Raw genomic sequence first — 56,592 nt, 5'->3', positions numbered from 1 at the left:
GCCGCCGCCGGAGACGTCCTTGCCGCCCTCGCCGTCCGAACCGGTCGGACGCTGCCCGCCCGGCGACCAGAACACCTGCTTCTTCAGGAACCGCGAACCCGGCGCCACGTACGCCTCGATGCCGATGATCGGCTTCACCGAACTCTTCGCGGCCGCGTGGAAGAACTCGTACGCGCCGAACATGTTTCCGTGGTCGCTCATCGCGATGGCGGGCATGCCCTGTCTCTCCGCCTCGGCGAAGAGCTTCCCGTTCTTCGCGGCGCCGTCCAGCATCGAGTACTCGGTGTGGACGTGCAGGTGGGCGAAGCTGTCGGCCACGGCGCTGTGCTCCTCGGATGGGCGTGCGGAAGGACTCCCCACCCTAATGCGGCCGGGCCGTCCCGCCGCGCCCGATCGGCGGATCGCCACCCGGTCCGCTTGTACCTTTCACGGTCGCGGACGCGGTCCGTTTACACCCCCCGACCGGCCGGTTACTTTGGGGCTCCGGAGCGCGCCCGGTCCCCACGCATGGCATGCCCATGGCTTTTCCCAGACAGACGGCCCGCCCGGCCGGGACGGCACGGACGGGCCCCCTCCACCGAGGTGGTGAAACCCCCATGACCCGACGCAAGACCTCCTCGATCCTCGCCGCCGTCGCGACCGCGGTGGCGACGCTCTGCGCCCTGCTGATCGGCCAGCCGCCGGCCCAGGCGCACGGCGTGGCGATGGTCCCCGGCTCGCGCACCTACCTGTGCTACCAGGACGGCCTCACCGGCACCGGATCGCTCACCCCCACCAACCCGGCCTGCCAGGCCGCCGTCGCGCAGGGCGGCACCACGCCGCTCTACAACTGGTTCGCCGTGCTCGACTCCAACGCGGGCGGCCGCGGCCAGGGCTACGTGCCGGACGGCACCCTGTGCAGCGCCGGCAACAAGTCCCCGTACGACTTCGCCGCCTACAACGCGGCCCGCGACGACTGGCCCAAGACGCACCTCACCTCCGGCGCCACGATCGAGGTCGACTACTCGAACTGGGCCGCGCACCCCGGCGAGTTCCGGATCTACCTGACCAAGCAGGGCTGGTCCCCGACCACCCCGCTGGCCTGGGCCGACCTCAACCTGCTGACCACCGTCGCCAACCCGGCCCAGGTGGGCAGCCCCGGCGCCGACGGCGGGCACTACTACTGGAACCTCGCCCTGCCGTCCGGGCGCAGCGGGGCCGCCCTGATGTTCATCCAGTGGGTGCGCTCGGACAGCCAGGAGAACTTCTTCTCCTGCTCGGACGTCGTCTTCGACGGCGGCCACGGCGAGGTGACCGGGATCCACCAGCCCGGCACCTCGTCGTCCCCGAGCGCCAGCGCTTCGTCGTCCCCGTCCCCGAGCGCCAGCGCTTCGTCGTCCCCGTCCCCGAGCGCCAGCGCCAGCGCTTCGTCCTCCCCGTCCCCGAGCGCCAGCGCCAGCGCTTCGCCGTCCCCGAGTCCGTCCTCCAGCGGCAGCCCGATGCCCGGCAGCGGGTGCATGGCCACGTACAGCGTGGCCGGCTCGTGGGGCGGGGGCTTCCAGGCGTCGGTCGAGGTGATGAACCACAACGCGACGCCGATCAGCTCCTGGACGCTGAGCTGGCAGACCGGGGCCGGCACCACGATCACCAGCCTGTGGAACGGGGTGCTGACCACCTCGGGCAGCACGGTGACGGTGCGCAACGCGGCCTACAACGGCACCATCGGCGCGAACTCCAGCACCACCCTCGGCTTCACCGCCAACTCCACCGGCAACAACTTCCCGACCGGCTCCATCTCCTGCACCGCCTCGTGACACCCGGGGCCCCGGACCCGCGCCAGGGCCCGGGGCCCGCACGGCCCGCAATCGGCAACTGACCGACACAGTAGGGAGGTTCGGCATGGTACGGAGCAGAGCGCGGCGCCCGGTGGCGGTGCTCGCGGTGGTGGTGGCGGTGGTCCTCGGACTGCTGGCCGGCACGGGACAGCGGCCGGCCTGGAGCGCGGCCGGCGGGGCCTGCCAGGTCGCCTGGACGACCAACGAATGGAGCGGCGGCTTCACCGCACAGGTGACGGTCACCAACACCGGCCCAGCGGTGAGCAGTTGGACGCTGAGCTGGACCTTCGGGGCCGGCCAGCGGGTGACCTCGGCCTGGAACGCGCAGGTGAGCCAGAGCGGCACCGCCGTGACGGCGAGCAGCCTGGCCTACAACGGGAGCGTCGGCAGCGGGGGTTCGGCGGCCTTCGGGTTCCAGGGCACCTGGACGGGCAGCAACCCCGTCCCGGTGGATTTCGCCCTCAACGGCGCCTCCTGCCAAGGGGGTTCGGGCAGCTCCTCGCCCACCCCGACCCCCACCCCGTCCCCGAGCTCGTCGCCCACTCCGTCCCCGTCGCCCACCCCGTCCCCGAGCTCGTCGCCCACGCCGTCGCCGACCCCGTCGTCCACGGTCGTTCCCACCGGTTGCGGCGCGGCCGTGGTCTGCTCGGGCTTCGAGGACCAGAGCGGCAGCACGCTGACCGGTGACTGGGCCGTCGCCGCGCCCGACTGCTCGGGGGCCGGGAAGGTGGCCGTCGACACCTCGGTGGTGCACGGCGGCGGGCGCTCGCTGCGGATCGACGGGCAGGCCGGGTACTGCAACCACGTGTTCGCGGCCACCACGAAGAACGTCACCGCGGTCGGCCCGGTGGTGTACGCCCGGTACTGGGTGCGGCACTCCACCGCGCTGCCGGCCGACCACATCGCGATGGTCACCATGGCGGACGCGAACGACGGCAACAAGCACCTGCGCCTGGGCGGCCAGAACGGCGCCCTGCAGTGGAACCGCGAGTCCGACGACGCCACGCTGCCCGCCCAGAGCCCGGTCGGGGTCGCGCAGAGCGTGCCGCTGCCGGTCAACCAGTGGGTGTGCGTCCGCTTCGCCGTCGACACCACCCGGCAGTCGATGGACACCTGGGTCGACGACCGCCTGGTGCCCGGCCTGCACGACGACGGCGTCCCCACCGCGGACGTCGACCAGCAGTGGCTCGTCCGCACCACCGCCCCGCGACCGGTCACCCTGTACCTCGGCTGGGAGGCCTACGGCAACGGCGCCGACACCCTCTGGTACGACGACGTGGCCCTGGGCTCCGCGCCGATCGCCTGCTGAACCGGCCGGGAACGGTCGCCCTCCGGGGGGGGGAGGGCGGTCGGGGGTCGACGCGTCCTCGGGCTGCGCCGGGGGCCCGGGCGGGGCCGTCGTCAGACGGTGACGGTGGTGCCGGGCGGGAGGACGGTCAGGGGCACCGGGCTGAGCATCGCGGGGCTGAGGAAGCGGGCCGTCGACTCCTGGCCGATCCGGCTGAGCATCACCTCGTGGATCTGGATCAGCCGCCGCGGGGCGAGTTCGCGGACGTAGTCGGCCGCCGCGCCGATGCCGGTCCAGGGGCCGCTGGTGGGCAGCAGCAGGGTCTCCACCGGGGCGTCCGGGACGTGGTAGGCGTCGCCGGGGTGGTAGAGGCGGCCGTCGACCAGGTAGCCGAGGTTGGTCACCCGGGGGACGTCGCGGTGGATCGCGGCGTGCAGCTCGCCGAAGACCGCGAGGTCGAACCCGGCGACGGTGACGCGGTCGCCGGCCCGCACCGCGGTGACCCGGCCCCGGCGGGCCGACCAGCGTTCGACCACCGCCTGCGGGCCGAACACCCGCAGGTCGGGGCGGGTCTCCAGGGCCCGGGCGAGCAGTTCGGCGTCGACGTGGTCGGGGTGCTCGTGGGTGATCAGGACGGCGGTGGCGGCGGCGACCGCGTCGGCCGCCTCGGGGGTGAACGCGCCGGGGTCGATGACGATCCGGGCGTCGTCCTTGGTCAGGGTGACGCAGGCGTGGGTGTGCTTGGTCAGGTGCATCGTCGGCCCTTCCGATGGCGGGGCGCGCGAGGGCGCGCGGCAGATGTACAGGGTGGACTGTACAGTTGAAACTGTACTTCCGGTAACCTGGAGCCATGAACGATTCGCCCGCCCCCGCCCCCGGCTCCGTTGCTGCCGCCCCTGACTCCGGTGCTGCCGCCGCGACCTCGCCCGACCGGCTCGCCGCCGACCTGCGGACGGCGGTGGGTGCCCTGGTCCGGGCCACCCGCTCGGAGGACCGGCTCGCCCCCATCCCGGCGGCGGTGCTGGACCTGCTGGACCTGCACGGGGCCCTGACCACCGCCGAGTTGGCGGCCGGCCGCGGCGTGCGGCACCAGACCATGGCCGCGACGGTCAAGGAGCTCACCGCCGCCGGCCACCTCGCGGCGGGTGACGACCCGTCCGACGCCCGGAAGAAGGTCCTCAGGCTGACCGCCGCCGGGAAGGCCGCGATCGAGCAGGACCGCCGGCACCGGGTCGGCCTGCTCTCCCGGGCCCTCGCCGACACCCTCGACGACGCCGAACGACGGGAACTGGCAAGCGCGTTGACGCTGCTGGGCCGGGTCACGGCGGCGCTCGCCGAGAGCGGGGCGGCGCCCCGGGCCGACCGCGGCCCGGTCACCGGCGCCTGGTGAGCACGGCCTTCGGCGGCTGAGCACGGCCTTCGGCGGCTGATCGGGGGCCGGTAGGGGGCGCGGCCGCCGTCGCGCATCCCCCGTGCGAGCTACCCGGGGTGTCCCGGCGCGGGTGATTCGCGGGCGTCGGCGGATTCCTAACGTGGTGGTCAGGTCGGCGCGAGGGCGACCGGACCGCGACTGGGGAGGACACCATGGGGACGACGACCACCGGACAGCAGGGCGTCGAGTTCGACGGATCGGGCGAGGGCACCGCCGGGGCCGGGGCCGGGGCCGCGACCGGGGCGGCGGGCGGCGCCGCGGTCCGCGGCGGCCCGCCCGGCCCGGTCCGGCGGGCGCTGCGCTCGCCGATCGGCTGGATGCTGACGGGAGCGGTGGGGGTCACCCTGGTCTCGGGGCTGACGGCGAACGGGCCCGGGCCGGTCCCGGCGCTGGGGGCGGCCGCCGCGGTGGCCGTGTACTGGCTGGTGATGCGGCGCCAGGCCGGGCGCCCCGTACCGGAGATCGCCCGGTCGGGCGCCTGGCGGGCGGCGCTGCACGGCGGCGGGGTCGGGCTGGGGTTCGTCCTCGGCTCGGTGCTGGTGATCATGGCCTGCGGCGGCTACTCGTTCTCCTGGGCGGGCAAGGACGTCCTGTCGGTGGTCGGGAGCACGGTGGTGGTGCAGATCGGCGCCTCGGTCAGCGAGGAGCTGATCTTCCGGGGCCTGGCCCTGCAGGCGCTGGAACGGCTCTGGGGCAGCCGGGTCGCCCTGGTGGTCACCTCGCTGTTCTTCGGCGTCGCCCACCTGGTCGTCCCGGCGGCCAACGGCTGGAGCGCGCTGGCGATCTCGCTGGAGGCGGGCGGGCTGCTCGGGGCCGCGTTCCTGTGGCGGCGTAGCATCTGGTTCGTCACGGGCCTGCACTTCGCCTGGAACACCCTGGAGCAGCTGCTCGGCATCCCGGTCTCCGGGCACGCGCCCGAGGGCCTGTTCGACGTCGGCGTCCACGGTCCCGCCGTCCTGAACGGCGGCGCCTTCGGGCTGGAGACCTCGCTGGTGCCGGTGCTGACCGCGCTGGTCCTCGCCGCCGTGATGTTCGTCCGGGCCCGGCGCGAGGGCGGGATCGAGTCCCGTCGCCGGGTGGGCAACTGAGGCGCGGTCGGGCGGCGGAAGAAGAAGGGGGAAGGGTGATGGAGCGTCGGCTGGTCCGGCTGCTGCGGGGGTCGTACGACCGGTGGCGGGAGCGGGACGCCCTGCTCAAGGACGGCGTCCTGGCGGTGGCGCTCGCGCTGGCGGCCTTCGTGCCGACGCTGTCCGGGGTCGGCGCGCAGATCGGCGACCTGCCGGAGCGGCCGATCGGCCTGCTCGGCACCGGGCTGCTCGGCACCGGGCTGGTGCTGGCGCAGTCCCTCCCGCTGGCGGTCCGCCGCCGGTGGCCGGGGGCGGTGCTGGCGGTGGTGGCGGTCGCGTTCGCCGTGCACCAGGCGATGGGCTTCCCGACCACGCCCGCCAGCACGGGCCTGTACCTGGCGCTCTACTCCGCCGGGGCCCACCAGGTCCGGGCCCGGCGCGCGCTGGCCGCCGCCGCGGTCGCGCTCTACGCGGCGCTGGCGGTCGTGCTGCACCGGCTCGGTTCGCCGCAGGCCGTACCGGACTACCTGGTGTTCGGCCTGGTGCTGGCCGTGTTCCGGCAGGCCGGGAGCGCGGTGCGCGTCCGGCGGGCCGAGGAGGTGCAGCGGCGGCGGCTGGCGGCCGAGGCGGCCACCGCCGCCGAACGGGCCCGGATCGCCCGCGAGTTGCACGACGTGGTCACCCACCACGTGACGGCGATGGTGGTCCAGGCCGACGCGGCGCAGTTCCTGGTCGAGTCCGCGCCGCAGCGCGCGGTGGAGGCCCTGGAGGCGGTCAGCGACACCGGCCGGCTGGCACTGACCGAACTGCGGTACCTGCTCGGCGTCCTGGAGGCGACCGGCGAGGCCGCGAGCGAGGCGGCGGACGAGGCTGCGGGCGGCGGCGGGGGCGCGGGCGGGGCCGGAGGGGCAGTCGGCGGGGCGGCCGGCGGGGTGGTCGACACCGGGCCGCCCGCCGCCCTGGGGCGGGTGGCGGACCTGGTCGAGCGGGCCCGCCGGTCGGGGCAGCCGGTCGAGTTCGAGGAGCGGGGCGAGCCGGGCGAGCCCGGCGTGGACGTCGAACTGGCCGCCTACCGGGTGGTGCAGGAGGCGCTCACCAATGCCCTCAAGTACGCGGCGGGGCGGCCGACCCGGGTCCTGCTGCGGCACGGCGGCGGGCAACTCGGGGTCGAGGTGGCCACGGACGGGCCGGCCGAGGGGGCGGCGGGCGGCGCGGCGAACGTCCCGGCGGCCCGGCCCGCGGCCCGCGGTCCGCGCGGCGGGCGGGGGCTGACCGGGCTGCGCGAGCGGGTGGGGATGCTCGGCGGCGAACTGGTGGCCGGACCGCGGCCCGGCGGCGGGTTCGAGGTCCGTGCGATGATTCCAGCCGGACCGGCGGGGGACGGCGGGGCCGGTGGGGACAGCAGGTTCGGCGGGTCCGGCGGGGGTGGCGGGTCCGGCCGGGCCGGGACGATTCGGGAGTGAGACCCAGTGACTGACGCGCCGACAGGGGCAGCGGTGCCGACGCCGATCCGGGTACTGGTCTGCGACGACCAGGCGCTGGTGCGGACCGGCTACGTGACCATCTTCTCCGCGCAACCCGACCTGGAGGTGGTCGGGGAGGCCGCGAACGGCCACGAGGCGATCGAGGCCGCGCGGCGGCTGCGCCCCGACGTGGTGGTGATGGACATCAGGATGCCGCTGCTGGACGGCATCGAGGCGACCCGCCAACTGGTCGGGCCCGCCGCGGAGGACGGCACCGCCACCGGGCCGAAAGTGCTGGTGGTCACCACCTTCAACGTCGACGCGCACGTGTACGAGGCGCTGCGCGCCGGGGCGAGCGGGTTCCTGCTCAAGGACGCGCGCCCGGTGGAACTGGTCAACGGCATCCGGACGGTGGCCCGCGGCGAGGCGCTGCTGGCCCCCGCCGTCACCCGGCACCTGATCGGCCACTTCGCCCAGCACGTGCGCCCGGCCGGGAGCGCCCGGGCCGCCGGGCACGACGTGGTACGGGTGCTGACGCCCCGTGAGCTGGAGGTGTTCCGGCTGATCGCGGACGGGCTGTCGAACGTGGAGATCGCCGGGGCGCTGTTCATCACGCCCGAGACGGTCAAGACCTACGTGTCGCGGATCCTGGCCAAGCTCGGCCTGCGCGACCGGGTCCAGGCGGTGGTCCTGGCCCACCGCGCCGGCCTGGCCCCCGGACCGGACGGCGCCGGAGCGCCGGGCACCCCCGGCCGGCCCTGAGGACCACCCGCCCGGGTCGGCACGCGCCCGGGCCCGGCCCCGGCGCCGGGCCCGGCAGGCGTAGCAGGTGACGGCCGGCAGCAGCGGACCAGGCCCAGGCGGAGCAGCGCCAGGCACTCCGAGACAGTGCTCGGAGTCAGCACGTAGGGCGCGGTCGTCTGCGTGCCTCCATGGTTCGCCGCCGCCCCACCCACCGGACGGACGCGGTCGTTCCGGCGGAGGAAGCCGCCCGGCCCCGCTCGTCCGACGGGAGGAGCCGATGGCTCGTCCCCCAGGAGAGGGGCGCCATCCTCCGCAACCGCGCTGCAAGGGGCCCCAGTTGGGACGTTCGAATTGACTCGCCCGGGTTACGCCGGAGCCGGGGGAAGATCCGAAAGGACACGTCTGGCTTGGTCCCGGGCGCGGAAGCCGAGGCTGATGAGGGTGATGCTCTCCCCGGCGCCCAGGGGCGTCCGGCCGTGCGGTGTGAGTGCCCCGTCGAAGACGACACCGCTGCCCGCTGCGAGGTCGCATTCGAGGTAGCCGGCGGCGCTGATGAAAGCGGTGGTACTGGCCCTGCCCGCGTCGATGGGGCGGGTGTGTTGGAGACAGATGATCAGGTTGGCCTCGCCGAACCCGGCCTCGTCCAGGTGGAAGTCGAGGGACTGCCCTTCCGTGTAACCGATGTAGACACCGGTGTGCGGCTGCTCGACCTCCAGGCCGGTGGCCCGCGCCACGATCGCGGCCAAGTCGACCTGGCTGGCGAAGTGGTTCGCGGCCTCGCCGACGGCCGTGTTCCGCTTGCCGTTGTGCAGGTACCCCTCGGAGAAGAGGGCCTTCTCGGCCTCGGTCGCCATGGCGGCGACCAGTTCGGCGGGGAACGGCTGGTCCCACAGGTGCCGGGGCTGCACCCGTTGGTGCGCGGCGAGACCCTGGATCTGCTCGCGAAGGGCGGGGAACCCGTCGTGCCACCGTGCCGGGTCAGCGATGCCGGTGCGGGCCTGGAGCCAGGCCGTCCACCTACGGCTCCACTCACCTTCTGCCGCAATGGAGTTGCCGATCAGGGTGCCGATCCGGTCGAGTGCGGCTTGCGTGGACTCGACCAGTTCGGTGTCCCCCTTGGCGATCCGCAGCCGCAGCGCCTCTTGCAGATGTGTACGGGCACCGGTGAGGTCGCCGCGTTCCATGAGGTGCTTGCCGAAGTGCTGGAGCGCGTAGTCGAGGAGTTCCGGGCACTGGCCCCGCGCGGTGTCCAGGGCGCTGCGGTAGAACGTCTCCGCGGTCTCGATGTCTCCGGCGTAGCGGTGGGCGTCGCCGAAGTTGAGTTCGGTGGCGACGATGGCTCGGACGTTCCCGCTGGTGATGGCCAGTTCGAGCGACCGGCGGAGGAACGTGTGGGCCTCGTCGTGGTTCCCCAGGCTCAGTTGGGCGGTCCCGATCCACCGGGTCAGGACTCGGGTCCGGTCGGGATCGGGCCCGGTGGCCAGCTCCTCCTGGAGCCGGTCGACTGCGGCGGTGAGCTCGGCCCGGTCGGTGGGGACCATCCGCAGGTTTTCGTCTTGTCTGATGAGGTGCTGGAGCACGGGGCCTTCCCTCGTTCGGTTGTGGTCAGCCTGGCACTACAGCTGGTCGAGCTGCTGGCGCAGTCCGGCCAGCAGGTCCGTCCCGTGCGGGGTGAAGTGCCCGGCCAGGTTTTCGAGTTCGCGCATGAGGTAGTGGGCGGCCGGCAGGCCCTCGTCGTAGGCGCTGCGGAAACTCGTGCGTTCGGCCCCAGTCAGGTTGTCGCGGTCGAGCTCGGTACGGCGAAAGCGCAGCAACTGGCTGTAGACGCAGGTCGCGTGGAAGGCGCGGTCGATCTCCCGTGCCTGGTTGCGGGTGATGCCCTGACCGGCTCGCCAGGCGATCTCGATCTTCGGTGAGGTCGCGGAGGAGTACCCGTCGGCGAAGACCTGGTGCTGGTGGATGTGCAGGGCGATCGACTGGTGCGTCCCCTCGTGCAGCAGGTTCTCCGCCAGGAACAGCGGCGACGGCTGCGGGCTGACGGTGTTCGGCGGGATGTGGTGCCGGGCCTTGTCGGAGAACACGATGACGTACGGGAGCGCCGGGTCACTGGAACTGGTGAGCGACGAGGTGGGGACACCGGGCTTGAGGCCCACCCAGAGCAGGCCGCGCACGAACTCGCGCATGCGCTCGAAGCCCTCGGGATGGACCAGCGACAGGCGGTCCAGCGCGGCCGTCAGCGCCGCGCGTCGCTCGTCGGTGTGCTCCACGATCCGGTAGTTCGCCAGGTTGATGTCGGCGGCGATCTCGCGGGGCAGCTCGGCGTCGAACCAGTCGAAGGTGGCCCCGGCCACCGTCAGCTGTTCGCTGCGCAGCGTACGGGCGTGCTCCGCGTAGGGGGTGCCCGAGCGCAGGATGCGGCCCATCAGCGCGAACGGGAGGACCGACTCGGCACCCTCCTCCCGGAGTCGGGTCAGTTCCGGGTCGCTGCGGGTGAGGTCGAAGAAGGAGCCGGACGGAACGCGGGCGGCAATCGTGGTCGACACGGTGGACTCTCCTCGGACGGAACGTGCGGAGGACGGATCGGGAGGGGAGCGAGCCGACTCGGCCGTGTGCACCGAGCCGACCCGCCGGGCCGCCGACGAGGCGGCGTCACCTCAGGGTTGAGGTCAGCTCTCGGCGACCGGGGCGAAGTCGCCGTCCGGGACGGAGTGGTCCAGCCGCCGGGTCAGGTCGGTGATCTCCGGGGCCTGCTTGATCTCGCTCATGTGCTTCTCCCATCGGATTCGTTCTGCCCGTCCGGAGATGGGCGGGCAGTCGCGCAGGGTGGTGCGGCCCGGTCCGCCGGAAGCGTCCTTCCGAAGGGCCGGGAGTTCGTGAGCGCCTTGTGGCGCGCGGTCAGGTGCGGCCGGAGAGGATCAGCGCCGTCGCCAGGGCCAGCAGCACCAGCAGCACCAGCAGGGCGGTCGGGTAAGCCACGACGACCGGTTTGGGGGTGGGAAGTCGGTGGGCGGCTCGCCCGGCCGCCACGCGGTACTCGTCCTGCTCGCCCACCCCGTGCCTACGCCGACCGCTGGGCGTCGAGCGAGGCCCGAAGCGAGGCCCGGCGCGGCATGGGGCCTTCTTCCTGTTCGAGGGCCCCAGCCCGGCGCGCCCGAGAAGTCCGGACGCGTCGGAGGGAGGACCCCAGTCGGCTACTGGTCCTTCGGCTTGTCGCCGTTGTGGTCGCCCGAACCACCGTGGTCGCCCGAGCCGTTCTTGTCGCTCATGTCTTGCCGTCCGTCCGAGTCAAGCCCGCTGTGATCCGCGGGGATGGTCGGCTCCCGGAGATCGGTTGAGCGGGCCGGGAGCCCTTGAATTGGCAGCCGGCGCCGTACGACGGTGAGTGATCGAGTCGTCACTCCGGCCGGCTGGGACCAGTTGACCGCCAAGACAAGATCAACGGCGAAGACGATCGGACTTTTCGGCGGACTTTTGCGGAGGCGGACGCCTGCGCGGCAACTGACCGGCGGGTTACCGTCTCGGTGTGGAGACACCCGGCGTGGAGACGCAATTCACCCGCCTGTGCACCGAGTTCGGCTGGGATCGTCCGACCCGGTTCCGGCAGGTATACGCCGCTACGGCGCGCAAGCTCGGATTGCCCGAAGACGTGAGCAGTCGCCAGTGCTTGCGCTGGCGACAGCCATTGCCTCCGTGCCCTCATCCGCAGCGACAACAGGTGCTCGAAGCCATGTTGGGTATCCCGTTGGAGCAGGCCGGATTTGTTGTGCCACCCCACCGCCGAGCAGGCCCCACCCCAGCACACCGAGATGAGCAAGACGTGAACCGTCGAACCTTCATGGCTCTGGCGGGCGGTGCCGCCGTGTCCGCCACCCTGTCGACCCCCCGCGCGGGGACCGAGACGGTCATGGACCTCCGGGCCGGGCTCGTCTCCCTCTACGGCCTGGACGACCGGTTCGGTGGTGCGACAGTGGGTCCGCTTGCGCAGGCTCATCTCGCCAGGGCCGAAAGGCTGATCGCCACCACCGGCTACCCCGGCACTATCGGCCGGCAGCTTCGCCTGATCGCAGGGGAGACTGCTGAACACGTCGCGTGGCTGGCGTTCGACGCCGGGGACAACGAGAGGGCTCGGAAGCACTGGGGCATCGCGCTCACTCGGGCTGACGAGCTGAAGGACGACTCCCTGGCCGTCGTGGTGATGGCGTCGATGGCTCTCATGAACCTTCGGGAGCGCAGGCCCGACGCTGCGCTCGACTACGCCCGCCGAGCCCAGCTCAAAGCCGTCTCGTGGGCGCCGCCCGCTCTCATGTCCATCCTGCTGACGCGGGAGGCCCGCGCCCTCGCCATGCTGGGTGACCCCGTTGGGGCTCGGTCGACTCTGGCGCAAGCCACGCGCACCTTCGAGCAAGAACGCCACGAGCGTCCGGTGCCCGACTGGGCCGTGTTCCACGGGCCGGCGGAGCTGGCGTTGGCGCAAGCGTCTCTGTTCACCGAGACCGGGCACCACAAGGCCGCGGTGGAGTGGCTTCGGCGTTCCCTCGGGTACCAGGAGGCCAACTATGCGCGGAACGAAGCCTTGGTGCGTTTCAACCTTGCTGGTGCGCTCGCGCAGGCGGGCGAAGCCGAGGAGGCAGCCTACGGACTCTCCTCTGGTGCTGTTCTGCTGACCGAGGTGTCCTCCGGCCGGGCGCGGACGTCCATGCAGGAGGCGCACTCCCACCTGAAGCTGTTGAACCCCTCCCTGGCCGCAGCCAGCACCGCCCACCTGATGCAGTAGAAGGAGTACCGTGCAGGACTTCGTCCTCGACACCGTCACCGACCCGGACGCCGCAGCACAGGCGCTCGACGTGATAGCACCCCTGTACGGGCAGGTGTTCGCAGAGCCGCCGTACTTCGAGGGGCCGCGCGACCTCGCAGGTTTCCTCAAGGGCTACGAAGCGTTCCGGAGCATGCCCGGTTTCCGTTTGGTGCTGGCCTGCTCGGGCGAGACGCTGGCCGGTTTCGCCTTCGGCCTTCTTCTTCAGTCGGACAGCCGGTGGTGGACGGGCCTGGATCTGGACGACTCCTTCACCCGAGAAGACGGGCACCGCACGTTCGTCATCCGGGAAATCGCCGTGGGCCCAGAGTGGCGTCGCCAAGGACTCGGACGAGCGTTGCACGCCGAGGTGGTCGGTGGTACCAGCGCGGAGCGCACCACCCTCGCGGTCCGCCCCGAAGCTGAGGCTGCAACAAAGATGTACGCGGCCCTCGGCTACCGGGACTTGGGCACCAAGGAACCTGCCGGGGAAGGGGACCCGGTGTACCGCTACATGATTCGTTGACCCGCCGCCGACTGAGGGAACGTACGTTGCCGACGCTGATGGGACTGGGGGCGGTATTTCGGGGATGGTCTGACGGGCAGTAAGTCCTATGGGCGGATGGCTATTTCAATGATTTCCTGCCGTGCGCGGGAATTCACATTCGGCTACTCTCTACCCGAACGGCATGCCATTGCAGGGTCGCTTCGGCGGGCCCGGCGTGCGCCGCTGCGGGTGAAGGTGGGCGAGTTCGGTGAACGGTTCTGCGGTCGGCCCGGCGGGGGCGGTCGGGCTCCTGCGGGCGGCCCTGGCTCCTGGTGTCTCCGACTCCCCGGCGGGGCCCTACGCTTCGCTCGCGCTGCTGCGGGAGGTCGCCCCGGTGCTGCACGACGAGGAGTTGGGCACCCGCTTCCTGACCGGGTTCGCCGACTGCCAGGCGGTGCTGTCCGGCCCGGCCTTCGCGGTGCCGGACGGCGACTGGCTGCGCCGCGAGCGCCCCGAGTGGGTGGCCCGGCCGGCGGCGGACTTCTTCTACGCCTCGCTGCTCGGCACCAACGGCGCCGCGCACGAGCGGCTGCGCGCGCCGCTGACGGGGGCGTTCGGTCCGCGCCGGGCGGCGGAGTTGTCCGCCGGGGTGGAGAAGACCGTGGAGGAACTGCTCGACCGGTTCGCCGACGCCACCTCGGACGGCGGGACGGCCGATTTCCAGGAAATCGTCGGATATCCGCTGCCGGTCGCGGTGGTGGGCGAACTGATCGGGGTCCCCGGGACCGACCGGGAGCGTTTCCACCAACTGGGCCGGGACGCCGCCCGGTTGCTGGAGCCGGTGCGCTCGGACGAGGACTGGCGGCGGGCGGACGCGGCGGTGACCGCCCTGCGCGAGTACTTCGCCGCCCTGCTGCGCGAGCGCCGGGCCCGTCCCGCCGAGGACCTCGCCTCGGCGCTGCTCGCCCCGACCCCGACCCCGGCCCCGGCCTCGTCCGACCGCTCCGACGGTGCGGACCGGCGCCCCGCTGGAGGCCGACGACCGCTGAGTGAGCGCGAGTTGGCGGACCTGCTGGTGCTGGTCTTCGTGGCCGGGTTCGAGACCACCGCCGGGCTGCTCGGCACGGCGGTGCACACCCTGCTGACCCACCCCGGGCAGGCCGCGCTGCTCCGGGCCGATCCGGGCCTGCTGCCCGGCGCGGTCGAGGAGGTGCTGCGCTGGGACGGGCCGGTGCTGATGACCGAGCGCCTCGCGCTGCGCCCGGTCGGGGTGGGCGGGGTGGACGTCCCCGCCGGGGGCAGCGTGACCGCGGTGCTCGGCGCCGCCAACCGGGACCCGGACCGCTACCCGGACCCGGACGCCTTCCTGGTGCACCGGACGGGCGTGCGGGTGCTGAGCTTCGGCGCCGGACCGCACTACTGCTTCGGCGCGGCGCTGGCCCGGCTGGAGGGGGCGCTGCTGCTGGGCCGGCTGCTGGAGCGCTTCCCCCGGCTGGCCCCGGCCGGGCCGCCGGTGCGGCGCCCCTCGGCCTGCCTGCGCTCGTTCGACGCACTGCCGCTGGCGGCCACCGGCTAGCCCCGCGCACCGGCCCGGCCGCCGGCCTCCGGCCTCCCGGCCCCCGGCCCGTCGTACCGAACCCGTACCCGTACCCGCACCGCACCGCACCCGCACCCCAGCCGTGTCCGAGCTGTCCCGTCCCTCCCCGAAGGACCAGCACGTGAACTTCCTGCACCGCGAACGCGCCGAACTCGAAGCGCTCATGCCCGGGTTGGACCGGGCGCTGGCCCGGTACCCGCTGGCCGAACTGGAGCGGTCGCCCAGCCCGGCGATCGCCGCGTTCCGGGAGGCCGGCGGCCCGGGACTGCTGGTGCCCGCCGCGAACTCCGGCGCGGGGGCCACCGCGCTGCAGGCCGTCCGGGTCCAGCGGGCGGTCGGCGCCCGCTGCCCCTCGCTGGCGGTGGCCACCACCATGCACCACTTCTCCGTCGCGGGCCTGGTCGAGGCCGCCGCGTACGGGGACGGCCTGGAGGGGGCGCTGCTGGAGACCGTCGCCAAGGAGCGGCTGCTGGTGGCCTCCGCGTTCGCCGAGGGCCGGCCCGGGCAGAACATCCTCACCCCGCACCTGACCGCCGAGCGGCGCGGCGACCGGATCGTGCTGAACGGCCGCAAGATGCCGTGCAGCCTCTCCCGCTCGATGGACCTGCTGACCGCCTCGGTCGCACTGCCCGGGCCGGACGGCGTGGAGCGCCTCGCCGTCGCGCTGATCCCGGCCGACACCCCCGGCATCACCGTCCACCCGTTCTGGGGCACGCCGATCCTGGCGGGCGCCGAGAGCGACGAAGTCCGGCTCACCGACGTCGAGTTGGATCCGAGCATGGTGGTCGCCACCGAGGTCACCGCCGACGCCGTGCCGGACGCGCTCAACGTGGCCGGCTTCCTCTGGTTCGAGCTGCTGCTCACCGCCGGGTACCTCGGCGTGGCCAGCGCCCTGGTCGAACGGACCCTGGAGCGCCCCGGCGGCGGCGAGGCCGACCCGACCCCGTACCTGGTCCCGGTGGAGGGCGCGGTGCTCGCCGTGGAGGCCGTCGCCCGGGCGATGGCCGACGAACCCCGGGACGAGGCGCTGCTGGTGCGGGCGCTGACCGCCCGCTACGCCGCGCAGGACGCGATCGCCGCCACCACCCGGGCCTGCCTGGAGGCGCTCGGCGGCATGTCCTTCATCGGCTCCCCGGACGGCTCCTACCTGGCCTCCGCCGCCACCGGCCTGACCTTCCACCCGCCCGCCCGCTCCAGGATGGCCCGCCCGCTGCGGGAGCACCTGGACGGCCGCCCGCTGCGGATCGGCTGAACCGGTGCGGCGATCGGTACGGAGGGCGGTGCTCCCGGGGCGGTCGTGGGCCGGGCCCCGGGCGGCGGACCCGCAGCGGGACCGCTACCGGGTCGAGGTGCGGCGCGGCGTCGCACAACTGCCGCCCGGCCTGTGGGAACGGCTCGCCCCGGCCGACGACCCGATGTGGTCCCGGAGCGTCTTCGCCGCCCTGGAGGGCAGCCGGGTCGGGCCCGCCGGGTACGCCTACCTGACGGTGCACCGGGACGGCGAACCGGTCGCGCTGCTGCCGCTCAGCCTCTTCCCCGACCTGGCCCTGGACCGGATCGTCGGCCCGGACGAGCGCCGCCGCCTCGCCCCGCTGCGCCGCCTCGCCCCCCGCCTGCTGCGGGTGCCGACGCTGTTCTGCGGCCACCTGCTCGGCCAGGGCCACCTGCTGGCGCCGGAGCCGCTCGACCCGGTCGCCGGACGGCTGCTGGTCGCCGCCGTGCTGGACCTCGCCCGCCGCGAACGGCTCGGCACCGTGCTGTTCAAGGACTTCGCCGGACCGGACCTCGCCCCGCTGCGCGCCCCGCTGACGGAGGCCGGGTTCTTCCTCGCCCCCGCCCTGCCCGACACCGAACTCGCCCTGCCCGGCGCCTCGTTCGAGGACTACCTGGCCACCCTCCCGGCCAAGCCCCGGCGCAACGCCCGGGCCAAGATCCGCCGCTTCGACGCCCACCCCGGCCTGCGGATCGAGGTGTTGGCCGAGTTCGACCACCTGCTGCCCCAGCTGCCCGCCCTCTACCGGCAGGTGATGGACCGGGCCGACCAGACCCTCGACGTGCTGGACGACGCCTTCCTGGCCGCCGTCGCCGCCGACCCGGACAGCCGCCTGGTGGCCTGCTTCGAGGACGCCCCGGCGAAGAGAGCGGAGGACGCCCCGGCAGCCGGACGGGAGGGCGTCCCGGAGCGGGCGAGGCTGGTCGGCTTCCTGCTCTGCCTGTTCGCCGGGGACGGCGCGACCGGCGCCCGGATCGGCCTGGACTACCGCCTCGCCCACGAGGCCGCGCTCTACCACAACCTGCACTACGCGGCCGTCCGGCTGGCCCTGTCGAACGGCAGCCGGCGCATCCGCTTCGCGCAGACCGCGTACCTGCCCAAGGTGGAGATGGGCTGCGCCCTGGTCGGGCAGTGGCACGCGATGACCCACCTGTGCCCGCTGCCCCGCGCGCTGCTGCGCCGCCTGCTCCCGGCCGCCCTGGGCGCCGCCCGGACCCAGGCCCTCGGCCCGCACGCCGACCGGCTCCCGTCCCGTCCCGCCCCGGGGACCCCGTCCCGTCCCGCCCGGGGCGCCCCGCTCCCCGCGCCCGCCAGCCGTCCCGTAGAGAGGCCGTCAGATGCCGCACGTTGAAGTGGAACTGCCCGTCGCCGCGGCGCCCGAGGTCGCCTGGCCGGTGGTGGTCGACGTCCTCGGCTACCCCGGCTGCATGGACAGCGTCGACTCGGTCGAACTCGTCGAGCAGCCCGACCCGCGGCACCGCACCACCGCCTGGTCGGTCCGGTTGCAGGGCTCGGTGCTGCGCTGGGTCGAGACGGAGGTGATCGACCACGCCGCGCGCCGCTTCGACTTCGAGCAACTCACCGGCGACCTCGGCGAGTTCGCCGGTCACTGGGCGGTGCGGGCGGCGCCCGGCGGGGGCAGCACCGTCGAACTGCACGTGGACTTCGACATCGGCATCCCGCTGCTCGCCGAGATGCTCAACCCGGTCGCGGCGGACGCCCTGCGGGAGAGCGCCGCGCAGATGCTCGGCGCCCTGGAGCGCCGGATGACCCCGGAAGGGGCCGCCCGGTGACCACCACCCTGCCCGGCCCGGTCCCGGGCCCGGGCCCGAGCCCGAGTACGGCCGCCCCGGCCACCGCCCCGGACGCCGCCGCCGTCTTCGACCGGTTGCGCCGCCACCTCTCCCCGAAGCTCGCCCTCACCGGCGGCTTCGCCGGTCGCGGCGCGGTCGAATCGGTCGCCGAGGGCTGCCGGGTGACGCTCTCCGACGGCCGGACCGCCCTGGACTTCGGCTCCTACGCGGTCACCCTGCTCGGTCACCGCCACCCCGCGGTCACCGCCGCCGTCCGCGGCCAGCTGGACGCCATGCCCACCGCGACCCGCAGCCTGGCCAACCCGGTCACCGCCGAGGCCGCCGCCCGGCTCAGTGGCTACCTCGGCGACGCGCTCCCGAAGGTCTACTTCGGCCTGAACGGCGCGGACGTGGTCGAAGTCGCCGTCAAACTGGCCCGGTTGGCGACCGGACGCCCCCGGGTGCTGGCGGTCCGCGGCGGCTTCCACGGCAAGTCGCTGGGCGCCCTCGCGCTCACCCACAGCCCGCTGTACCGGCGCGGCCTGCTCGGCTGCGAGGTGGACGTGGTGCACGTCGACGCCGAGGACCCGGCGGCGGTGGGCCGGGAGACCGCGGGCGGCGAGGTGGCCGCGGTCGTGCTCGAACCGGTGCAGGGCGAGAACGGCGCGCTGCCGCTGCCCACCGAGGTGCTGCGGCAGTGGTGCGCGGACGCGGCCCGCGACGGGGCGTTCGTGATCGCCGACGAGATCCAGTGCGGCCTGCGCCGGTGCGGCCCCCGCTCGGTGGCCCTCGCCGACGGCCTGCCGGTGGACGCGGTGCTGCTCGGCAAGCCGCTGGGCGGCGGCGTCGTCCCGCTCTCCGCCCTGCTGTGCTCCGAGCGCCTGTACGCGCCGCTGGCCGCCGATCCGTTCCTGCACTCGGCGACCTTCGGCGGCCACCCGCTGAGCTGCGCCGCCGTCCCCGCCGCGCTCGACGCGATCGAGGAACTCGCGGACCACGGCACGGAGTTGGCCGCCCGACTGGACGCCGTGCTGACCGGTCTGCGGGAGCGCCACCCGGACGTGGTGCGGGCGGTGCCCGGCCGCGGCCTGCTGCGCGGCCTGGACTGCGCCTCCCCGCAGGCCGCCGGCGCGACGGTGCTCGAACTCGCCGCCACCGGCCTGCTGGTCTCCCCCTGCCTGAGCCGCCCCACCACCGTCCGGCTGCTGCCGCCGCTGATCACCAGCGCCGCCCAACTCGCCGAAGCGGAAAGCATCCTGGACGCCGCGCTGGCCGCCACCGGCCGCACCCTGCGGCCCACCCCGGGCACCGCCACCGCGTGGTCCGCCGCCGTACCGGGCACCGCCACCGCGCGGTCCGCCGCCACCCCGGGCACCGCCCGCACCACCACCGAAGGAGGGCACCCGGGTGCTCACGCGTGAGGAACTCGCCGCGACGGTCCGGACGGTCGTCTCCGACGTCCTCGGCACCGAACCGGACGACCTGCACGACCGGACCAGCCTGGCCGACGAGTACGGCATCGACAGCCTCGAACTCATGGAGATCGGCGCCCGGTTGGAGCGCACCCTGCGGCTGCGGATCGACCCGGACGACCTGCTCTCGGCCCGCGACGTCGGCCACGCCGTCGACCTGCTGCACGCCCGGGCGGCCGACCCCGCCACCGCCGCGCCCGGCAGCCGCACCGCCCACGCGGTGATCGCCCTGGTGCCCGCCCCGGAGGGCTCCGCGTGAACGCGCGAGACCGGCACCCCTCGGGCGGCCACCGGGTCGCCGTCACCGGCATCGGCCTGAAGACCCCGGCCGGCAACACCCTCGACGAGGCGTACGCCGCCGTCCTGTCCGGCAAGCCCGCCGCGACCCGGCTGGACCGCCTCGCCGAGGCCGGCCTGCCGGTCCACATCGCCTGCCTGGTACCGGAGTTCGACACCGAGCCGTACCTGAGCCGGCGCGAGGCCCGGCAGATCGACCGCCCGGCCCGGCTGCTGCTGTGCGCCGCCGCCGACGCGCTCGCCGACGCCGCACTGCCCGCCGAACAACCGCGCGAGCGGATCGGCGTCCAGATCGGCACCGGCATCGGCGGCCTCACCAGCATGGAGGAGGCCACCGCCGGCTACGTCCACCGGCCGCGCGACCTGCCCGTGCACACTGTCCCGCGCACCATGGCCAACTCGCCCGCCTGCCGGGTCGCGCTGCGCCACGGCTTCCAGGGCGTCTGCACCACCTACTCCAGCGCCTGCGCCAGCGGCGGCACCGCCCTCGCCGAGGCCGCCCGCCGGATCCGGTACGGCGAACTGGACGTCGCGGTGGCCGGCGGCGTCGACGCGGCCGTCAGCACCGTCGTGCTCGGCTCCTTCGCCCGGATGCGCGCGCTGTCCCTGCGCAACGACGAACCCGCCCTGGCCAGCCGCCCGTTCGACGCCGACCGGGACGGCTTCGTGATGGGCGAGGGCGCCGTCGTGCTGATCCTCGAACGCTGGGAGGCGGCCCGCGCCCGCGGCGCCCGGATCCACGGCGAGATCGCCGGGTACGCCGAGAACTGCGACGCCTTCCACATCGCCGCCCCGCACGAGGACGGCGAGGTCGCCGCCCGCTGCATGCGCGCCGCCGTCGCCGACGCCGGACTCACCCTCGCCGACATCGGCCACATCAGCGCCCACGGCACCTCGACCGTCCCCGGCGACCGGGCCGAGGCCCGCGCCGTCGCCCGCTGCTACGGCGTGGAACCGCCGCCCGTCACCGCGATCAAGGGCGTCACCGGCCACCTGATCGGCGCCGCCGGGGCGCTCGCCGCCGCGCTCGCGCTGCGCTGCGCCACCGACGGACTCGTTCCGCCGGTCGCCAACCTGTGCCGCAGCCCCGAGGCCGACCTGGTCGACCTGGTGCACGGCGCCCCGCGCGCCGTCGCCCCCGCCCCCGTGCTCTCCAACGCCTTCGGCTTCGGCGGCCAGAACGCCTGCCTGGTGCTCGCACCCCCCAGCTGACCCGCCCGCACACAGGAGGAGGGAACACCCCATGCGCGTCCTGCTCACCGGGGCGACCGGTGTCGTCGGTACCGAACTCGCCCACCAGCTACCGGCCGCCGCCCGCGAACACGGCCGCCCGCTCGATCTCGTCCCGGTCGCCCGGCGCGGCCCGGACACCGTGCACTGGCGGATGGGCGCCGAACCCCCGCCCCCCGAACTCGGCGGCCACTGGGACGTCATCGTGCACGCCGCCGCCAGCACCCGCTGGACCCTCGGCCGCGCGGAGGCCACCGCCGCCAACCTCGACCCGCTGCGCGCCGCCCTCGCCCTCGCCGACCGGGACACCCACCTCGTCCAGGTCTCCACCGCGTACGTCGGCGGCGACCGCAACCCCGAGGACCTGCGCGGCGCCGAGTTCGAGGGCTACCGCAACGGCTACGAGTGGTCCAAGGCCCGCTGCGAGGAGACCGCCCGCGAGCTCCACCCCGGCCCGCTCACCCTGGTCCGCCCGCCGCTGGTGGTCGGCCGCCGCTCCGACGGCGCGATCGCCCGCTTCTCCGGCCCCTACACGATGCTCCAGGCGCTGGTCTCCGGCACCGCCGCCGTGGTGGTCGGCGACCCGGCCGGCCACGCCGAGATCAGCCCCGTCGACGAGGTCGCCGCCGCGCTCACCGCCGCCGTCCTCGCCGCGCCCCCCGAGCGCCCCCGCACCGAGGTGATCGCGGCCGGGCCCGACAGCCTGGACCTCGACACCCTGCTCGACGTCATCCTGGACACCCTCAACGCCTTCCGCGCCACCCGCGGCGTCGCCCCGCTGGACCGCCCGCCGCTGGTCTCCACCGACAGCTGGAACCGCTTCTTCCTCCCGCTCTCCGACCGGTACCTCTCCCCGGTCCAGAGCCAGGCCGTCAAGCTGCTCGCGATGTTCCAGAGCTACACCGGCATGCGCCGCCCCTTCACCCCGACCTGGAAGGTCCCCGACCCCGCCACCGCGATGGCCACCGCCGTCCACCACTGGGCCCACCGCCGCCCCCGCCTCGCCCTGGCCCACCCCGAACCCTGGACCCGGCTCGACCCGGCCCGCTGAACCTGCCGGCCGGGCCCCGGGACCCCGGTGGGGGCTCACCCCGCGACGGGCTCCGGGACCGGCAGCGTCTCGCGGTGGGCCCGGGCCAGCAGCGCCATCCGGTCGAGGGTGTCCCGGGCCCGCAGGAGGTCGTCGATCTGCGCGGTGATCCGCTCGCGCTCGTGGGCCAGCCGCTCCAGCGTGGCGTCGGAGTTGTGCCGGCTCGGGGCGTAGCGGCACGGCATGAGTTCGGCGATGGTGCCGCTGGAGAGGCCGGCCGCGTAGAGCTCCTGAACGAAGCGGACGCGCTCCACGTCGCCCTCCGCGTAGCGCCGCTGCCCGCTCGGCGTGCGGGTGCTGGTGAGCAGTCCGCGCTGCTCGTAGTAGCGCAGTGACCGCACGCTCACTCCGGCGCGTGCCGCGAGCTCCCCGATCCGCATGGCTGCCTCCCGCAGTGGTCGCGGTGCCGCGGGGCCGTGACGCACCCCACCCGGGCGGGCGGCGTCCTTCCGCTTGCCCCTGACACCGGTGTCAGGTTTTAGCGTACCCGTGTGCCCCGGCGACCGGAGCACGGACGTACGCGAGGAGAACGACGTGCCTTCCCTGTTCAGCAGCCACCGTCTCGGCGAGCTCACGCTGCCCAACCGGACCGTGATGGCCCCGATGAGCCGGGTCCGGGCCGCCCCCGGCGGTCTGGCCACCCCCTCGATGGCCAGCTACTACGCGCAGCGCGCCACGGCCGGCCTGATCGTCACGGAGGGCGTCCAGCCCAGCCTGGTCGGGCAGTCCAACCCGGGCACGCCCGGCCTGCACACCGACGAGCAGACGGATTCCTGGCGGCAGGTGACTGACGCGGTCCACACCTCCGGCGGGCGGATCTTCGCCCAGCTCATGCACGGCGGCCGGATCTCGCACCCCGAGACCACCGGCCTCCAGCCGGTCGGCCCGTCCGCGGTGCCCGGCGAGGGCAGCGTGTTCACCCCGAGCGGCCCGCAGCCGGTGCCCGTGCCGCGGGCCCTGGAGACCCACGAGGTCGCCGAACACGTCCGGTCCTACGCGGACGCCGCCCGCCGCGCCGTCGAGGCGGGCTTCGACGGGGTCGAACTGCACGGCGCCAACGGCTACTTGATCTCCCAGTTCCTCTCGTCCAACGCCAACCTGCGCACGGACCGCTACGGCGGCTCGATCGCCGGCCGGATCCGGTTCGCCGTGGAGGCGGCCGCCGCCACCGTCGACGCCGTGGGCGCCGCCCGCACCGGCATCCGGCTGTCGCCCGGCGGCGGCATCTGGGGCGTCGTGGAGGACGACGCGGCCGAGCTGAACACCGCGCTGCTGACCGAGCTGGCCCGTCTCGACCTCGGCTACGTGCACCTGGAGGCCACCGCCGGCGAGGACGTCCTGCTGCGGCTGCGCGAGACCTGGCCGGGCACCCTGATCGTCAGCCCCAGCATGCCCGGCGGCCCGCGGCCGGCCGGGATGGCGGACGCCGAGCGCTGGCTGGAGCTGGGCGCCGACCTGATCGCCTTCGGCCGCGGCTTCCTCGCCAACCCCGACCTGGTCGAACGCCTGCGCTCGGGCCTGCCGCTCGCGTCCGCCGACGAGAGCACCTTCTACCAGGGCGGCGACGTCGGGTACCTGACCTACCCGACGTACCGGCACGCGGCCTGAGCGCCGTACCCGGTGGGGGAACGGGCCGGCCGGGCCGGCCGTCGGACGCACCCGCCGGTGCGGTCGACGGCCGACCCGGCCCGGGGACGGGTCAGTTCAGGCTGCAGCTGACGGTGGGCCAGGTGGTGGTGCCGTTCTTCATGATGGTCATGCCCCAGTTGTTGCCGGCGCCGTTGGGGGTGGCGACCAGGGTCTGGGCGTCGGGGTAGCTGGCGTTGACGTTCCAGGTGGCGCTGACCTTCTCCGGGGAGGGCACCTTGACGGTGACCTTCCAGGTGCTGGAGCCGGTCACGTTGACGTTCAGGTTGTAGCGGTCGCTCCAGGAGTCGCCCGCGGACAGCGACGCGCTGCAGCTCCCGCCGGTGCCGCCGCCGCCGGTGCCGCCGCCGCCCGTGCCACCGCCGCCGGTGGAGGAGCCCAGGGTGATGTTGGAGTTGCCGCTGCTCTGGTAGCCCTCGGTGGCGAGGATCTCGTAGTTCATGTTGCCGAGGTTCATGCCGTGCTGGGCCCAGGCGTCGAAGTGGTTGCCGACGGTGATGGTGCCGCCGGTGCGCTTGGACTGGCGGACGCTCCAGTACTGGTTGAAGGTCTGGTTGCCCTGGATGGAGGGGGCGTTGTAGCGGGTGGTCTCGTAGATGTCGTAGGTGCCGCCGTCGCTGGTGACGGTGCCCTTGTAGGTGCCGGTGGGCTTGTAGGAGCCGTAGTTGTCGACGATGTAGTACTCGACCAGCGGGTTGGTGGTCCAGCCGTACAGCGACAGGTAGGCGTTGCCGTTGGTGCTCCAAGTGCCGGAGTACGTCACGGGGTTGCGCGAGCCGGTGCTCCAGCCCTTGCCGGCCACGAAGTTGCCGACGTTGCTCCAGGAGGTGCCGTAGTTGCCACCGCCGTTCAGGGACATCGAGGACGAGCCGTTGCCGTCGCTCCAGAACGAGTAGAAGTACCCGCCGTCGTTGCCGGTCTGGTTGTTGGTGATGGTCGCGGCGTCGGCGGTGCCGGGGAGCAGGACGACGGCGGCGAGGGCCAGCGGGAGGACGCGGGCCTTGTGGGGGATCTTCACGGGGCGATCCGTTCTGTGGGTGGGGTGGGGGAGCGGAGGCCGTGGGGTTCGGCGACAGTGTTGGGCGGCGCCGGACGGGCTGTCAACGGTTTCGACAGAGTTTCCGAATGCGTCGGTCGTACCGGAGTTGAGTGCCAGTCAGGGAAGCCGCTGGTCAGTGCCGGTGTCGTGGGGCAGGAGGAGGCCCAGTCGAATTCGTGGCCTGCGCGTTCGATGGCGCCCGTCGGCTCGGTGGGGCACAATTTTCGATCACGAGGCTTCGAAAGTTTCGATCGCCCGGGAGGGCGGGCCGCACCGGAGGGCGGCCGCCCGGGCCGCGGAAAGCGCAGATGCGAGAGGACGGGCGCGCGGATACCGGAGCCGACCAAGTACGTACACGGCTGACTGGTGCTGCTTTTTCCGCGCGCCCGGGGAAAAGCGTTTTCCGGCTGCCCGGAATTGCTTTCAGGAGGTGGCGCAGCTGACGGTGGGCCAGGTGGTGGTGCCGTTCTTCATGATGGTCATGCCCCAGTTGTCGCCGGCGCCGTTGGGGGTGGCGACCAGGGTCTGGGCGTCGGGGTAGCTGGCGTTGATGTTCCAGGTGGAGCTGACCTTCTCGGGGGAGGGCACCTTGACGGTGACCTTCCAGCTGCTGGAGCCGGTGACGGCGACGTTGAGGTTGTAGCGGTCGCTCCAGGAGGCGCCGGCCGAGAGCGTGGCGGTGCAACTCCCGCCCCCCGTACCGCCGGTGCCGCCGCCCGTGCCCCCGCCGGTGCCGCCGCCGTTGTCGGTGGGGGCGACGGCGCGGCCGGTCTGCGGGGAGATCATTCCGGCGCACAGGCCGCGGGAGGCGAGGTTCTGGGCGATCTGCGGGATCGCGGCCAGGGTGTTGGCGGGCCACTCGTGCATCAGGATGACCTGACCGCTGGTCAGGCGGCCGACGGCCTGGACGATCGCGGCGGTGCTGGCGCCGTTCCAGTCCTGCGAGTCGACGTCCCAGATCACCTCGGTCAGGCCGTACTTGGCCTCGACCGCCTTCAGGGTCGCGTTGGTCTCGCCGTACGGCGGCCGGAACAGCTTGGGGGTGCCGCCGCCCGCGTTGGCGATGGCGGACTGGGTGTTGCCGACCTCGGAGTCGATCTGGGCCTGGCTCTCCTGGATCAGGTGCGGGTGGGTGTAGCTGTGGTTGCCGACCCACATGCCGGCCGCCACCTCGGCCCTGACCTGGGCGGGGTAGGCGGCCGCGTACTGGCCCTCGTTGAACATGGTGGCCCGCAGGCCGTTCTGCTGGAGGGCGCTGAGCAGGGCGGGGGTGTGGTCGTTGGAGGGGCCGTCGTCGAAGGTGAGGCCGACGTAGCCGGTGCAGCCGGCGGCCCGGGCCGGGGTGGGGTCGAGGGCGGTGGCGGTCAGTGCGGTGGCCGCGGTGGCGGCGACGGCCAGGGCCGCGATCAGCGGGCGCGGCGAGAGCGTGGTGATGCGCATGGGGGTGCGACTCCTCGTGGTTCGCTGGGGAGCCAGGGAGGCGGGTGGAACCGGCGACCCGGCTCGACTGTGGTCGGCGGCGACGGCCGACGTCGAAGATTTTTGACCCGGGTCAGTTCGGGTGTCAATGCAGCGGTTGAAACTTTCTGCGAACATTCGAAAACTCGCGGGAATTGCGGCCGGAAACCCGGCCGATCCCCACGCGCGCGGCGGGAAAGGCGGTCGGGCGGTGGGCCGGTCGGGGACCGATCGAGTTTCGGAAGCCTGGACCGGCCGTCGGCGGGTTCCGCGTCGTTGCGGACCGACGGCCGGTCGGCCCGTCCTGCGCCGCCCGCGCACCCCGGAGCGGGGTACGGGAGCGGCGCGGGACGGGGTACCGCGGACCGGGCGGCGAAGCGGGGGGCCGACCGGGCGGCGGAGCGGGGTGGCGGGCCGGGGGCCCGGGCGCGGCGTCAGCCCAGGGCGGCGGCCAGCGTCTCGGTGAAGCGGTTGCCGAACTTGCCCGCCGGGTCCCGCTCCTGACGCAGCGCCAGGAAGTCGGGCAGCCGCTCGTAGGCGGTGGCGGCGGCCCGCGGCGCGTGCGTGACCTTCCCCCAGTGCGGGCGGCCGCCCAGGGCCAGCAGGGCGCGCTCGACGTCGGCGAGGACGGGGGCGAGGGCGGCCGGGTCGGGCTTCCAGGTGAAGTGGAAGGCCACCGAGTCCCGCCCGTACGCGGGGCTCAGCCACAGCCCGTCGGCGGCCACCGTGCGCACCTCGGAGATGTGCAGGACGGGCGCCAACCGCGCTCCCAGGGCCCGCAGTTCGGCGATCGCGGCGCGGGCGGCGGGGCGCGGGAGCAGGTACTCGGACTGCAGCTCGGCGCCGCTGCTGGGGGTGAACTCCGGGCGGAAGTGCGGCAGTCGCTGGTGCCAGGGGCCGGGGGCGCCGAGCTGCGGCGTGCAGTTGCCGACCGGCATGCCCGGTACGGGGTGCTCGGGGGCGGCGGCCGGGCGGGCGCCGGGGACGGCGGCGGCGGGGGTGCCGTCGTCGAGCTGCTTGACCCAGACCCGGCCGGTGTCCGAGCCCCAGTCGGTGAACAGGCTGACGCTGTACCCGGCGGCGTGCACCTCGTCCAGCCGCTCCGCGTACCGGGCCAGCGGCAGGCCGAGGTGGACGTACTGGCGCAGGGCGAAGGCGGGGACGACGTCCAGGGTGAGCGCGGTGACGATGCCGAGCGCGCCCAGGTGGACGGTCTCGCCGGGGTGCGAGGTGGTGCGCGGCTCGCCGTCGGGGCCGATCAGCTCCAGCGAGCGGACGGCGGCCGCCAGCGAGCGGCGGCCGTCGCCGGAGCCGTGGGTGCCGGTGGCGGTGGCGCCCGCGACCGAGATGTGCGGCAGCGAGGCCAGGTTCTCCAGGGCCAGGCCGGCCGCCTGGAGGGCGGTGGCCAGCTCGGCGTACCGGGTGGCGGCGGAGACGGTGACGCTGCGGGCGTCCGGGGCGATCTCGATCCGGGTGGGCAGGCCGTCCAGCAGCACCAGGTCGCCGTCGGTGTCGGCGACCGGGCTGAAGGAGTGCCCGCTGCCCAGCGCCCGGATCCGGTCGCTGCGGCGGACCAGCTCGCCCAGCTCGTCCACCGAGCGGGGCCGGTGCACGGCGCGGGCGCCGTAGGAGAGGTTGCCCGCCCAGTTGGTCAGCGGGCCGCCGGTCGCCAGGTCGTCGGTCGTCATCGGGCACCCCCGGGGGTGGTCGGTGCGGGGCGCCCGAGCGTCGGCCGTTCCCATTTGCAATGGCACACTACAAATTAGTCCGCCGAGGTCAGCAAGGCAAGAGGGCGGCTGCCGAAACTTTCGCAGCCGCCCTCCGGTCGCTTGGTGCGGTGGCCCCGGCCGCTCGGCGAGGCCGCTCGGCGCGGCTGCTCAGCGCGGCCCGGGGACCGTGTGGCGCGCCCCCGGCGCCACCGTGCTGGAGCGCTCCACCAGGGTGGTGGACAGTTCCAGCCGGGTGGGTGCGGCGCCCGCCTCGCCGTTGCGCAGGGCCATGAGCAGGCGGGTGGCCTGCTCGGCCATCTCGCGCAGCGGCTGGCGGACGGTGGTCAGCGCGGGGCTGGTCCACTTGGCGATGTCGAGGTCGTCGTAGCCGACCACGGACAGCTCCTCGGGGACGCGCAGGCCGCAGACCCGGGCGGCCTCCATCACGCCGAGGGCCTGCAGGTCGCTGCCTGCGAAGATCGCCGTCGGCCGGTCGGGCAGCTCCAACAGCCGCTTGGCGCGGGCGAACCCGCCCTCGGCGTGGAAGTCGCCGAAGGCGATCAGCTCGGGGTCGACCTCCAGTCCGGCCATCGACATCGCGGAGCGGTAGCCGTCCAGCCGGGCCAGCGAGCAGAGGGTGTCCTCGGGGCCGGTGACGATGCCGATCCGCCGGTGGCCGAGCTCGATCAGGTGCCGGGTGGCGGCCAGGCCGCCGGCCCAGTTGGCGGAGCCGACCGAGGGGATGTCCGGGTCGGGGTTGCCCGCCGGGTCGATGATGACGAACGGGATCGAGCGGGCCCGCAGTTGGCGCTTGAGCTCGGGCGGCAGGCTGGAGAAGACCAGCACCACGCCGAGCGGCCGCCGCCGCAGCACCGCGTCGATCCAGCCGGGCGCGGGGGCGTGCCGGGAGCCGCTGTGCGCGACCACCACCGCCGCCCCGTACTCGTTGGCGACGTTCTCGACGCCGCGCAGCAGCTCCATCGCCCAGAGGCTGTCGAGTTCGTGGAAGACGATCTCGACCAGCGGGGCCTCGCCGCCGTTGCGGGCGGCGCGCTGGTAGTCGTGTTCGCGCAGCACCCGTTCGACCCGGCCGCGGGTGGCGGCCGAGACGTCGGTACGTCCGTTGAGGACTTTCGAAACCGTCGAAACCGAGACGTCGGCCTCTCGCGCGATGTCCGCGAGGGTGACCCGTCCCAGTTCATCGCCCTTTTCCATGGACGCAGCATAGGGCACGGGCGCTCCGGGCCAACCCCCGCACCGGCTCCGGATCGAGCTCCGGATCACGCTTCAGTAACCCTCCGTTCGAAGGGTTGACCCGCAACATGTTCGCAACTTAGCGTCCGGGCCAGGCAGTTATTTCGGGACTCAGGTCGAAACTTTAGGAGACTCCCTGATGAAGAGACGCGCTTTCGCTGTGGCCCTCGGCCTCTCCCTGGCGACCGTGGGCGTGACGGCCTGTAGCAGCGGCTCCACCGCCGCCGGCGGTTCCAACACCATCCACGTACTGGTCTACGGCGACGCCAGCAACAAGGTCGAGAAGCAGATCGTCGAGACCTTCAACAAGACCTCGAAGGTCAAGGTCGTCCTCGACACCATCCCCGGCGCCGACTACCAGTCGAAGCTGAACACCATCATCAACACCCCGCAGGCCCCGGACATCTTCTACAACTGGGGCGGCGGCAGCATCCAGCCCTACGTCAAGGCGGACCTGCTGCTCCCGCTGGACGACATGATCGCCGCGGACCCGGGCCTGAAGAGCAACTTCCTGCCCTCGGTGTTCAACACCGCGGTGATCGACGGCAAGTCCTACGGCGTCCCGATGCGCGGCACCCAGCCGGTGCTGCTGTTCAACAACAAGAAGGTGCTGGCCGACGCCGGCCTGAGCGTCCCGAAGACCTGGGACGAGCTGCTCAACGCCGTCAGCGTCCTCAAGGGCAAGGGCGTCACCCCGTTCGCGCTCGGCGGCGGCGACCAGTGGCCGACCCTGATGTGGTACGAGTACCTCTTCGACCGGGTCGCCGGTCCGGAGCTGTTCCAGAAGGCGCTGTCCGGCGACAAGGCGGCCTGGGAGAGCGACGACGCCAAGAAGGCGCTCGGCATGCTCAAGCAGCTGATCGACGCGGGCGCGTTCGGCTCCAACTACGACTCGGTGAAGTTCACCGACGGCGGCTCCCCGGCGCTGCTGGCCAAGGGCAAGGCCGCGTTCGAGCTGATGGGCTCCTGGGAGTACTCCACCCAGCAGGACGCCAACCCGGACTTCGCCAAGAACGACCTCGGCTACAGCAACTTCCCGTCCGTGCCCGGCGGCAAGGGCGACCCGGCGGACGTGGTCGGCAACACCAACAACTTCTACTCGGTGCTGAAGAAGACCAAGCACCCCAAGGAAGCCGCCGAGTTCCTCAAGCTCATGTACTCCGACGAGTTCGTGAAGGCGCACCTGGCGATCGGCAACCTGCCGACCACCACCAACACCGAGCAGTTCCTGAGCACCGCGGCCAGCCCCGAGTACTCGAAGTACCAGTACGACCTGGTCAAGGCCGCCCCGTCGTTCCAGCTCTCCTGGGACCAGGCGTACCCGCCGGCCGCCACCACGCCCATCCACACCGCCGTGCAGCAGTTCTTCAACGGCAAGCTCGACGTGGACGGCTTCATCAAGGCCATGCAGGCCTTGCCCGCCTCCTGAGACGAATCTCCATGAGTACTTCCTCCCTCGGGTCCGTGTCCGGCCGCAGTGCGCGCGCCGGGCGCCGGGCCGGCGTCGGGGTGACCCGCCCGGGCATCGTCTGGGCGGTCCCCGCGACCGTCTTCTTCCTGCTGTTCGCGCTCCTGCCGCTGGTGCTGGTCGCGGTCCTCTCCTTCACCAGCTGGGACGGCGTCGGCGCCCCCACCTTCAACGGCCTGGACAACTGGACCAAGCTGCTGCACGACCCCGTGATGACCCAGAGCATCTGGCTCACCCTGGTGCTCACCGTGGCCGGCGTCGTCGTGCAGACCCCCGTCAGCATCCTGCTGGGCGTGTGGGCGGCCGGGCACCAGCGCAACCGCGCCGTGCTGTCCGCGATCTTCTTCATCCCGCTGCTGCTGTCCGCCACCGCGATATCGGTGGTCTGGCGGGCCATCCTCGACCCCAACTTCGGCGTCCCCTCGCAGATGCAGTGGCTGTTCGGGGACGGCAACCTGATGGGCTCGCAGAGCGGCGCCATCGCCGTGCTGACCTTCGTCGGCATGTGGCAGTGGACGCCGATGCACGCCCTGCTCTACCAGGGCGGCGCCCGGGCGATCCCGCAGGTGCTCTACCAGGCCGCGTCCATCGACGGCGCGGGCAAGGTCCGGCAGTTCCTGCACATCACCCTGCCGCAGCTGCGCAACACCATGATCACCTCGGTGATCCTGATGCTGGTCGGCGGCCTCACCACCTTCGACACCGTGCTGATCCTGACCCAGGGCGGCCCGGGCACCGACACCACCAACAGCGCCTACTACATGTACCAGCAAGCCTTCAAGAGCTTCGACTTCGGCTCCGGCTCGGCCATCGCCCTGGTCCTCGTGGTGGTCGCCACCCTGATCTCGCTCGCCGTCGTCCGGTTCTCCGGCTACGACAAGATGCGCGGCACGACGGAGGGACTGTGATGCGCAAGCGTCCCAACTACCTCGCCGGGCTCGGCTCGCTGGTCTGGCTGGTCGTCGTCGGCTTCCCGCTGTACGTCCTGCTGATCTCGACGTTCCGCACCCGCTCCAGCTACTCCTCCGAGGGCCCGCTCAGCTTCCCCGAGCACCTGACCCTGCAGAACTACGTCACCGACTTCTCCAACGGCTTCGGTCAGGACTTCCTCAACACCGTGATCGTCACGGTGAGCGTGGTCGCGATCGTGCTGCTCGTCGTGCCCCCGCTGGCCTACGCGATCGTCCGGGCCCAGGGCAGGACCATCAGCACGGTCTTCCGGATCTTCCTGCTGGGCCTGGCGATCCCCGCCCAGGCCGTGATCGTGCCGATGTTCTACGTGATCAGCAAGGCCGGCCTGTACGACCACCTGATCGGCATCGTCCTGCCCACCGCGGCCTTCTGCCTGCCGGTGTGCACGCTGGTGCTGACCGGTGCGATGCGCGACATCAGCAACGAGCTGTACGAAGCCATGGCGATGGACGGTGCCACCCCCTGGCGGGTGTTCTGGCAGATGGTGGTGCCGCTGTCCAAGGGCGGCCTGTCCTCCGTCGTGGTCTTCTCGGCGCTCCAGGCGTGGAACGGCTTCCTGTTCCCGCTGATCCTCACCCAGTCGGAGAGCACCAAGGTCATCACCCTCGGCCTGTACAACTTCCAGACCGAGCACGGCGTCGACGTGCCCGGCCTGCTCAGCGCCGTCGTGCTGTCGATGCTCCCGATCTTCATCGTCTACCTGTTCGCCCGGCGTGCCTTGGTCCAGGGCCTCATGGGCGTCGGAGGAAAGTGACCGCCGAAATGACCGCCGAACCGATCGCCGAGACGAACCCGGCCGCATCCCCCGCCTCCTCCGCCCCCCGCTGGCGCGACCGCACGCTGACCCCGGCGGAGCGCGCGGACGCCCTGATCGCCGAGATGACGCTCCCCGAGAAGCTCGGCCAGCTGGTCGGCCTCTGGGTCGGCGCCTCCGACGAGGGCGGCGACGTCGCCCCGCACCAGCACGACATGGAGGAGCCGCCCGACCTGGACGAACTGCTCCCGAACGGACTGGGCCAGCTGACCCGCCCGTTCGGCACCGTCCCGGTCGACCCGGCGCTCGGCGCGCTCTCGCTGGCCCGCAGCCAGCAGCGGATCGCCGCCGCCAACCGCTTCGGGATCCCGGCCCTCGCCCACGAGGAGTGCCTGGCCGGCTTCGCCGCCTGGGGCGCCACCGCCTACCCGGTCCCGCTGTCCTGGGGCGCCACCTTCGACCCCGACCTGATCCGGCGGATGGCCGAGGCGATCGGCCGCGACATGCGCTCGGTCGGCGTCCACCAGGGCCTCGCCCCCGTCCTCGACGTGGTCCGCGACGCCCGCTGGGGCCGGGTCGAGGAGACCATCGGCGAGGACCCCTACCTGATCGGCACGGTGGCCACCGCCTACGTGCAGGGCCTGGAGTCGGCGGGCATCGTCGCCACCCTCAAGCACTTCGCCGGGTACTCCGCCTCCCGCGCCGGGCGCAACCTCGCCCCCGTCGGCATGGGCACCCGCGAACGCGCCGACGTCATCCTGCCGCCGTTCGAGATGGCCGTCCGCGAGGGCCGCCCGCGCTCCGTCATGCACGCCTACACCGACACCGACGGCATCCCCTCCGCCGCCGACGGCGAACTGCTGACCGGACTGCTCCGCGACACCTGGGGCTTCGACGGAACCGTGGTCGCCGACTACTTCGGCATCGCCTTCCTGAAGGTGCTGCACGGCGTCGCCGGGGACTGGGCCGAAGCCGCCGCGCTCGCCCTGGCCAGCGGCGTCGACGTCGAACTGCCCACCGTCAAGACCTTCGGCGAGCCGCTGCTGCGGGCCGTCGAGGACGGCACCGTCCCCGAGGCGCTGATCGACACGGCACTGCGCCGCGTCCTGGCCCAGAAGGCCGAACTCGGCCTGCTGGACGAGGACTGGGACGCCGTCCCCGCCGTCCTGGCCGGCCGGTCGCTGGACGACCCGGCCGCCCTGCGCGGCAGCGTCGACCTGGACCGGCCGGAGAACCGCGAACTCGCCCGCGAGATCGCCGAACGCGCCGTGGTGCTGCTCGCCAACAACGGCACCCTCCCGCTGCGCGCCCCCCGCCGGATCGCCCTGATCGGCCCCAACGCCGACACCCCGACCTCGGTGCTCGGCTGCTACGCCTTCCCCGTGCACGTCGGCAGCCAGCACCCGGACGTCCCCGTCGGCATCGAACTGCCCACGCTGCGGCAGGCGTTGGCCGCCGAGTTCCCCGGCAGCGAGATCTGGACGGTCGCCGGGACGAGCGTCGACGGCACCGACACCTCCGGGTTCGCCGAGGCCCTCGACACCGCCCGCCGGGCCGACGTGGTGATCGTCGCCCTCGGCGACCGGGCCGGCCTGTTCGGACGCGGCACCAGCGGCGAGGGCTGCGACGTGGAGCTGCTCGAACTCCCCGGCGTGCAGCAGCAGTTGCTCGACGCCCTGCTGGACACCGGCAAGCCCGTGGTGCCGGTGCTGCTGGCCGGCCGCCCCTACGCGCTGGGCCGCGCCGTCACCGAGGCGGCCGCCCTCGTGCAGACCTTCTTCCCCGGCGAGGCCGGGACCGAAGCGGTGGCCGGCGTGCTCAGCGGCCGGGTCAACCCGTCCGGCCGACTGCCCGTCAGCATCCCGGCCCGGCCCGGCGTCCAGCCCTCCACCTACCTGGCCGCCCGGCTCGCCGGACCCAGCGAGGTCTCCAGCACCGACCCCACCCCGGCCTTCGGGTTCGGGCACGGCATCGGCTACACCTCCTTCGACTGGAGCGCACTGGAGGTGGAACGGGGCACCGCCGACACCGACGGCACCCTCGAACTCTCCTTCACCCTGCACAACACCGGCGACCGGGCGGGCAGCGAGACCGTGCAGCTCTACCTGCACGACCCCGTCGCCAGCGTGGTCCAGCCCGTCCAGCGCCTGATCGGCTACCGCCGCATCACCCTGGAGCCGGGCGAGCGGACCCGGGTCCGGATCGCCGTCCCCGCCGACCTCGCCTCCTTCACCGGTCGCGACGGCCGCCGGACCGTCGAACCCGGCGCCCTGGAACTGCGCATCGCCGCCTCCAGCACCGACCCCCGCCTCACCGCCACCACCCACCTGACCGGCCCGACCCGCGTCCTCGACCACACCCGCCACCTGCACGCGGACATCCGCACCGCCTGACCCCGCACCGCCACGCACCGCCACGACGGCCGCGCCCCCTCCCGCTCCGGGCAGGGGGCGCGGCCGTCGGCGTTCGCCGGCCGGGCGGTCAGGCGGTCAGGCGGTGATCTCGGAGAGCCTCCCCCGCAGGGGCCCCGCGAGGTCGAGGTTGTCGCCCCGGGCGGTGGTCTGCAGGAGCTCGGTGATGACCACGAGCTCGGCGAACCTCCCCGCCGGTGTGTCGAGGACGCGCCCGAGCCGCCGCCGGACCTCCGCGGCGGTCTCCAGCACGAGCAGGCTGTAGCTGTGCAGGACGGCCGCGTCGTACCCGGCGGGCGCGACGCCCCAGCCCTCCCAGTCGAGCACCGCGAGGGTCGGACTCGTGAGGTTGGCCCAGTGCAGGTCCCCGTGAGCGGTCGTCCAGGCGGGCACCCTGGTGTCGATCGGGACGCCGAGGTACTGCGGCATGGCGCGGTCCAGGTACTCCTGACGGACCGCCACCCGGGTGCTGGGGACGGCGGCGACGGCGTCGAGCGCGGTGCTGAGTCCGTCCCACCAGGCGTCGTCCAGGTCGGGCGCTTTCCGGAGGATCGGTTCATCGGTGGTGACGGTCGGCGTGGTGACCCGGTCGTACAGCTCGGCCAGGTAGCCGTGCCCGCCCTCGCTCCAGGTGCGCCGGTTCCTCAGGCGCGGTCTTGGGACCGCGGGCGGCATGAGCCGTTCCGCCTCCCGCGGTCCCTCCCAGAGCTTCCCGCCGGCCTTGTCGGCCGGGGCGGACACCAGGCGGAGCCAGCCCTCGCCGGACGCCGTGGCGACCGGTCGGCCGAGGGTGCGTCCATGCCAGCCCCACGCTTCGCGCGAGCCGATCGGCGTCGCGTCGAGCGCCCTTGCTGCTGCGGCGTGCATCTCGCGCATCCGCCCGGCGGTGCCCGGCTCAGGTTCCGAGTACATCGACGACCCTTCGCAGCACGTCCGGAGACAACGGCGGACGGCCGACGGCATCGGCGGCCTGCGCCCAGTGTTCCGGATCCCCCGTCGACAGGAGTACGCGTCCCACCCCGGTGGTCGAGGCGACGACGGCGAGGGCAGCCTGCGCGGGCGTGCTGCCGGGGCTGATCAGGTCGGTCAGGTCACGGGTCACGATGCCGGGGATCTCGCCACCGTGGAGCGGGGCGGAGGCGAACACCTCCAGCCCCGCGTCCAAGGCATCGACCAGCGGGCCGTGCCCGTCGAGGGCCTGGGCGACGGGCGCGAGGTGGACGAGGGAGACGGGGAGTTGGACGGCCCGTAGGTGGTGCTGCGGGCCGCCGGCCTTGGTCGCGAGTTCGAGTAGGGCGGGTACGTCGAAGAGTCCGCTGCTGAAACCGCGCCAGATAGCCACTCCGTAGGAACTGATGACGCGCTGGCTGCACGCCTCCTCCAAAGCGAGGAACGCGGAGTAGAGCCGGTCAGCGAACTCGTTTTCCTGGCAGTCGTGTTCCGGGTTGTGCAGGAACACCACGTCGGGGATGCGGCCGAGCATGCGCCTGCTACGGGCGACCTGCCAGGCGATGTAGTCCGGCGCCAGGCAGTGCCCGCGCTTTGCGTCACCGGCGGACAGCGCACCAGCGCGCACGCCGATCCGCCTGGCACTGGGAGGGACGAAACCCACCTTCGTGGAGACGCGAAGATCCGGATACGCCGCCAGGACCAGGGCCAGTGCCGCCTCCGCCCGGCCACCCTCGTAGTTGGGTGCGGTGTCCACCCAGTCGGCGCCCCGAGAAGCGGCCCTTACCGCGGCCTCGGCCACATCGCGACAGCGGTAAGTGCCGAGGCCCAGCTGGGCGGTCATCGTGAGCCTCCGATCGCAGCGGCCTGGCCGTCGACCAGCTCCGTCACGACACCGGCCGCCTGCGCGAGGGTGACGCCTGCGGCCTGCGCGAGGTCGGCCAGCCGGTGAGCTTCCCCGCCTTTGAGGAGTGCGAGCATCGGCTCGGCCTTCGCGGCAAACGTCCACTCCTCGCCTCCGGCGGTAAGCCGGACGGTGCCGTCGGGCACGGTTGTGAGCGCGGGCCGCGTGGTGACCAGGCGCACCTGCAGGTCGGCATCCGGTGGGGCCGCCGTGATGTGGGGAAGCGATGGCGCGAGCCGGGCTCGCTCGGTGGCGTCGCGGGCGGAGGAGAAGCGGGCGATCAGGTCGTCGCTCTCCAGCTCGGTCGCGATGAGCTTGCCGATCATGTCGAGGAAGGCTCGCTGCTCCTCGGCGGTCCCGAAGCGCGGGATGTCCGCTCGGACGGCCTCGTGGGCACGCAGCATCTCCGACAGCCAGGTGATCAGGTCGGCACCCGTCGTGCTCTGCAACCCGCATGTGACGTGCAGCGAGTGCTGGCCCTCGGAGGCGGCGACGGCGTGCCACCAGCCCCGGGGCAGGTAGAGCACATCGCCAGCGGTGAGGACCAGATCGGCGACCGGCTCCTCGGGCGGCGGCTCAGGCGTCTCGACATCGCGGTGCATCGGCACCGTGCGGGTGGGGCCGTAGATGCGCCAGCGCTTCACGCCGTCGAGTTGGACTACGACCACGTCGTGATCGTCCCAGTGGATGCCGAAGCCCTCGGTGCCGGTCCAGGAGGCGTACAGGTTGACCTGTACGCCGGTTCGCAGCCAGCGCTCCAGCTGGCCGGCCAGGGCGCTGATGCCGGGGTGGAGTTCGTCGACGGCGTCCAGGACCAGCGTGGCGCCCTCGGCGAGGCGCTTGTGCAGCTCGGAGGGCTGGAGGCGGTGCCAGACGGTGCTCCGCCGGGTGACGATCGGCTGGGAGTAGGTGTGCGCGGGCACCTGCTCGCCGTTGGCGGCGAGGCGGAAGCGCGGGGGTTCGAACCGGTGGTGGGTCAGGATGGCGTTGAGGTCATCCCAGCCCATGAGTCCGGCGAGTGACGCGGCTTCACCGCGTACGACCTTGAAGCTGCGGCCGAGCGTCTGGGCGAGGAAGTCATCCCCGCCCAGACGCTCAACCGCCGAGAGGTGCTCGGCGGTCATCGTGATGCGGCCGTCAGTCGTTGGTGTCGGTACGGCCGGTGGAGCCGCCGTCCGACGGCTGCTCGCCACGCGAGCGGGCCGCGGCGACCTTGGCGCGGGCGACCAGCAGGCCGTCGCCCTCCAGCTCGGTGCTGGTCGTCAGGTTCTCGGGCATGAAGCACTCCTTCGGAAGTCTCGGGGCGGGCCGACTGCCCAGCCCCGTCGTGGGTGCAGCGGTGGATCCGTTGCCAGGGCGAGTCGCTGGCAAGGGACCTTGGGTGCTTACGCCGCGCGGCTGTTGACCAGCGCGGCCACCCGCATCCCCCAGCCTGTGTCAGGGTGGGGGAAGTCTTGTCAGGCGTTGGTCGGCACGACGTCCCGTGCCTTCGGGGCAGCGGCCCTCACCAGCGCGGCGAGTCGCTCATCGCCCGAAACGGCGGCGGTGGTGCCGACCTCGAACCAGATCCGTTTGCCGGCCGGGTCCGGCTCGGCGCCCCAGTTCGTTGCGAGCGCCGCCACCAGGAACAGCCCTCGCCCGTCGGTGGCGTCGAGATCGATCCCGCCAGCAGCCGGCAGTTCGTGGCCGACATCCGTCACCTCGACGCGCAGCCGGTCACCGTCCCAGGACACGCTTACGACGCACGGGGCGTGGGTGTGGGACACGGCGTTGGTGATCAGCTCGCTGGACAGCAACTCGACATCGCGGAGCGCGTCCTCCTCCAGCGGCAGGCCCCAACCGCGCACGGCGCGTATCACCCGCCGCCGGGCGTCCGGCACGGCCTCGGCACTGGGCAGCACGCGAAAGCCGAACGGGGCGGGGGCAGTGGCCGGGCGGGTGGCGACGGACATGAGCGCGGACCTTTCACCGGGACGAGGTCGGCAGCGGGCCGATTCGCGCCGGGATTCACCCGGCAGGTATCTACAGAACCGCCTCCAAAGCCGGTGAACCAGAGCAGAATTGAGGCGGCGATGAGGCATCCGTGCTGCAAACCCGGGCCTGACCTCGCCTGTTGCGGATGCAGACGAACTGACGTACCTCTGGAGGGCGCGGAATGGCATCCAGGAGGTCTCGGCTGATCCAGCGCAGGGAAGCGGTTGGCCACACCCAGGAATCCCTGGCTGAAGCCCTCGATGTGGACCGTACGACCGTGGGGCGATGGGAGAGCGGCAGGGGAGCCCCGCAGCCTTGGATGCGGCCGAAGCACGCCCGCGCCCTGGGACTCTCGGTCGACCAGTTGGCCGGCCTGCTGGCAGCACCCCCTGCAGCCACCGAAGCACTTCCACCGTCCGGCAGCGTCGGCGACGCCTCGGCTCCTGTGCCTGCCCGGCGTACGGACCACGGCAACGATCTCGTAGTGGCCGTGGCAGCCGAATCGGCAGAGTCCGCGCTCTTCCTTCGCTTCGCGAGCGCGTCCAATGTGGACGACACGCTGCTGGAACAGATCGACGCGGACATCGCGAGGCTGGCAGCGGACTACGTGAGCAAGCCGGTGTTCGAGCTCTTCCACGACCTATAGGACCCCCTCTGACCTGCGGAAATGAAGTTTAATCTCTCATCGTTTCCGCAGGTCAGGCAGGGCCCTGACCTGCGGAAACGCGTAGCGGGGGAGCGGTTGCAGTACCTCTGGGGCTCGCGATGTGAAATGAGTGTGAAATGAGCAGGGATAGATCGAACTCGCAGTGCCGCCTTCTTGCCCTTTCCAGCGCTGGACAGTAGGCCAACTCGCTACTCTCGGTAGCCATCGCTCGGGGCTCCAGGCTCAACGGGTTCGATCTCTTACCGGCAGCGCGCCATTCGGGCGAGGTATCACCCGTGCCGCCAAGCAGCGGCGCCCGCAGCCATCGCCGTCTTCGAGCCGTGCCGGTCCAGCAGGCAGCTGATCGGGGTACCGGCCAGTGCGGAGGTCACCAGTACCGCAGTGGCCGCCTGCGTGAACCGCCCAGTGGGCCTGGCGATGGAGGACAGCCGCATGGGGGATGCGTAATGGAGCGCTTCCCAGCCGGTGGTCTTGGCCAGGCACAGGGCGGACAGCACGGCGCGGGGCCACGACCGGGCGAGCAGTTCGGCCGCGACTCCGCTGGATGACTCCCCTGGCGGTCAGCAGCCGCCGCCGGACGAGCAGGAACCACCTGCCGAAGGAACGCCCAAAATAGTGAGCTGCGGCCCAGCGGGGGCTCCGCAGCAGCAGCCGTCCTGCTCCTGGGCGTCGCTGGCGAGGCGGGTGGCCACCGAGCGGACCTACTCGCAGCCGGTCAGGCCGATGCAGATCGGGGCGCGTCCACAGCGCAGGCCTTCATGCCGACGAGGTATCCGTCCCTCTCGGGGTGGGCGCCGTCGGGGTAGACGGCGCCGCAGGAGTGCTGATTGGCGTCGATCAGTGAGACGAGCTCAAGTGGGGCCTGGAGGTGGTCGTCCAGGCACTCGGTGCGGGTGCCGTATTCGGAGATGAGCATCAGCCTGCCGTCGGCGATCTTTTCGACGATGGTGGCGTGAAAGCCGGTCAGCGCGGCGGCGTGGCCGTTGTCCGCGGCGCCCTTGGCGGCGAGGCCCAGGACGCCGCAGGCCGGCAGTTGGGCGGCGTTGCCGCCGTTGCAAGCGAGTCCGGTGGGACTGCGGCACGGCACCCAGACCGCGTAGGTACCGGGTGCGCCCCTGGCCAGGGCGACGAGAGCGGTGAGGGCGGAGTGGCCGGTGTCAACGATGGCGATGCGCTTGCCGGCGTGGCGGACGCGGACGACGAGGTCGCGCAGGTCGGGGATGCGATCGACCGCGACTTGGACACACTCGACGTGGACGGTGAAGGGCTGTTGCTCGCGGTCGGCGGCGACGATCCAGCCCTGACCGGCGCGGCGCCCTTCTCGCAAGGCTGCCAAGGAACGCCTCGAATCCGCGCCCGAACCACTCGCCGCCGCCCACGTCAAGCGCACCCTCTCCGCCCCGCACTCCTTGCGCTTCGCCGCGAGCTCCTCATCCTCCGAGACTCGACAGTCGCTAAATCGAATTAGCACGGCATTTGACACCTCGAAATTGGTAACGAATTAGTAAACAATTACGTCACGCCACTTGTATTAGCAAGCTTGGCGCCACCAGCATCGGCGGCCATGAAGATTCGATTTAGCACGCCAGAAACACGGAGGGAACCTCGTGCGTAGACACTCTGCCCCGCCGGGGCGCAGCGTCGTCCTGCGCCTGCTGCTCGCGCTGCTGTTCTGCCTGCCCATGGGCTCGGTGCTGACCGCCCATCAGGCGGTCGCCGCCACGGGTGACCTGGTCAACCCGGGGTTCGAGACGGGTGACCTGTCGGGGTGGACCGCGACGGGCAACGCCTTCCAGGGCGGTGTCACCTCGGAGACCGGCTGGGGGTGGGGCTGCTGCTTCAACCAGCAGGGCACCTACCACCTGTGGGGCTTCAAGGCCGCCGGAGACGCCGGCACGGGCACCCTCACCTCCAGCCCCTTCACCCTGTCGGGCACCGGCATGGTCAGCCTGCTGGTCTCCGGCGGGCAGGACCTCAACAACCTGTACGTCGCCCTGACCACCGCCGACGGCACCGTCCTGCAGAAGGCCACCGGCACGAACAACGAGACGTACCGCCGCGTCACCTGGGACGTACGCGACCGCATCGGCCAGCAACTGCGAATCAAGGTCGTCGACCAGGCCACCGGCGGCTGGGGCCACATCAGCCTCGACGACGTCCGCAACGGCCTCGACCAGCCCGGCGGCGGCGGCACCAGCGGTCCCGTCGCGTACTGGAACTTCTCCGAGAACAAGGGGACGAGCACGGTGGAGCAGGTCAGCCACCAGGCCGACCCGATCAGCTACGTGTTCAACAACGCGGTGTACAAGCCGAACAGCGACCCGCTGTGGCAGCCCGCCGCCGCCGGTGACGGCGCCCTGTCCGGTGCCCTGAAGTTCGACGGCTACTCGACGTGGGTCAGCCGCAGCGCCTCCTCCGTGCCGCTGGCGCCCGATGGGCTGACCATCGACACCTGGGTCGCTCCGCAGGGCTTCGAGTGGGGCGACGCCGGCAAGGTGTCGGCGATCGTCAACCAGCAGGACGCCGGGGCCCACCTCGGGTTCTCCCTGGGCGTCGGCCGCCACGGCGTGTGGAAGCTCGGCGTCGGCACCGGCGACGCCTGGCGGGAGGTCAGCGCCCCGCAGTCGGCCGCCCTCACCGTCGGCCAGTGGGCGCACCTGGTGGCCACGTTCGACTCGGCGCACGGCACGATGACGCTGTACCTCAACGGGACCCAGGTGGCGCAGAGCGCGATTCCCGTGGGGGTGAGCCTGCAGGCCGCGCAGGTGCCGCTGCTGATCGGGCGCCACAACCAGCCCGAGATCATCAACGGGACCTTCGCCGTCAACATGTTCAGCGGCCTCATCGACGAGGTGAAGGTCTACGACCGGCCCCTGAGCGCCGCCGAGGTCGCCAGCGGGCACAGCGCGACGCTGTCGACGTTCGCGGGCGGCGTGATCCCGGCCGCGCACATGCCCCAGGACCGCTCGCGCTACGACGGTGACAAGTACCGGCCCGGGTACCACTTCACCGCCCCGAACCACTGGATGAACGAGCCGCACGCCCCGATCTTCATCAAGGGCCAGTACCACCTCTTCTACCAGTACAACGAGCATGGCCCCTACTGGCACAACATCAGCTGGGGACACGCGGTGAGCACGGACCTCGTGCACTGGCGGGACCTGCCGATCGCCTTGGCGCCCACCGCCGACAGCGTGGCACCGGACGGCGTGTGGTCGGGCGGCTCCACCGTCGACGCCAACGGCAACCCGGTGCTGTTCTTCACTGCCGGCAACGACTCGCAGCACCCCAACCAGGCGGTCGGCACCGCCCGGCCGGTCGACCCCAACGACCCCGACCTGGTGCACTGGGCGATGGACCCGCAGCTGGTCACCCAGCAGGACCCGGCCGCGAACGTCGGCGCCGGGCGCAAGGTCCGCGTCGGGGAGTTCCGCGACCCCAGCGTCTGGAAGGAGGGCAACACCTGGTTCGAGCTGGTGGGCTCCGGCGTCCAGACCACCGGTGGCGCCGACGTCGGCGGCACGGCGCTGCTGTACACCTCGACCGACCTGGCGCACTGGACCTACGTCGGCCCGCTCATGACGGGTGACGTCGGCGCGTACCCCAAGTCGGGCCAGGTGTGGGAGCTGCCCACCTTCCTGCCGATCGGCAAGGACGCCCAGGGCCGGCAGCGCAACGCGCTGATCGTGAACCCCTCGTTCAGCGGTCCGAGCCCCTACAGCAGCAAGAACACCCTGTACTGGGTGGGGACCTGGGACGTGGCGACCCGCACGTGGACGCCGGACAGCACCGAGCCGCGGATGTTCGACTACGGCGAGCACTTCACCGGCCCCAGCGGGACGGTGGACGGCCAGGGCAGGTCGCTGCTCTTCAGCATCGCCCAGGACCGCCGCACCGAGCAGGCGCACTACGACGCCGGGTGGGCGCACAACGCCGGGCTGCCGGTCGAACTGACCATGCGCCCCGACGGCGACCTCGGCATCCGCCCGGTGGCCGAGACGGCGAACCTGCACGCCGGCGCGCCGCTGCTGGACGTGACCGGTCCGACGAGCATCGCCGCCGTGAACCAGCAACTCGCCTCCGTCAAGGGCGACATGCTCCAGGTGCACCTGACCCTCAAGCCCGGGACGGCCCAGCGCTTCGGCCTGGACGTCCTGCGCAGCCCCGGCGACGAGGAGCACACCAGGTTCTTCTACGACACCGCGAACGGCGGCACGTTCGGCGTCGACCGGACCAAGACCGGCAGCAACTCCGACGTCGACAGCAGCCTCGGCGTGCAGAGCGGGCCCCTGGTCCTGGACAACGGCCAGGTCACCCTGGACGTCTTCATCGACCGCTCGATGGTCGAGGCGTACGCGAACTCGTACAAGTCGATCACCACCCGGGCCTACGACGTCCGCAACGACTCCCTCGGGCTGCAGCTGTGGGGAGACGGATCCGTCGTCCAGTCCATGACGGTCTGGAAGATGAACAGCATGACCCCCTGACCGGCCACCGGCCGGTCAGGTGAGCGGCGCCGCGCGCACCCCGCGTGCGGCGCCGCTCAGCGGTCTGCCGCCGCTCGGCGGGCGCCGGCCGCACGACGAACTTGACAGACACCACCGCTCCTCCGCATCGTCGCCCCCACGCGGGTTGCCGGAGGACCATCGCACAGGGGTGAACGACATTGACCGACCGACGGGTGACCATGAGCGACGTCGCTCGGCAGGCGGGGGTCTCGCAGACCACCGCCTCCTTCGTGCTGTCCGGGCGCACCGACATGCGGATCTCCGAAGCGGCCCAGGCGAGGGTGAAGGAGGCGGCCGCGGCGCTGGGCTACCGGCCGAACGTGACGGCGCGGAGCCTGCGCACCCGGGTCACCCGGACGATCGGGTTCGTCTCCGACGCCATCACCACCACGCCCTTCGCCGGTGAGGTGATCCGCGGCGCGCTGGAGGTGGCCCGGGCGCACGACCACCTGCTGTTCATCGTCGAGAGCGAGGGCTCGGCCGACACGGAGACGGCACTGGTCAACGCCCTGGTGGACCGGCAGGTCGACGCGGTGGTCCTGGCGTCCATGTACACCAGGTACATCACGCCGCCCAAGGACCTGCACGGCCGGCGGGTGGTGCTGCTGAACTGCCTGGCCCCGGGGTTCGATGCGCCTTCGGTGATCCCCGACGAGGTCGAGGCCGGGCGGGCGGCCGGGCGGGTGCTGCTGGCCGCCGGGCACCGGAACGGGGTCTGGGCGATCGGCGGCCACCAGGCGATCCCGGCGACCCCGGAGGGGACGTTCGCCGGCAATGAGCGGATGCGCGGACTGCAGGAGGTGCTTCGGCAGGAGCGGGTGGTGCTGGACGGGGTCGTCGAGTGCGAGTGGAACGCCGAGGACGGCTACCGGGAGACCCGGGCGCTGCTGGCGGCCGGGCGGCGGCCGCGGGCCCTGGTGTGTTCGACCGACCGGCTCTCCTTCGGCGCCTACCAGGCGCTCGCGGAAGCGGGGCTCACGGTCCCCGGGGACGTGTCGGTCGTCTCGTTCGACGACCAGGACATCGCGTCGTGGCTGCGTCCGGCGTTGACGACGCTGGCGCTGCCGCACTACGAGATGGGCCGCACCGCGATGGAGCTGCTGCTCGGCGGGGAGCCGCTGGGCAGCGCGGTGCACCGGATCCCGATGCCGCTGCGGGAGCGCGGTTCGGTGGCCGCCCCCAGGCGGTGACGTGCACGACGGCGGCGCCCCCGACCCGGAAAAGGGTCGGGGGCGCCGCCGTCGTCATGTGTTCAGTGCGCGGGCGCGGCCAGGGCCGCGGAGTGCTCGAGCGGGGCCGTCCGGCTGCCGGCAACGAGGTTCCACGCCTCCACTGCGAGGTGCACCGGGCCGAGGGTGTGCAGGCGCCAGGGCGGGGTGCCGGTGGGGTAGCAGCGCACGGTGAGCGCCTCGCCGGTGGCGAGGTAGACCTCCACGATGGAGCCGTCGACGACGACGCGCAGATCGACCGCGCTGCCGGGGTCGGTGCCCTCGGGCAGGGGCAGCCGGTAGCGGCCGGGCCGGGCCCGGGGGTCGAGGGAGGCGTGGTCGCGGTCGACGACGAGTTCGCCCGCGGCCGGGTCGAGCGTGATGTCGAGGTGCTCGCCGGGGGCGGTGCTCAGGCGCAGTCCGCCGGGCTCCCGGGTGCTGGGGCGCAGGCGGGCGGTGAGGTCGAAGGCGGGGCCGACTTCTCCGAGGTCGAGCCCTTCCGGTGCGGCCGTCTGTTCGGGGAGGTGGATGGTGCGGGGGCCGCGCAGCTTGAGGATCTCCCGGGCGGGCTGCTGGTGGACCCGGCCGTCGGGGGTGAGGGTGACCTCGCGCGGGAGGGTCAGGGTGCCGGCCCAGCCGGCCTCGTCGCTCCAGGCGGCGTCGCGGGCCTCCCAGGACCATCCCCACAGCAGCCAGCGGCCGTCGGGGGCTGGCAGCAGGGCGGGGGCGTAGAAGTCGGGGCCGTGGTCGAGCCGGTGGTGCGCGGTGGGGGTGAAGGCGCCGTCGTCCTCGCTGCCGACGTAGACCCGGACGTCGCGCGGGCCGCCGACCGCGTCCCAGAGACTGACCACCAGGGCGCCTTGTTCGCCGAAGGAGGCGTACTGGGGGCACTCCCAGCCGGTCCAGCCGCCCGTCCCGGGAGCGTGGCCGTCGTCGTCGGTGAGGAACGGGCCGCGGTGGTGCCAGTGTTCGAGGTCGGCGGACTCGTACAGGAACGCGGCTCCCCGGTCGCCCTCGACGCTGGCGCCGACGAGCATCCGCCACCGGTCGCCCTCGCGCCAGACGTAGGGGTCGCGGTACATGGTGGCGCCGTCGGGGGGCGTCGGTATCAGCAGGTCGGGCCGCTTGGTCCAGGTGAGTCCGCCGTCGCGGGACTCGGCGGAGGTGACGGGCTGCCACCAGCGGTCGTTGCGGTGCGCGGAGTAGAAGGCCACCATGCGGGAGCCGTCGGAGACGGCGTTGCCGGAGTAGCAGCCGTCGGCGTCGTAGCCGCCCGGTGTCGGGGTCAGGGCGATCGGCTGGGGTTCCCAGTTGACGAGGTCGGGGCTGCGGTAGTGCCCCCAGTGGACCTGGGTGTGGACGGGCGCGTGCGGGTTGTACTGGAAGAAGACGTGGTAGTGGCCGTCGTGGAAGGCCAGGCCGTTGGGGTCGTTGATCCAGTTCCTGGGCGGCCTGAGGTGGACGGCGGGCAGGTGCGGGTCGGCGGGCGAGGTGGACAAGGGCGTCCTTCGAATGGGTGCGAACGGCGCCGGCGGGCGCCTGGGCGCGGCGTTCGGTCGGTGGCGGAGGGCTGGTCAGCCCTTCACGCCGCTGGAGGCGATGCTGTTGATGAAGGACCGTTGGAAGGCCAGGAACAGGGCCAGCACGGGCACGGTGATCATGGTGGAGTACGCCATGATCTGGCCCCAGGAGACGTTCAGCTGGAAGAAGTACTGGATGCCGACCATGACGGGCCGCAGGTTCTCGTCCTGGACGACCATGAGGGGCCACAGGTAGGAGTTCCACATGGGCAGGAAGGTGAGGATGGCGACGGTGGCGACGGCGGGCCCGGACAGCGGCATGACGATGCGCCGGTAGATGCCGAACCAGCTCGCGCCGTCCATCCGGGCGGCTTCGTCGAGTTCCTTGGGGATGCTCTGGAAGTACTGGTGGAACAGGAAGATGGAGAAGGCGTTGGCGACGAACGGCAGGATCTGCACCCGGTAGGTGTCGAGCCAGCCCTCGGTGAACGCGAGCTGGAAGCCGTGCAGTTCGAGCCAGGGCAGCTTGTTCACCCACCACACCAGCGGCAGGGCGAAGGTCTCGAACGGCACGATCAGGGTCGCGATGATGAGCACCAGCAGCAGCCGGCGCCCGGGCCAGCGCATCCGGGACAGGGCGAAGGCCGCGAGGCTGTTGACGGCGATGCCCAGGACCACGGTGACGGCCGAGATGACGATCGAGTTGAGCAGGAAGCGGCCGGCCGGCACCCGGTCGAAGACCGCTGTGTAGTTGTCCAGCGACAGCTGCCCGACGGGCAGGAACGCCTTGATGCTGCCGAGGTCGGCGAAGATCTGCTGGTCCGGCTTGAACGACGAGATCAGCATGAAGACGATGGGGAAGACGAAGCCCAGGGCGAGCACGGTGCGCAGCAGGTGCCCGGGGGCGCGGCGCAGGGTCCGCCGCAGGGGGCCGGGGGCCGGGGTGGGTGTGGTCGCCATGTCAGTCCTTCTCCCGGGTGAGGAAGCGCTGGATGAGGGAGACGGCCAGCACGAGCACGAAGAACACCAGGGAGATCGCCGAGGCGTAGGCGGTCTGCTGCTGCGTGTAGCCGGCGTGGACGGCCTGGTAGACGACGGTGGTGGTGGAGTCCAGCGGGCCGCCCTGGGTCATGACGTTGACCTGGGTGAACAGGCGCAGCGCGTCGATGGTGATGGTGATCAGGATGAAGGTGCGGGTGGCGCGCAGGCCGGGCCAGGTCACGTGCCGGAAGCGGGCCCAGCGGTCGGCGCCGTCGATGGCGGCGGCCTCGTGCAGGTCGGCGGGGATGGTCTGCAGGCCGGAGAGCCAGATGACCATGTGGAAGCCGACGCCCTGCCAGACGGACATGAAGATGATCGCGGGCAGTGCGGTGGAGGGGTCGTTCAACCAGTCAGGCCCTTGGACGTGCCCGAGCGTGAAGGTGTCGATGAGGTGATTGATGAGGCCGGTCTTCTGGTACAGGAACATCCACACCAGGGAGATCACCACCATCGAGGTGACGACCGGCACGAAGTAGACGGTGCGGAAGAAGTTGGTGCCGCCGACCTTCGTGTTGACCAGCAGTGCCAGGCACAGGGCGAGTCCCGCCTGTACGGGGACCACCACGGCGGCGAAGAGCGCGGTGTTGAACAGGGAGCGGAAGAAGACCGGGTCCTGGAAGAGCAGGGTGAAGTTGCGCAGGCCCACGAAGTGGGCCGGGGTCGGGGAGATCAGCCGGGCGCTGGTGAAGGCCAGGGCGAACGCCAGGACGACCGGGATGACGAAGAAGACCAGCAGCAGCAGGACCGCGGGGCTGACCATGCCGAGGGCGGTGAGGCGTTCGCGGCGGCGGGCCGCGGTGCGCGGGCCGCGGCCCGGGGGCCGGGTGCCGGCGCGTGGGAGGAGGGTGGTCACGGGGACTCCGGACGGGAAAAGGGGGCTCCGGTGGAGCGGGGAAGGCGGCTCCACCGGAGGAGTGCGGGGCGGTGCCGTCAGTTGGCGTAGTAGTTGTTGCTCTTCAGGTTCGAGTCGATCTGGTCCGCGGCCTGGGAGAGCGTCTTCTTCGGGTCGGCACCGGCCAGGATGTCCTTGGCGGTCTTCTCGAAGACGGAGGAGATGTACGGGTAGGCGGGCGTGACGGGCCGCACCACGGCGAACTTGCGGGCTTCCTGGGTGAAGATCTCGTAGGGGCCGCCGGGCTGGTAGCCGGGGATCTGCGCGGAGGCGGCGGCGGTGGCGGGTATGGTGCCGGTGGCCTTGGCGAAGTCCACGAAGTACTGGTTCTTGCGGGAGAACTTCAGGTACTCCTGGGCGCCGGCCTTGTTGCTGCAGGTGGCGCTCATGCCCCACTGCCAGGACGCGCCGCCGATCTTGGGGCCCTGCCCGAGGTCGACGGGCGGCAGGATCGCCAGGTCGTCGCCGAGCTTCTCGGCGTTCTTCGCCGCGTCCCAGCTGCCGTCCCACTCGATGGCGGACTTGCCGTTGAGGAAGTCGTCGTTGGGGCTGGTCCCGCCCTTCTGTGCCATGTACCCGTTGGTGACCAGGGAGCGGAACCAGGTGGCCCAGGCGACGGCCTCGGGGCCGTCGAGGACGCCCTTGGCGCTCTTGTAGTCGGAGCGGTCGATGAGGTCGCCGCCGAAGCTCTGCAGCTGCGGGGAGTAGGCGTAGGGCCACCACTCGCCGCTGCCGCCGGTGCCCATCTCCAGGGGGTGCTCGAACTTTCCGCCCGCCTTGAGGGCGGCAAGGGCGGCGGTGAACTCGTCCGAGGTCCAGGGCTTGTCGATGGTGGGGATGCGGATGTCGTGCGCCTGCAGCACCGACTTGCGGGCGAACATCGTCAGCGCGACGTCGTAGTGGCCGAAGGCGTAGAGCTTGTCGTTGTAGGTGCCGACGGTGCTCGGCAGCTGGTCGGCGATCGCGGTCTCGCTGCCGCTCATGTCCAGGGGTGCCAGGTAGCCGCCCCAGGCCCAGTTGGGGACGTTGGGCCCGTCGGCGTCGAGGATGCACGGCAGCTTCTTGGCGGAGGCCGCGGCGACCACGGCGTCGTTGTAGGAGCCCTGCGGGAACGCCTGGATCTTGACCTTGTACTTGCCCTGGCTGGCGTTGAAGTCGTCGACGATCTGCTGGACGACCTTGTACTCGGCGGCGTTTCCGGCGTTGTGCGTCCACAGGGTCAGGGTGTCGCCTTCCGCGCCGGAGCCGGATCCGCTGCTCCCGGAGCAGCCGGCGAGCACGGTGGCCGCGGTGACGATGGCTACACTGGTGGCCGCGAGGCGCTTGACCTTCGATCTCATGGTTTCTCCATTTTCATGGGGCGGGTCCTGGAAGGGCCTCGCCTGGCGACCGGTGTCGACGGTCGCCGTGGTGGTGTTGCTTCACCGCCTCGGGGTCAGAGCCGGGGCGGTGGGGCGACCGAGTCGCGGGAGACCAGCGGGCAGTGCAGCACTTCCTGGCTGCGCGGGCCGCCTGCGGGCTCCGGTGCGTCGATCACGGCTTGGAGTTGTGCGATGGCCCGCACGCCCATCTCGTAGTGCGGCAGGGCGACGGTGCTCAGCGCGGGGAAGAGGTTCTCGCTGATGAGTTCCTGGTTGTCGAAGCCGATCACCGACAGGTCGCCGGGGATGGCGAGTCCGAGTTCGGCGGCGGCCCGGTAGGCGCCCATGGCCATGCGGTCGTTGAAGCAGAACAGCGCGGTGGGCCGCTGCGCGGTGTCGAGCAGGCGGTGCGCGGCCCGGTAGCCGCCCTGGGCGTCGGAGCGGTCGGCGGACACCAGTGCGGCGTCGAAGCCGATGCCGGCTTCGGCGAGTGCGCCGCGGTAGCCGGCCAGCCTCCCCGAGGTGGCCGGGATGTCGTCGGAGTTGGTGACGAACCCGATCCTCCGGTGGCCGTGCGCCAGCAGCTCCCGGGTGGCCGTGCGGCCGCCCTGCTCCTCGTCGGGGACGACCGAGGGGAAGGCCGGGTCGTCGGACCGGGCGTCCAGCAGGACGGTGGGCACCGAGCGCAGCTGCTCGGGCACCTCCACCATCCGGTGGTACATCGAGGCGTACAGGATCCCGTCGACCCGGTGCTGCAGCAGCAGGTCGATCTCCTTCCGCTCCAGCTCGCGGTCGTTGCCGGTGTTCAGCATGAGCAGCAGCAGCCCGCGCTCGGCGGCGGCCTCCTGGGCGCCCTTGATGATCTGCCCGGCGTGCGGCGTAGTGGCGATCTCGTCGCTGAGGAACCCCACGGTGTAGGAGCGGCTCAGCCGCAGCCCGCGGGCCAGGTTGTTCGGGAGGTATCCCAGGCGTTCCGCGGCCTCCAGGACCAGCTGCCTGGTGTCGGGGTTGATCCGCTTGCCCTCGACCGCGTTGAGGATGTGGGAGACGGTCGTCGCGGACACTCCGGCGGCGGCCGCCACATCCTTGATTCCAACGCGCTTCATCATACCTGCCAAAACGTTTGGGCTACGTGGTGCGACGACGATCGCCGCATCCGGCGCCTGCTGTCAAGGGACCGTTACGCACTCGTGTCGGCACGGTGTCCGAGCCGGTGACCTGCGGACCTGCACCCAGCAGGCCCATCCTCGGAACCGCCCCGACCATCTGCGGGGACGCCCGGCCGGAGCGGCGGCGCACCGCCGTGCCCTGCTCGCGCCGCGCGCCCCTGGCCGAGGGGAGTTCGATGATCCGGCAGCCGTGGCGGGTGAGGGCCTCGACGACTCGGCGCGCGGTGGCGTCGTCGAGGCCGAAGACCCACGGGCCGGGGATGAGCACGACGTCGATGGCCCCCGAGGCGACGCCGGCCATCAGGTCCGCCAGGCGCGGCGGCATCTGGCGCGAGGAGATCCCGTTGTCGATGTAGACGTACGGGGAGAGCCCGAGCACGAGCGCCTGCGCCTCCAGCGTGCGGCGCAAGGTCTCCACGGCCCAGTCGTCGCGCGGGTAGCAGCGCAGGTAGACGGCGCTGGTCGGCGGCCGGGCCACTGTGGGTTCCATGGTTGCTCCTTGGCTGCGGTGCGCGAGTGGGATGCCGTGTTCGCCCGTTTGGGCCTTCACGCCGCGACGATGCCGACCATTGGACCGGCCGGCGTTCGCCGCGCCCGGCCGGTATCGGCCTCAAGACCTGTCGGCCTGCCGCCGACGGGCTGCCAAAACGATTTGGCATCTGTCATTCAGACTGTTCCCAAACGCCGGACGTGTCAACAGTGCGTGACGTTTTCGTGTCCTCCTCACCGAGAGTGCGCATACCGGCGGTCGCGGACGGCGGCGGTCGCGGCGCCCGCCCCGTGCGGACCCTCACCGCGGGGGCGGGCGCCTCCCGGAGCGATCGTGGACGGCTCGCTCCAGCCTGTTGGGCGGCTTGGCGCCGCTCAGTTCGCGGGGTTCAGGAACGTGAGGACGGAGGCGTCCTCCTCGATCATCGGCACCAGCCGGGCGTTGAACGGAGCACCGTGCGGGGCGGCGAGGTGCGCGGCGAAGGCGGTCTCGTCCAGGTACTCCTCGAAGATCCAGTAGGCGCGGGGTTCGGACGCCCTGGTGTAGACGTCGAAGGCGAGGTTGCCGGGTTCGGCGCGGACCAGCAGGGCGAAGTCCGCGACCAGGGCGGCGACCTGCTCCTCGCAGCCGGGCTTGGCGGTGAACTCGGCCAGCAGGGTCTTCTTCATGGCTGTCGCTTTCGGTGGGTGGGGGACGTGGTCACTGGGCGGCGGCGGAAACGGATTCCAGCTGGTGGGCCCAGGGCGGGTTCGGTCCGGCGACCGAGCAGGTGAACGCGGCGACGCGCGCCGCGTACTGGCAGGCGTCGGCCACCTCGTCAACCGTCAACTGCTCCAGGCGTCCGCCCAGGCGCCCGGCCAGGGAGAGCCGGTGGAGCAGGCCGGCGGTGAACGAGTCGCCGGCGCCGATGGTGTCCACGACCTCGATCCGCGGCGCGGGGACGAGGACCCGGACGCCGTCGAGCGAGGCGAGCGCGCCGCGGCTGCCCAGGGTGATCACCACCAGCCTGACCCCGGCGAGGTGCCAGGCGTCGCAGGCGCGCTCCGGGGTGACGCCGGGCATCAGCAGCTCCAGGTCGTCGGAGCTCAGGCGCAGGATGTCGGCGAGCGCGCACCAGCGCGGCAGCCGGGCCCGGTAGACGGCCGGATCGACCAGCAGGGGGCGGACGTTGGGGTCGATCGAGACGGTCGCGCCGTCGCGGGCGCGCAGCAGCGCCTCCTCGATCCGCTCGTCGCCGGGGGCGCGGACCAGGGCGAGCGAGCCGGTGTGCAGGCATGCCGCGTCCTCGGGGCGGGCGGCGGCGAGTTCGGCGCCGGTCCACTGCCAGTCGGCGGTGGCCTCGGCGTGGAAGGAGTATTGGGCCTGACCGTGCGCATCGAAGGTGGCGATGGCCAGGGTGCTGGGCTCGGGGGCGGCGACCGTGCCGGAGAGGTCGACGCCGGAGGCGGCCAGGTGGGCGCGGAAGAGCGCGCCGAAGGCGTCGGTGGAGATCCGGCCGAGGAAGCGGGTGGGGGTTCCGAGCCGGGCCAGGGCCACGGCGGTGTTGGCCGGTCCGCCGCCCGGCAGGACGCGCAGGGCGAGCTCGCCCGGGCGGGGCTGGAGGGCGTCGGCGAAGGCGTCGGCGACGCACTCCCCGAGGACGGCGATCGGGCGCTGGGCCATCGTTGCGCCTTTCGGATTCTAGGAAGAACAGGGGCGAACCGGACGCTCGAAGGTCCGGCGGATCGGCCGGGCGGCTCCCCGCCGGACGGCTCGGTGATTGCGGCCGCGTTACCCAGTCGTTACGCGGGAAGGGCTTGTGGCCCGGGTTGCGCAGACTTCATCATCACTTCCAAGCCGATGTCAACGATGATATAAGTCAACGATGACATTCCCGATGCAGCTGATTCCCGCCCTGTCCACTCGGGCCGCACCCCCAGGAGCCACCCATGTCCCTCGCCTCTCGCACCACCTTGACCAGAACCGCGGCCGTCGTGCTGGCCGGCGGCCTGGCACTCACGCTGACCGCGTGCGGCTCCGGCTCGAAGGGCTCCGGGGACGCCGGTTCCTCCGGCGGTGCGGTCAAGGTCGGCCTGATCACCAAGACCGACACCAACCCGTTCTTCGTGAAGATGAAGGAGGGCGCGCAGAAGGCCGCCAAGGAGAACAACGTCACGCTGAGCACCGCGGCGGGCAAGTTCGACGGCGACAACGCGGGCCAGATCGCGGCGATCGAGAACATGGTGGCCGCCGGGGTCAAGGGCATCCTGATCACCCCGAGCGACTCGAAGGCGATCCTGCCCGCCATCAAGAAGGCCCGGGACAAGGGCGTCGTGGTGATCGCCCTCGACAGCCCGACCGACCCCACCGACGGCACCGACGCGCTGTTCGCCACCAACAACGAGAAGGCCGGCCAGCTGATCGGCCAGTACGCCAAGGCCGCGATGGCGGGCAAGAGCGCCAAGATCGCCACCCTGGACCTCGCGCCGGGCGTCGCCGTCGGGCAGCTGCGCCACGACGGGTTCCTGGAGGGCTTCGGCATCGCGGAGGGCGACCCGTCGGTGGTCTGCTCGCAGGACACCGGCGGCGACCAGGCCAAGGGCCAGACCGCGATGGAGAACTGCCTGCAGAAGGCGCCCGACATCAACGTCGTCTACACCATCAACGAGCCCGCCGCGCTGGGCGCCTACACCGCGCTGAAGGCCAAGGGCCGGGAGAAGGACGTGCTGATCGTCTCGGTCGACGGCGGCTGCACCGGCACCCAGGCCGTCAAGGACGGGAAGATCGCCGCGACCTCCCAGCAGTACCCGCTGGTGATGGCCTCGGAAGGTGTCAAGGCCGTCGCCGAGTACGCCAAGTCCGGTGTGAAGCCCATCGGTTACACCGACACCGGCGTCAACCTGGTCACCGACAAGCCGCAGGCCGGCGTCGAGGCCAAGGACACCGCCTACGGCCTGGAGAACTGCTGGGGCTGAGCCGCGCCCCGCTGAACCAGCGGTCCGGGCCGGATCTCCTGCCCCGACCCGGCCCGGACCGCTCCCACCTGTCGCGACGTCGCATGCCCGGCGCTCCCGATCCGCTTCACCGGCAAGGACTTCTCATGACCACATCCACCGTCCCGTACGGAAACCTGACCGGGCCCACGAGGCTGCGGCGGCTGGCGACGGCCCCGATCGCGGGCCCGCTGGCCGCGCTCGTGCTGGCCTGCGCGTTCTTCTCCCTGATGACGGACCAGTTCCTGTCCGGCGGGAACTTCTCCCTGATCATCCAGCAGGTGATGGTGGTCGGTGCGCTGGCCGTGGGACAGACGCTGATCATCCTCACCGCCGGGATCGACCTGTCCTGCGGCGCGGTGATGGCGTTCGGCTCGATCATGATGGCGAAGATGGCCGCCGAGGGCACCGTCCCGCCGCTGGTGGCCATCGTGCTGGGCCTGGCGGTGTGCGCGGGCTTCGGCCTGCTCAACGGCCTGCTGGTGAAGCTGATCCCGCTGCCGCCGTTCATCGTGACGCTCGGCATGCTGAACGTGGCCTTCGCACTCACCCACATCTACTCGAACGAACAGACCGTCAGCGACCTGCCCCGCGCGCTGACCTTCCTCGGCGAAACGTTCCCGCTCGGCGACACCGACGTCACCTACGGCTCGCTGCTCGCCCTGGCGCTGTTCGGCCTGTTCGCCTACCTGCTGAGCAGCACCTCCTGGGGCCGCCACGTCTACGCCCTGGGCAACAGCCCCGAGGCCGCCCGGCTCAACGGCATCCGCACCGGCCGCCTCACCATCGGCCTGTACGCGATCGCCGGGCTGGTCTACGGCGTCGCCGCGCTGCTGCTGATCTCCCGCACCGGCGTCGGCGACCCGCAGGCCGGGCAGACCGACAACCTCGACAGCATCACCGCCGTCGTCCTGGGCGGCACCAGCCTGTTCGGCGGCCGCGGCAGCGTGCTGGGCTCGCTGATCGGCGCACTGATCGTCGGCGTGTTCCGCAACGGCCTGCAGCTGATGGGCGTCGCCTCCATCTACCAGACCCTGATCACCGGCGTCCTGGTCATCCTCGCCGTGACCGTCGACCAGATCTCCCGGAAGAGGATCCGCTGATGAGCACCACCACCGTCACCCCCGTGATCCAGGCCCGGGGCCTGGTCAAGCGCTACGGCCACGTCACGGCCATCGACGGCGCCGACTTCGACCTGCTGCCCGGCGAGGTGCTGGCCGTCATCGGCGACAACGGCGCCGGCAAGTCCAGCCTGATCAAGGCGCTCACCGGCGCCGTCACCCCCGACGAGGGCGAGATCCGCCTGAACGGCGAGGTGATCCGCTTCAACGGGCCGCAGGACGCCCGCTCCCACGGCATCGAGACCGTGTACCAGGACCTCGCGGTGGCGGCCTCGATGGACATCGCCTCCAACATGTTCCTCGGCCGCGAACTGCTCCGGCCCGGCCCGCTCGGCAGCGTCCTGCGGATGGTGGACAAGAAGCGGATGCGCGAGGAGGCCGCCGCGCACATGGCCGACCTGAAGATCGGCCTGCGTTCGCTCACCCAGCCGGTGGAGACCCTCTCCGGCGGCCAGCGCCAGGCCGTGGCGGTGGCCCGCGCGGTCGCCTGGGCCCGCAGTGTCGTGGTGATGGACGAGCCCACCGCGGCCCTGGGCGTCAAGGAGTCCGGGCAGGTTCTCGACCTGATCCGCCGGGTCCGCGACAAGGGGCTGCCGGTCATCCTGATCAGCCACAACATGCCGCACGTCTTCGAGATCGCCGACCGCATCCACGTCCACCGGATGGGACGGCGCGAGGCCCTGATCAAGCCGTCCGACTACTCCATGTCCGAGGTGGTGGCGATCATGACCGGTGCGCTCACCGTCAACCGGGACGGCGGCGGTACTGTCGTGGCGGACGAAGCCGCCGCGAAGGCGGCCGGCGTCCGCCCGAACTGACCAGACCGGGCCCCGCCGCGGCGGGGCCCGGACCCGACGAAGCCGGAACGGTGGACCATGGCCGCGCCCCGTCGCACGACGCTCGCCGACGTCGCCCAGGAGGTCGGCGTGAGCGCCAAGACCGTCTCCCGGGTGCTCAACGGCGACGGGCCGACCTCACGGGAGACCCGGGAGAAGGTCATGGCGGCGGTCGAGAGGCTCGGCTTCCAGCCGAACCTGATGGCCCGCAACACCCGCACCGGCGGCCCGGACAGCACCGTCGGCCTGATCATCCCCGACATGGGCAACCCGTTCTTCGGCTCCGTCGCGGGAGGGATCGAGAGCGCGGTGCGCGAACGCGGACTGACCCTGCTGATGGGCTCCTGCGCCGACGACCCCGCCCGCGAACGCGCCCTGATCGACACCTTCCTGGCCCGCCGGGTCAGCGCCCTGATGGTGGTGCCCACCG

At 72.4% G+C, this 56,592-nt stretch carries 53 protein-coding genes (1 of these 53 only partly in view); 28 read left to right on the top strand and 25 right to left on the bottom strand.

Annotated features, from left to right (window positions below):
• Window positions 1-318, bottom strand: the beginning of a protein-coding gene (gene dnaE, locus ABD345_RS27215; protein ID WP_344555606.1) for a DNA polymerase III subunit alpha. 3,234 nt of this gene lie to the left of the window's left edge; the window shows 318 of its 3,552 coding nt (coding positions 1-318); it begins with the start codon at window positions 316-318; its stop codon lies off the left edge, out of view.
• A 278-nt stretch (window positions 319-596) separates the two neighbouring features.
• On the opposite strand from dnaE, the gene ABD345_RS27210 reads away from it, so the two are divergent.
• Complete coding sequence (locus ABD345_RS27210; protein WP_344555604.1) at window positions 597-1,793, top strand: lytic polysaccharide monooxygenase; 1,197 nt, start codon at window positions 597-599, stop codon at window positions 1,791-1,793.
• An 85-nt stretch (window positions 1,794-1,878) separates the two neighbouring features.
• On the top strand, window positions 1,879-3,123 hold the full coding sequence (locus ABD345_RS27205) for a cellulose-binding domain-containing protein (protein ID WP_344555602.1): 1,245 nt from the start codon (window positions 1,879-1,881) through the stop codon (window positions 3,121-3,123).
• Window positions 3,124-3,215: 92 nt separating this feature from the next.
• Here ABD345_RS27205 and ABD345_RS27200 read toward each other — a convergent pair whose 3' ends face one another.
• The gene (locus ABD345_RS27200; protein ID WP_344555600.1) at window positions 3,216-3,857 is read right to left on the bottom strand and encodes an MBL fold metallo-hydrolase; all 642 of its coding nucleotides are present in this window, start codon (window positions 3,855-3,857) and stop codon (window positions 3,216-3,218) included.
• A gap of 95 nt (window positions 3,858-3,952) precedes the next feature.
• Between ABD345_RS27200 and ABD345_RS27195 the strand changes: the two genes are divergently transcribed.
• The 4 genes from ABD345_RS27195 to ABD345_RS27180 all read left to right on the top strand — a co-directional run bounded on the left by ABD345_RS27195 (window position 3,953) and on the right by ABD345_RS27180 (window position 7,826).
• Window positions 3,953-4,492 carry a MarR family winged helix-turn-helix transcriptional regulator gene (locus ABD345_RS27195; RefSeq protein ID WP_344555598.1) on the top strand — a complete coding sequence of 180 codons (540 nt, stop codon included), beginning with the start codon at window positions 3,953-3,955 and terminating at the stop codon, window positions 4,490-4,492.
• 194 nt (window positions 4,493-4,686) lie between these two features.
• Window positions 4,687-5,622: a CPBP family intramembrane glutamic endopeptidase gene (locus ABD345_RS27190; RefSeq protein WP_344555596.1), complete on the top strand. Its 936-nt coding sequence runs from the start codon at window positions 4,687-4,689 to the stop codon at window positions 5,620-5,622.
• 38 nt (window positions 5,623-5,660) lie between these two features.
• On the top strand, window positions 5,661-7,064 hold the full coding sequence (locus ABD345_RS27185) for a sensor histidine kinase (RefSeq protein WP_344555594.1): 1,404 nt from the start codon (window positions 5,661-5,663) through the stop codon (window positions 7,062-7,064).
• Window positions 7,065-7,097: 33 nt separating this feature from the next.
• The gene (locus ABD345_RS27180) at window positions 7,098-7,826 is read left to right on the top strand and encodes a response regulator (protein WP_344555592.1); all 729 of its coding nucleotides are present in this window, start codon (window positions 7,098-7,100) and stop codon (window positions 7,824-7,826) included.
• A 347-nt stretch (window positions 7,827-8,173) separates the two neighbouring features.
• On the opposite strand, the gene ABD345_RS27175 is transcribed toward ABD345_RS27180, so the two are convergent.
• From ABD345_RS27175 to ABD345_RS27165, 3 genes are all read right to left on the bottom strand, one after another.
• Window positions 8,174-9,349 (bottom strand): tetratricopeptide repeat protein, encoded by a 1,176-nt coding sequence (locus ABD345_RS27175; RefSeq protein WP_344555590.1) that lies wholly within the window; start codon window positions 9,347-9,349, stop codon window positions 8,174-8,176.
• A 75-nt stretch (window positions 9,350-9,424) separates the two neighbouring features.
• Window positions 9,425-10,351, bottom strand: a complete 927-nt coding sequence (locus ABD345_RS27170; protein ID WP_344555588.1) for a hypothetical protein — start codon at window positions 10,349-10,351, stop codon at window positions 9,425-9,427.
• A gap of 352 nt (window positions 10,352-10,703) precedes the next feature.
• Window positions 10,704-10,859, bottom strand: coding sequence for a hypothetical protein (locus ABD345_RS27165; RefSeq protein WP_344555586.1), 156 nt, complete (start codon window positions 10,857-10,859; stop codon window positions 10,704-10,706).
• A gap of 472 nt (window positions 10,860-11,331) precedes the next feature.
• Here ABD345_RS27165 and ABD345_RS27160 point away from each other — a divergent pair, with 472 nt between their 5' ends.
• The 10 genes from ABD345_RS27160 (at window position 11,332) to ABD345_RS27115 (ending at window position 21,800) form a co-directional block, all read left to right on the top strand.
• Window positions 11,332-12,582, top strand: a complete 1,251-nt coding sequence (locus ABD345_RS27160) for an NsdA family TPR-like regulatory protein (protein WP_486327091.1) — start codon at window positions 11,332-11,334, stop codon at window positions 12,580-12,582.
• 10 nt (window positions 12,583-12,592) lie between these two features.
• Window positions 12,593-13,126 carry a GNAT family N-acetyltransferase gene (locus ABD345_RS27155; protein ID WP_344555582.1) on the top strand — a complete coding sequence of 178 codons (534 nt, stop codon included), beginning with the start codon at window positions 12,593-12,595 and terminating at the stop codon, window positions 13,124-13,126.
• A gap of 229 nt (window positions 13,127-13,355) precedes the next feature.
• The gene (locus tag ABD345_RS27150; RefSeq protein WP_344555580.1) at window positions 13,356-14,663 is read left to right on the top strand and encodes a cytochrome P450; all 1,308 of its coding nucleotides are present in this window, start codon (window positions 13,356-13,358) and stop codon (window positions 14,661-14,663) included.
• 142 nt (window positions 14,664-14,805) lie between these two features.
• Window positions 14,806-15,936 carry an acyl-CoA dehydrogenase family protein gene (locus tag ABD345_RS27145; protein WP_344555578.1) on the top strand — a complete coding sequence of 377 codons (1,131 nt, stop codon included), beginning with the start codon at window positions 14,806-14,808 and terminating at the stop codon, window positions 15,934-15,936.
• Between the two features lie 28 nt (window positions 15,937-15,964).
• Window positions 15,965-17,308, top strand: a complete 1,344-nt coding sequence (locus tag ABD345_RS27140; protein WP_344555576.1) for a GNAT family N-acetyltransferase — start codon at window positions 15,965-15,967, stop codon at window positions 17,306-17,308.
• Window positions 17,295-17,750 (top strand): type II toxin-antitoxin system RatA family toxin, encoded by a 456-nt coding sequence (locus tag ABD345_RS27135; protein WP_344555574.1) that lies wholly within the window; start codon window positions 17,295-17,297, stop codon window positions 17,748-17,750. The genes ABD345_RS27140 and ABD345_RS27135 overlap by 14 nt, the downstream gene beginning before the upstream one ends.
• A complete protein-coding gene (locus ABD345_RS27130) occupies window positions 17,747-19,171 on the top strand; it encodes an aspartate aminotransferase family protein (RefSeq protein WP_344555572.1) in 1,425 nt (474 codons plus the stop codon). The genes ABD345_RS27135 and ABD345_RS27130 overlap by 4 nt, the downstream gene beginning before the upstream one ends.
• Entirely contained in the window at window positions 19,158-19,481 is a 324-nt protein-coding gene (locus ABD345_RS27125; protein ID WP_344555570.1) for an acyl carrier protein, read from the top strand. Before ABD345_RS27130 ends, ABD345_RS27125 begins: the two co-directional genes overlap by 14 nt.
• Entirely contained in the window at window positions 19,478-20,731 is a 1,254-nt protein-coding gene (locus tag ABD345_RS27120; RefSeq protein WP_344555566.1) for a beta-ketoacyl-[acyl-carrier-protein] synthase family protein, read from the top strand. Before ABD345_RS27125 ends, ABD345_RS27120 begins: the two co-directional genes overlap by 4 nt.
• Before the next feature lie 31 nt (window positions 20,732-20,762).
• Window positions 20,763-21,800: an SDR family oxidoreductase gene (locus ABD345_RS27115; RefSeq protein WP_344555564.1), complete on the top strand. Its 1,038-nt coding sequence runs from the start codon at window positions 20,763-20,765 to the stop codon at window positions 21,798-21,800.
• Window positions 21,801-21,835: 35 nt separating this feature from the next.
• On the opposite strand, the gene ABD345_RS27110 is transcribed toward ABD345_RS27115, so the two are convergent.
• Window positions 21,836-22,219, bottom strand: a complete 384-nt coding sequence (locus ABD345_RS27110; RefSeq protein WP_344555562.1) for a MerR family transcriptional regulator — start codon at window positions 22,217-22,219, stop codon at window positions 21,836-21,838.
• 154 nt (window positions 22,220-22,373) lie between these two features.
• Here ABD345_RS27110 and ABD345_RS27105 point away from each other — a divergent pair, with 154 nt between their 5' ends.
• Window positions 22,374-23,447: an alkene reductase gene (locus tag ABD345_RS27105; RefSeq protein WP_344555560.1), complete on the top strand. Its 1,074-nt coding sequence runs from the start codon at window positions 22,374-22,376 to the stop codon at window positions 23,445-23,447.
• A 91-nt stretch (window positions 23,448-23,538) separates the two neighbouring features.
• On the opposite strand, the gene ABD345_RS27100 is transcribed toward ABD345_RS27105, so the two are convergent.
• The 4 genes from ABD345_RS27100 to ABD345_RS27085 all read right to left on the bottom strand — a co-directional run bounded on the left by ABD345_RS27100 (window position 23,539) and on the right by ABD345_RS27085 (window position 28,907).
• Complete coding sequence (locus ABD345_RS27100; protein WP_344555558.1) at window positions 23,539-24,504, bottom strand: glycoside hydrolase family 11 protein; 966 nt, start codon at window positions 24,502-24,504, stop codon at window positions 23,539-23,541.
• Window positions 24,505-24,948: 444 nt separating this feature from the next.
• Complete coding sequence (locus tag ABD345_RS27095) at window positions 24,949-25,965, bottom strand: polysaccharide deacetylase family protein (protein ID WP_344555556.1); 1,017 nt, start codon at window positions 25,963-25,965, stop codon at window positions 24,949-24,951.
• Window positions 25,966-26,417: 452 nt separating this feature from the next.
• Complete coding sequence (locus ABD345_RS27090; protein WP_344555554.1) at window positions 26,418-27,671, bottom strand: FAD-binding protein; 1,254 nt, start codon at window positions 27,669-27,671, stop codon at window positions 26,418-26,420.
• 189 nt (window positions 27,672-27,860) lie between these two features.
• Entirely contained in the window at window positions 27,861-28,907 is a 1,047-nt protein-coding gene (locus tag ABD345_RS27085) for a LacI family DNA-binding transcriptional regulator (protein ID WP_344555553.1), read from the bottom strand.
• A 178-nt stretch (window positions 28,908-29,085) separates the two neighbouring features.
• On the opposite strand from ABD345_RS27085, the gene ABD345_RS27080 reads away from it, so the two are divergent.
• From ABD345_RS27080 to ABD345_RS27065, 4 genes are read left to right on the top strand one after another with little or no spacing between them, the layout of a single operon-like run.
• Window positions 29,086-30,375, top strand: coding sequence for an ABC transporter substrate-binding protein (locus ABD345_RS27080; protein ID WP_344555552.1), 1,290 nt, complete (start codon window positions 29,086-29,088; stop codon window positions 30,373-30,375).
• A gap of 11 nt (window positions 30,376-30,386) precedes the next feature.
• Window positions 30,387-31,322 (top strand): carbohydrate ABC transporter permease, encoded by a 936-nt coding sequence (locus tag ABD345_RS27075; protein ID WP_344555550.1) that lies wholly within the window; start codon window positions 30,387-30,389, stop codon window positions 31,320-31,322.
• A complete protein-coding gene (locus ABD345_RS27070; RefSeq protein WP_344555548.1) occupies window positions 31,322-32,140 on the top strand; it encodes a carbohydrate ABC transporter permease in 819 nt (272 codons plus the stop codon). The genes ABD345_RS27075 and ABD345_RS27070 overlap by 1 nt, the downstream gene beginning before the upstream one ends.
• 8 nt (window positions 32,141-32,148) lie before the next feature.
• Window positions 32,149-34,533 carry a beta-xylosidase/alpha-l-arabinosidase gene (locus ABD345_RS27065; protein WP_425556878.1) on the top strand — a complete coding sequence of 795 codons (2,385 nt, stop codon included), beginning with the start codon at window positions 32,149-32,151 and terminating at the stop codon, window positions 34,531-34,533.
• A 96-nt stretch (window positions 34,534-34,629) separates the two neighbouring features.
• Here ABD345_RS27065 and ABD345_RS27060 read toward each other — a convergent pair whose 3' ends face one another.
• The 5 genes from ABD345_RS27060 to ABD345_RS27040 form a co-directional block, all read right to left on the bottom strand.
• Complete coding sequence (locus ABD345_RS27060) at window positions 34,630-35,463, bottom strand: hypothetical protein (RefSeq protein ID WP_344555546.1); 834 nt, start codon at window positions 35,461-35,463, stop codon at window positions 34,630-34,632.
• Window positions 35,447-36,343, bottom strand: coding sequence for an aldo/keto reductase (locus tag ABD345_RS27055; protein ID WP_344555544.1), 897 nt, complete (start codon window positions 36,341-36,343; stop codon window positions 35,447-35,449). The genes ABD345_RS27060 and ABD345_RS27055 overlap by 17 nt, the downstream gene beginning before the upstream one ends.
• Window positions 36,340-37,527, bottom strand: coding sequence for a cupin domain-containing protein (locus ABD345_RS27050; RefSeq protein ID WP_344555542.1), 1,188 nt, complete (start codon window positions 37,525-37,527; stop codon window positions 36,340-36,342). Before ABD345_RS27050 ends, ABD345_RS27055 begins: the two co-directional genes overlap by 4 nt.
• Window positions 37,528-37,540: 13 nt before the next feature.
• Window positions 37,541-37,681 carry a hypothetical protein gene (locus ABD345_RS27045; protein WP_280696480.1) on the bottom strand — a complete coding sequence of 47 codons (141 nt, stop codon included), beginning with the start codon at window positions 37,679-37,681 and terminating at the stop codon, window positions 37,541-37,543.
• Window positions 37,682-37,860: 179 nt separating this feature from the next.
• Window positions 37,861-38,355: an ATP-binding protein gene (locus ABD345_RS27040; RefSeq protein WP_344555539.1), complete on the bottom strand. Its 495-nt coding sequence runs from the start codon at window positions 38,353-38,355 to the stop codon at window positions 37,861-37,863.
• A 203-nt stretch (window positions 38,356-38,558) separates the two neighbouring features.
• Here ABD345_RS27040 and ABD345_RS27035 point away from each other — a divergent pair, with 203 nt between their 5' ends.
• Window positions 38,559-39,023: a helix-turn-helix transcriptional regulator gene (locus ABD345_RS27035; protein WP_344555537.1), complete on the top strand. Its 465-nt coding sequence runs from the start codon at window positions 38,559-38,561 to the stop codon at window positions 39,021-39,023.
• 290 nt (window positions 39,024-39,313) lie between these two features.
• On the opposite strand, the gene ABD345_RS27030 is transcribed toward ABD345_RS27035, so the two are convergent.
• Together ABD345_RS27030 and ABD345_RS27025 are read right to left on the bottom strand one after the other, a co-directional pair.
• Window positions 39,314-39,478, bottom strand: coding sequence for a hypothetical protein (locus ABD345_RS27030; RefSeq protein WP_344555535.1), 165 nt, complete (start codon window positions 39,476-39,478; stop codon window positions 39,314-39,316).
• Between the two features lie 281 nt (window positions 39,479-39,759).
• Entirely contained in the window at window positions 39,760-40,380 is a 621-nt protein-coding gene (locus tag ABD345_RS27025; RefSeq protein ID WP_344555534.1) for a hypothetical protein, read from the bottom strand.
• Between the two features lie 271 nt (window positions 40,381-40,651).
• Here ABD345_RS27025 and ABD345_RS27020 point away from each other — a divergent pair, with 271 nt between their 5' ends.
• Window positions 40,652-43,531 (top strand): GH32 C-terminal domain-containing protein, encoded by a 2,880-nt coding sequence (locus tag ABD345_RS27020; RefSeq protein ID WP_344555532.1) that lies wholly within the window; start codon window positions 40,652-40,654, stop codon window positions 43,529-43,531.
• Between the two features lie 200 nt (window positions 43,532-43,731).
• Window positions 43,732-44,742, top strand: coding sequence for a LacI family DNA-binding transcriptional regulator (locus ABD345_RS27015; RefSeq protein WP_344555530.1), 1,011 nt, complete (start codon window positions 43,732-43,734; stop codon window positions 44,740-44,742).
• A gap of 62 nt (window positions 44,743-44,804) precedes the next feature.
• On the opposite strand, the gene ABD345_RS27010 is transcribed toward ABD345_RS27015, so the two are convergent.
• The 8 genes from ABD345_RS27010 to ABD345_RS26975 all read right to left on the bottom strand — a co-directional run bounded on the left by ABD345_RS27010 (window position 44,805) and on the right by ABD345_RS26975 (window position 52,895).
• Window positions 44,805-46,259, bottom strand: a complete 1,455-nt coding sequence (locus tag ABD345_RS27010) for a glycoside hydrolase family 32 protein (RefSeq protein WP_344555528.1) — start codon at window positions 46,257-46,259, stop codon at window positions 44,805-44,807.
• Window positions 46,260-46,334: 75 nt separating this feature from the next.
• Window positions 46,335-47,240 carry a carbohydrate ABC transporter permease gene (locus ABD345_RS27005; RefSeq protein ID WP_344555526.1) on the bottom strand — a complete coding sequence of 302 codons (906 nt, stop codon included), beginning with the start codon at window positions 47,238-47,240 and terminating at the stop codon, window positions 46,335-46,337.
• A 1-nt stretch (window position 47,241) separates the two neighbouring features.
• Window positions 47,242-48,174: a carbohydrate ABC transporter permease gene (locus ABD345_RS27000; protein ID WP_344555524.1), complete on the bottom strand. Its 933-nt coding sequence runs from the start codon at window positions 48,172-48,174 to the stop codon at window positions 47,242-47,244.
• A 77-nt stretch (window positions 48,175-48,251) separates the two neighbouring features.
• Window positions 48,252-49,553: an extracellular solute-binding protein gene (locus tag ABD345_RS26995; protein ID WP_344555522.1), complete on the bottom strand. Its 1,302-nt coding sequence runs from the start codon at window positions 49,551-49,553 to the stop codon at window positions 48,252-48,254.
• Window positions 49,554-49,648: 95 nt separating this feature from the next.
• Window positions 49,649-50,680: a LacI family DNA-binding transcriptional regulator gene (locus ABD345_RS26990; RefSeq protein ID WP_344555520.1), complete on the bottom strand. Its 1,032-nt coding sequence runs from the start codon at window positions 50,678-50,680 to the stop codon at window positions 49,649-49,651.
• Window positions 50,681-50,702: 22 nt separating this feature from the next.
• Complete coding sequence (locus ABD345_RS26985; RefSeq protein ID WP_344555518.1) at window positions 50,703-51,233, bottom strand: hypothetical protein; 531 nt, start codon at window positions 51,231-51,233, stop codon at window positions 50,703-50,705.
• 374 nt (window positions 51,234-51,607) lie between these two features.
• The gene (locus tag ABD345_RS26980) at window positions 51,608-51,901 is read right to left on the bottom strand and encodes a putative quinol monooxygenase (RefSeq protein WP_344555514.1); all 294 of its coding nucleotides are present in this window, start codon (window positions 51,899-51,901) and stop codon (window positions 51,608-51,610) included.
• A gap of 31 nt (window positions 51,902-51,932) precedes the next feature.
• Window positions 51,933-52,895, bottom strand: coding sequence for a carbohydrate kinase family protein (locus ABD345_RS26975; RefSeq protein WP_344555512.1), 963 nt, complete (start codon window positions 52,893-52,895; stop codon window positions 51,933-51,935).
• Window positions 52,896-53,161: 266 nt separating this feature from the next.
• On the opposite strand from ABD345_RS26975, the gene ABD345_RS26970 reads away from it, so the two are divergent.
• The 4 genes from ABD345_RS26970 to ABD345_RS26955 form a co-directional block, all read left to right on the top strand.
• Window positions 53,162-54,187, top strand: coding sequence for a sugar ABC transporter substrate-binding protein (locus ABD345_RS26970; RefSeq protein WP_344555511.1), 1,026 nt, complete (start codon window positions 53,162-53,164; stop codon window positions 54,185-54,187).
• A gap of 125 nt (window positions 54,188-54,312) precedes the next feature.
• Entirely contained in the window at window positions 54,313-55,308 is a 996-nt protein-coding gene (locus ABD345_RS26965; protein WP_344555510.1) for an ABC transporter permease, read from the top strand.
• Window positions 55,308-56,144 (top strand): ATP-binding cassette domain-containing protein, encoded by an 837-nt coding sequence (locus ABD345_RS26960; RefSeq protein WP_344555509.1) that lies wholly within the window; start codon window positions 55,308-55,310, stop codon window positions 56,142-56,144. The genes ABD345_RS26965 and ABD345_RS26960 overlap by 1 nt, the downstream gene beginning before the upstream one ends.
• 57 nt (window positions 56,145-56,201) lie before the next feature.
• On the top strand, window positions 56,202-56,592 hold a 391-nt coding region (locus ABD345_RS26955), incomplete at its 3' end, for a LacI family DNA-binding transcriptional regulator (protein ID WP_344555508.1).

It is taken from the genome of Kitasatospora saccharophila, from assembly GCF_039529925.1.
Lineage (GTDB): Bacteria > Actinomycetota > Actinomycetes > Streptomycetales > Streptomycetaceae > Kitasatospora > Kitasatospora saccharophila.
This window is presented reverse-complemented; position numbering and strand designations above follow the sequence as displayed.

Coding starts and splice junctions, on each gene's coding strand:
- ABD345_RS27110 (WP_344555562.1), bottom strand. CDS start 22,219: ATGCGGATCGGGGAGCTCGCGGCACGCGCCGGAGTGAGCGTGCGGTCA.
- ABD345_RS27175 (WP_344555590.1), bottom strand. CDS start 9,349: ATGGTCCCCACCGACCGGGCCGAGCTCACCGCCGCAGTCGACCGGCTC.
- ABD345_RS26990 (WP_344555520.1), bottom strand. CDS start 50,680: ATGAAGCGCGTTGGAATCAAGGATGTGGCGGCCGCCGCCGGAGTGTCC.
- ABD345_RS27040 (WP_344555539.1), bottom strand. CDS start 38,355: ATGTCCGTCGCCACCCGCCCGGCCACTGCCCCCGCCCCGTTCGGCTTT.
- ABD345_RS26960 (WP_344555509.1), top strand. CDS start 55,308: ATGAGCACCACCACCGTCACCCCCGTGATCCAGGCCCGGGGCCTGGTC.
- ABD345_RS27190 (WP_344555596.1), top strand. CDS start 4,687: ATGGGGACGACGACCACCGGACAGCAGGGCGTCGAGTTCGACGGATCG.
- ABD345_RS26970 (WP_344555511.1), top strand. CDS start 53,162: ATGTCCCTCGCCTCTCGCACCACCTTGACCAGAACCGCGGCCGTCGTG.
- ABD345_RS26965 (WP_344555510.1), top strand. CDS start 54,313: ATGACCACATCCACCGTCCCGTACGGAAACCTGACCGGGCCCACGAGG.
- ABD345_RS27005 (WP_344555526.1), bottom strand. CDS start 47,240: ATGGCGACCACACCCACCCCGGCCCCCGGCCCCCTGCGGCGGACCCTG.
- ABD345_RS27070 (WP_344555548.1), top strand. CDS start 31,322: ATGCGCAAGCGTCCCAACTACCTCGCCGGGCTCGGCTCGCTGGTCTGG.
- ABD345_RS27055 (WP_344555544.1), bottom strand. CDS start 36,343: ATGACCGCCCAGCTGGGCCTCGGCACTTACCGCTGTCGCGATGTGGCC.
- ABD345_RS27200 (WP_344555600.1), bottom strand. CDS start 3,857: ATGCACCTGACCAAGCACACCCACGCCTGCGTCACCCTGACCAAGGAC.
- ABD345_RS27195 (WP_344555598.1), top strand. CDS start 3,953: ATGAACGATTCGCCCGCCCCCGCCCCCGGCTCCGTTGCTGCCGCCCCT.
- ABD345_RS26980 (WP_344555514.1), bottom strand. CDS start 51,901: ATGAAGAAGACCCTGCTGGCCGAGTTCACCGCCAAGCCCGGCTGCGAG.
- ABD345_RS27095 (WP_344555556.1), bottom strand. CDS start 25,965: ATGCGCATCACCACGCTCTCGCCGCGCCCGCTGATCGCGGCCCTGGCC.
- ABD345_RS27030 (WP_344555535.1), bottom strand. CDS start 39,478: ATGCGGCTGTCCTCCATCGCCAGGCCCACTGGGCGGTTCACGCAGGCG.
- ABD345_RS27080 (WP_344555552.1), top strand. CDS start 29,086: ATGAAGAGACGCGCTTTCGCTGTGGCCCTCGGCCTCTCCCTGGCGACC.
- ABD345_RS27035 (WP_344555537.1), top strand. CDS start 38,559: ATGGCATCCAGGAGGTCTCGGCTGATCCAGCGCAGGGAAGCGGTTGGC.
- ABD345_RS26995 (WP_344555522.1), bottom strand. CDS start 49,553: ATGAGATCGAAGGTCAAGCGCCTCGCGGCCACCAGTGTAGCCATCGTC.
- ABD345_RS27205 (WP_344555602.1), top strand. CDS start 1,879: ATGGTACGGAGCAGAGCGCGGCGCCCGGTGGCGGTGCTCGCGGTGGTG.
- ABD345_RS27135 (WP_344555574.1), top strand. CDS start 17,295: ATGCCGCACGTTGAAGTGGAACTGCCCGTCGCCGCGGCGCCCGAGGTC.
- ABD345_RS26975 (WP_344555512.1), bottom strand. CDS start 52,895: ATGGCCCAGCGCCCGATCGCCGTCCTCGGGGAGTGCGTCGCCGACGCC.
- ABD345_RS27090 (WP_344555554.1), bottom strand. CDS start 27,671: ATGACGACCGACGACCTGGCGACCGGCGGCCCGCTGACCAACTGGGCG.
- ABD345_RS27045 (WP_280696480.1), bottom strand. CDS start 37,681: ATGCCCGAGAACCTGACGACCAGCACCGAGCTGGAGGGCGACGGCCTG.
- ABD345_RS27115 (WP_344555564.1), top strand. CDS start 20,763: ATGCGCGTCCTGCTCACCGGGGCGACCGGTGTCGTCGGTACCGAACTC.
- ABD345_RS27015 (WP_344555530.1), top strand. CDS start 43,732: ATGAGCGACGTCGCTCGGCAGGCGGGGGTCTCGCAGACCACCGCCTCC.
- ABD345_RS26985 (WP_344555518.1), bottom strand. CDS start 51,233: ATGGAACCCACAGTGGCCCGGCCGCCGACCAGCGCCGTCTACCTGCGC.
- ABD345_RS27065 (WP_425556878.1), top strand. CDS start 32,149: ATGACCGCCGAACCGATCGCCGAGACGAACCCGGCCGCATCCCCCGCC.
- ABD345_RS27050 (WP_344555542.1), bottom strand. CDS start 37,527: ATGACCGCCGAGCACCTCTCGGCGGTTGAGCGTCTGGGCGGGGATGAC.
- ABD345_RS27210 (WP_344555604.1), top strand. CDS start 597: ATGACCCGACGCAAGACCTCCTCGATCCTCGCCGCCGTCGCGACCGCG.
- ABD345_RS27085 (WP_344555553.1), bottom strand. CDS start 28,907: ATGGAAAAGGGCGATGAACTGGGACGGGTCACCCTCGCGGACATCGCG.
- ABD345_RS27185 (WP_344555594.1), top strand. CDS start 5,661: ATGGAGCGTCGGCTGGTCCGGCTGCTGCGGGGGTCGTACGACCGGTGG.
- ABD345_RS27060 (WP_344555546.1), bottom strand. CDS start 35,463: ATGTACTCGGAACCTGAGCCGGGCACCGCCGGGCGGATGCGCGAGATG.
- ABD345_RS27075 (WP_344555550.1), top strand. CDS start 30,387: ATGAGTACTTCCTCCCTCGGGTCCGTGTCCGGCCGCAGTGCGCGCGCC.